Genomic DNA, 40,697 nt, shown 5'->3' with positions numbered 1-40,697 from the left:
GTCCGCGCCACCTGCGCCTCGAACAACTCCGGCAACGTCCCCCCCGACACCACACGACCGGTGTCATTCCACCCGTGCACGACCAGCCGACGCTCCGCGTCCGACAGCACCTCAACATCCCCGACCCGCACCCCCGGATCAGCCGCCATCCACTCCAACACCCGCCCCAGACGAACAGCCAACCCCTCCACCGTCGCCGGATCGAACAGATCCATGGCGTACTGGATGCTCCCCACGATCCCGGCCGGAACCCCGCCCTCGGCACGGTGCTCCGCCAGGGTCAGCGTCAGGTCGAACTGCACAGTGATCGCCTGGTCCGGCACCGGAAGAGGGCTCACCTCCAGGCCCTCCAACTCCACGGGCCGCTCCGCCTGCGGGACGTTCTGGAGGGTGAGCAGCACCTGGAACAGCGGGTGGCGCGACGGTGACCGGTCCGGGTTCAGGTCCTCCACCAGCCGCTCGAACGGCACGTCCTGATGGGCGTACGCGGCCAGGTCGGCGTCGCGGACGCGGGCCAGCAGCTCGGTGAGAGTCGGGTTGCCGCTGAGGTCCGTACGTAGGACGAGGGTGTTGGCGAAGAATCCGGCGAGCCCTTCGAGCGCCGGGTCGTCGCGTCCTGCGATGGGCGCGCCCATCGGGATGTCGGTGCCGGCGCCCATGCGGGACAGCAGGATGGCAAGAGCCGCCTGCGCCACCATGAACATCGTCACGCCGTTCCGCTGCGCCAGGCCGGTCAGGCGCCCGTGAAGCTCCGTACCGATCTCGATGGGCACCATGCCACCCTGGCGGTTCCGCTCCATGAGCCGGGGGCGGTCCACCGGGAGCGCCAGTTCGTCGGGGAGATCGGCCAGCGCCGAACGCCAGTGGTCGAGCTGGGCGGAAAGGCGACTGTCGGGGTCGTCGACGTCGCCCAGGACCTCGCGCTGCCACAACGCGTAGTCCGCGTACTGCACCGGCAGCGGCTCCCACCCCGGCACCTCACCCCGCACCCGCGCGGCATACGCCGTCTCCAGATCCCGCGCCAGAATGCCCATCGACCAGCCGTCCACAGCAATGTGATGCGCAACGATCACCAACACCGACTCCACCGGCGAAAGCACCAACAGCGAAGCCCGCCACGGCAGTTCCACCGCCAAGTCGAAACCCCGGCCGAGTTCGGCGACGACGGCCGCGTCCAGCGCGGCTTCCTCGATCCGGTCGGTCCGGAGCGCGGGATGGCCCGCGGTCCCCCGCAACACCTCCTGGTAGGGGTTTCCGTCCACGGCGGGGAAGCGGGTGCGCAGGCTCTCGTGCCGGTCGGCGATGTCGCCCAGCGCCAGCTCCAGGGCCGCGATGTCCAGTTCGCCCGACAGCCGCACCGTCAGCGGCACGCTGTAGCCCGCGCCGGTTTCCAACCCGTTGAGGAACCACATCCGCTGCTGCGCGTACGACAACGGCACGGTGTCCGGGCGCTGCCGGACGACGAGCGCGGGGCGCTCGCCGACGCCGCGCGCCTGGTCGGCGATTCGGGCCAGGGCGGCGACGGTGGGGTCCGTGAACAGGTCGCGGATGCTGACCTCGGCGTCGAGCACCGACCGGATGCGGGCGATCAGCCGCATCGCGACCAGCGAATCGCCGCCCAGGGTGAAGAAGGAGTCCTCGGCCCCGACTTGTTCCAGGCCGAGGACCTCGGCGAACAGGCCGCACAGCACCTCCTCGGTGGGGGTGGCGGGGGCGCGGCCGGTGGTCCGGCCCGCCAGGTCCGGGGCGGGGAGGGCGGCCCGGTCCAGCTTGCCGTTCCTGGTGAGCGGGATCGCGTCCACGGTCACGAACGCCGACGGCACCATGTACTCCGGCAGGCGCTCGGCCACGAACTCCCGCAGCTCCGCCTCGTCCACATCGCCCACGACATACGCGACCAGCCGCTTCACACCCGGCTGATCCTCCCGGGCGATCACCACCGCCTGCCCGACACTCCCCTGCGCGCTCAGTACGGCCTCGACGTCGCCCGGCTCGATCCGGAAACCCCGGATCTTCACCTGCTCATCAACCCGCCCCGCGAACTCCAGCACCCCATCCGCACGCCAGCGAGCCAAGTCCCCGGTGCGATACATCCGTTCACCGCACTCACTGAACGGGCAGGCCACGAACCGCTCCGCACTCAGCCCCGCACGACCCGCATAACCACGCGCCACACCCTCACCCGCGACATACAACTCACCGGCCACACCCGGCGGCACGAGACGCAGGAACTCATCCAGCACATAGGTACGGGTGTTGTCCATCGGACGACCGATCGGCACCACCGCAGGTATCTCCTCCCCCGCGGTGAACGGCAAGTGCGTCGTGAACGCCGTGTTCTCCGTCGGCCCGTAGGTGGTACGCACCACCAGACCCGGATGGGCCCCGAGCAGGGTCCGGATCGCCGACGCGGACACCACATCACCACCGGTCAGCACCTCCCGCACCCCGGCAAAAATCTCCGGCGACTGCTCCGCCAACACCCGGAACAACCCCGACGGAGCCACCACATGCGTCACACCATGCTCCGCGATCAGAGCACCACGCTCCGCCGCATCCACTTCCCCCGCCGGCGCCACCACCAGCCGACCACCACGCAACAACGGCGCCCAGATCTCGTACGTCGAGGCATCGAACGCGTGGTTCGCCTGCACGAGCACCCGCTCCAGCACATCCGCACGCCACGCCGCATCCAGACAGAACGCCACCACATTGCGATGCGTGACCGCCACACCCTTCGGCACCCCGGACGAACCAGACGTATACATCACATACGCCAACGCACCCGGCGACACCACAACGCCGGGATTGTCATCCACCGGCTCAAACACATCGGCATCAGTGAGCGTCACCACGACCCCCGCCTCAGCCGCGATCGCCTCCCGCCGCGATCGCGGAAGCCCGACATCCAACGGCACATACGCCGCACCCGCCTTAAGCACACCAAGCAGCATGGGCAACAGCTCGACCGACCGCTCCAACCTCACCCCCACCAACGCCTCCGGACCAACCCCCCGCCCGATCAGCCCGCACGCCACACCATTGGCCCGCGCATTCAACTCCGCATACGTCCACGACACACCCCGCCCCACCACCGCCACCGCACCCGGCGACCGCACCACCTGCGCCTCGAACAACTCCACCAACGACCCACCCGGCACCACACGACCGGTGGCATTCCACCCGTGCACGACCAGCCCACGCTCCGCGTCCGACAGCACCTCGATCGCGCCGACCCGCACCCCCGGATCCACCGCCACCTGCTCCAACACCCGCACCAGACGCCCCGCAAGAGCCCGAGCCGTGCCCTCGTCGAACAGATCGACCGCGTACTGGATCTCCCCGCCCATACCCGCCGGAGCGCCGTCGTCGGCGCGCCGCTCGGCGAGGGTCACGGCCAGGTCGAACCGCGCCACGGCCGTGTCGCCCATGGCCTCCGGTGTCACCTGCAGCCCCGCCAGGTCCCAGTCGTCCTCTGCGTCGACGTCGATGGCGTGCTCCACGGCCAGCATCACCTGGAAGAGGGGGTGCCGGGACAGCGAGCGCGCGGGGTTAAGGTCCTCCACCAGCCGCTCGAACGGCACATCCTGGTGCGCGTAGGCGACCAGGTCCGTCTCCCGCACCCGCCCCAGCAACTCCACGAACGACGGATCACCAGTGACATCCGTACGCAGCACCAGCGTGTTGAGGAAGAAGCCGACGACGTCCTCGACCGCGGCGTCGTCGCGACCGACCACGGCGGTGCCCAGGGGGATGTCGGTGCCCGCGCCCACCTTCGACAGCAGCAGCGCCAGTGCGGCCTGGGCCACCATGAACATCGTCACGCCGTTCTCCCGGGCCAGCCCGACGAGGCGGGCATGGGTCTCGGCGTCCGTTCGCAGGGGCACCACGCCGGCCCGGAACGAGGATTCCGTGGGGCGGGGACGGTCGAGGGGCAGCGGCAGTTCCTCCGGTAGGCCGTCGAGGGTGTCGCGCCAGTGCCTCAGTTGTCCGGCGATCACGCTGTCCTCGTCGGAGAGTTCACCCAGCGCCTCGCGCTGCCACAGCGCGTAGTCCGCGTACTGGACCGGCAGCCGCTCCCAGCCGGGCGCGTCGCCCTCCCTTCGGGCGGCGTAGGCCGTGCGCAGGTCGCGGCTGAGCAGGCCGGTGGACCAGCCGTCGACCGCGATGTGATGGGCGACGACCACGAGCACCGCGTCGGCCGGTCCGAGGGTCAACAGCCGGGCCCGCCAGGGCAGTTCGCGGCTCAGGTCGAAGCGGCGGTCGAGCATGGCGGCCACGGTGGCCGCCAGTTCCCGCTCGGTGACGTCGGCGGTCTCCAGCCGGGGCCGGGCCTGCTCCCCGTCGAGGATCCGCTGGTGCGCAACGCCGTCCGAGTCGGGGTATACGGTGCGCAGGGTCTCGTGCCGGTCCGCGACGTCGGCCAGCGCCGCCTCAAGGGCCGCCACGTCCAGATCGCCGGACAGCCGCAGGGCGAGCGGCACGTTGTAGGCGGCTCCGGCACCGGCCTCCTCAAGCTGGTTGAGGAACCACATGCGCTGCTGCGCGTACGACAGCGGCACCCGCTCCGGGCGCTCACGCGCGGTGAGCGACGCCCGGGCGCCGCCCCGCAGCCGGGCGACGCCCGCCACCGTGGGCGAGTCGAACAGGTCGCGGATGCCGACCTCGACGCCCAGGACGGACCGGATACGGGCGATGAGCCGCATGGCGAGCAGCGAGTCCCCGCCGAGGGTGAAGAAGGAGTCGTCGGCGCCGACCCGCGCCAGGCCCAGGATCTCGGCGAACAGCCCGCACAGCAGTTCCTCGGTGGGGGTCGCCGGGGCACGGCTGCCCGTCTGCGCGGCGAAGTCCGGAGCGGGCAGAGCGGCACGATCCAGCTTGCCGTTGACATTCAGGGGAAGCCCGTCCAGCGGGACGAACATCGCGGGGACCATGTACTCCGGCAGCCGCTCGGCCGCGAACTCCCGCAGCGCGGGCTCGTCCACATCGCCCACGACGTAGGCGACCAGGCGCTTGGCGCCCGGCTGTTCCTCCCGGGCCAGGACCACCGCCTGTTCCACGTCCTCGTGGGTCGCGAGCACGGCTTCGATCTCGCCGGGTTCGATCCGGATGCCCCTGATCTTGACCTGGGCGTCAGCACGGCCCGCGAAGAGCACCTCGCCGTCGTGCGTCCAGCGTGCGAGGTCTCCGGTGCGGTACATCCGTTCGCCGGTGAACGGGCACGCCACGAAGCGCTCGGCCGTCAGGGCGGGCCGTCCGACGTAGCAGCGGGCGAGCTGCGTGCCGGCGATGTACAGTCCGCCGGTCACGCCGGGCGGGACCGGGCGCAGGAAGTCGTCCAGAATGTAGAGGCGGGTGTTCCAGACCGGTGATCCGATCGGTACGGGCCCGCCCTGGGCCTGCCCCGGCGGGATCGGACGGGCGGTGACCATGATCGTCGTCTCGGTCGGCCCGTACGTGTTGTGCAGCGGGATGTCCAAAGCCCGGTGGTACTCCTCGACCACGTCCTCCGACAGCCACTCGCCGCCGGAGAGCACCGTGCGCAGGGTCCTGGCCTTGTCGCCGACGTCCTCCTGCTGGAGGAACGCGGCCAGCATCGACGGGATGAAGTGGGCCGCGGTGACGCCGGTCCGCTCGATCAGGTCCGCCAGGTACCGGGGATCGCGGTGGCCGTCCCCGCGGACCAGCACCAGGGCCGCTCCGACGACCAGCGGTACGAAGAACTCCCACACTGACACGTCGAAGCTGAACGGGGCCCGCTGCAGCACGCGGTCGCTCTCCCCGAGACCGTAGTCGCCCTGCGTCCACAGCAGTTGGTTCACCATGGACGCGTGGGAGATCAGCACGCCCTTGGGCCTGCCGGTCGATCCCGAGGTGAAGATGATGTACGCCGGGTGCGCGGTACGCAGTGCGCTTCGGTCCGGGGCGGTCCGCGGCGCCCCGGGGTCGGGCTCCATGCCGGGCCGCAGAATCAGCAGCAGGCCGGCGTCGGCCGCCATGAACTCCACCCGGTCGGCCGGGAGGTCGGGGTCGATCGGCAGGTAAGCCGCTCCCGCCTTCAGGATCCCCAGGAGCATCGCCACCAGCTCGGGCGACCGCTCCGTGACAACCCCCACCGTGCGCTCCGGCCCCGCGCCCAGCGCGATCAGGTGGTGCGCCCACGCGTTCGCCCGGGCGTCGAGGCCCGCGTACGTCCAGGTGACGTCCTCATACACGACCGCGACCCCGTCCGGGGTGCGAGCCGCCTGGTTCTCGAACAGATCGGGCAGCGTACGGTCGGGCACCGGCCGGGCCGTCTCGTTCCACTCCGATATCACCAGCCGGCGTTCCTCGTCCGCCAGCACATCGATGTCGCGCAAGCGCAGGCTGGGGTCGGCCGCGACCTGTTCCAGTACCCGCACCAGTCGTTCGGACAGCGTCAGAACCGACTCGTGGTCGAACAGGTCGGCCGCGTACTCGAACTCACCGACCATCCCGGCCGGGGCTCCGCCCTCGTCACGGTGTTCGATCACGGAGAGCGACAGGTCGAAGTGCGCCTCCAGCGCGTTCTCGGACAGCGGCATGGGACGCACGTCGAGGCCCGGCAGCGACAGGGGCTCGCGGGCCTGTGGAACGTTCTGAAGCTGAAGCATCACCTGGAACAGCGGGTGGCGGGCCAGCGAACGCGCCGGGTTCAGGTCCTCGACCAGTCGCTCGAACGGCATGTCCTGGTGTGCGTACGCCGCGAGGTCGGTCTCACGGACCCGCGCCAGCAGCTCGGTAAAGGTGAGATCGCCGGCCAGGTCCGTCCGCAGGACCAGAGTGTTGAGGAAGAAGCCGACCAGGTCCTCCAGCGCGGCGTCCCCGCGTCCCGCGACCGGAGTACCGATCGGGATGTCTGTCCCGGCACCCACCTTCGACAGCAGAGCGGCCAGCGCCGCCTGGGCCACCATGAACATCGTGACACCGCAGCGCCGCGCGATCTCGGTGAGGCGCGCGTGCACGTGGGCGTCGACGCGCACCGGAGCCAGACCCGCCCGGAACGACGGGTGCGTGGGCCTGGCGCGGTCCACGGGCAGGACCAGTTCCTCAGGCGCTCCGGCGAGAGTCCGGCGCCAGTGCGCGAGCTGGGCCGAGATCAGGCTGTCCTCGTCGTCCAGCGCACCGAGCACCTCGCGCTGCCACATGGCGTAGTCGGCGTACTGGACGGGAAGCGCGGACCAGCCCGGTGCCCGGCCCTGCTTGCGCGCGGAGTACGCGATGCCGAGGTCGCGGGTGATCAGCTCCATCGACCAGCCGTCCACGGCAATGTGGTGCGCCACGATCACCAGGACCGACTCCGTCGGTGACACCGTCAGCAGCCGTACCCGCCACGGCAGTTCGCTGGACAGGTCGAAGCCGCGGCGCACCTCGTCGCCGATGGCTTCGGAGACCTCGGCCTCGCCGGTCTCGGAGACGGTGAGCCGGGGGCGGCCCGCCGCTCCGGTGAGGATCTCCTGGTGGGGCTCGCCGTTCACGTCGGGGTAGCGGGTGCGCAGGCTCTCGTGCCGGTCGGCTACGTCGCCCAGCGCCAGCTCCAGGGCCGCGATGTCCAGGTCACCGGAGAACCGCAGGGTCAGCGGCACGTTGTAGCCGGCGCCCACGCCGGCCTCCTCCAGCCGGTTGAGGAACCACATCCGTCGCTGCGCGAACGAGAGCGGCACGATCTCGGGCCGCTCCTGCGCCAACAGGGCGGCGCGTTTAGGCGTCTGCTCGCCCTCGGCGAGCCGGGCCAGCCCTTGGACCGTGGGTGCGGCGAACAGGTCGCGGATGCTGACCTCGGCGTCGAGCACCGACCGGATGCGGGCGATCAGCCGCATGGCGAGCAGCGAATCGCCGCCGAGGTGGAAGAAGGAGTCTTCCGTCCCGACCCGGTCCACGCCGAGGACCTCGGCGAACAGGCCGCACAGCACCTCCTCGGTGGGGGTGGCGGGGGCGCGGCCGGTCGTCCGGCCCGCCAGGTCCGGGGCGGGGAGGGCGGCCCGGTCCAGCTTGCCGTTCCTGGTCAGCGGGATCGCGTCCACGGTCACGAACGCGGCCGGCACCATGTACTCCGGGAGCCTGTCCACGACGTACCGGCGCAGCGCGGACTCGTCCACATCGCCCACGACATACGCGACCAGGCGCTTGACACCGGGCTGGTCCTCGCGGGCGATCACCGCCGCCTGACGCACGCTCTCCTGCGCGCTCAGTACGGCCTCGACCTCGCCCGGCTCGATCCGGAAACCCCGGATCTTCACCTGCTCATCAACCCGCCCCGCGAACTCCAGCACCCCATCCGCACGCCAGCTAGCCAAGTCCCCAGTGCGATACATCCGTTCACCGCACTCACTGAACGGGCAGGCCACGAACCGCTCCGCACTCAGCCCCGGACGACCCGCATAACCACGCGCCACACCCTCACCCGCGACATACAACTCACCGGCCACACCCGGCGGCACGAGACGCAGCGAGCCGTCCAGCACATAGGTACGGGTGTTGTCCATCGGACGACCGATCGGCACCGCCGCAGGCACCTCATCCCCCGCCGTGAACGGCAAGTGCGTCGTGAACGCCGTGTTCTCCGTCGGCCCGTAGGTGGTACGCACCACCAGACCCGGGTGGGCCGCGAGCAGGGTCCGGATCGCGGTCGCGGACACCACGTCACCGCCCGTGGACACCTCCCGCACCCCGGCAAAAATCTCCGGCGACTGCTCCGCCAGCACCCGGAACAACCCCGCCGTCGCATGCACATTCGTCACACCATGCTCCGCGATCAGAGCACCACGCTCCGCCGCATCCACCTCCCCCGCCGGCGCCACCACCAGCCGACCACCACGCAACAACGGCACCCACAACTCATACGTCGAGGCATCGAACGCATGGTTCGCCTGGAACAGCACACACTCGACCACATCCTCCGCCCAGGCCCCGTCCAGGCAGAACGCCACCACGTTGCGGTGCGTGACCGCCACACCCTTCGGCACCCCGGACGAACCAGACGTATACATCACATACGCCAACGCCTCCGGCGACACCACAACGCCGGGATTGTCATCCACCGGCTCAAACACATCGGCATCGGTGAGGACCACCGACACCCCCGCCTCAGCCGCGATCGCCTCCCGCCGCGATCGCGGAAGCCCGACATCCAACGGCACATACGCCGCACCCGCCTTGAGCACACCAAGCAACGTGGGCACCAGGTCCGCCGACCGCTCCAACCTCACCCCCACCAACGCCTCCGGACCAACCCCCCGCCCGATCAGCCCGCACGCCACACCATTGGCCCGCGCATTCAACTCCGCATACGTCCACGACACACCCCGCCCCACCACCGCCACCGCACCCGGCGACCGCACCACCTGCGCCTCGAACAACTCCACCAACGACCCACCCGGCACCACACGAGCAGTGTCGTTCCACCCGTGCAGGACCAGCCCACGCTCCGCGTCCGACAGCACCTCGATCGCGCCGACCCGCACCCCCGGATCCACCGCCACCTGCTCCAACACCCGCACCAGACGGGCCACCAAGCCCCGCGCCGACGCCTCGTCGAACAAGTCCGGGCGGTAGTCGAGCCGGAGGGACATGTCGGCGTCCGGCAGAACGGCCAGGATCAGCGGGTAGTGCGCGGCATCCGCGCTCTCGACGCCGACGACGTCCAGACCGCCGGGGCTGGGCGGTCCGGCGGCGTCGCGCAGGAAGTTCTCGAAGACCAGGAGCGTGTCGAACGTCGCCCCCGGCCCGGCGGCGCGCTGGACTTCGGCCAGTCCGAGATGCTGGTGGTCCATGAGCCCGGTCTGCCGGGCCTGCGTGTCGGCGAGGGTGTCGAGGAAGGAGCGCGCCGGGTCCAGCGTGACGCGGACGGGGAGGGTGTTGATGAAGAGACCCAGCATGCGCTCCACACCCGGAATGCCCGCGGGGCGCCCGGAGACGGTGGCGCCGAAGACCACATCGCGCCGGCCGGTCAGCAGGCCGACCAGCCAGCCCCACGCGCCCTGCACCACGGTGTTCACGGTGAGTCCGTGCACCCGGGCGACCTCACGTAGCGCCTCGGCCTGTTCCTGGCCGAGAGGTTCGACCACGTGCTGGGGCGGTACGGGTTCCGTGCCCCGGTCCACGGGCGCCACCAGGCTCGGCTCCGTGACCCCGGCCAGGGCGTCGGCCCATGCCGCTCGCGCGGTGTCCCGGTCCTGCCGCTCCAGCCACGCCAGATAGTCGCGGTAAGGCGTCACCGGCGGCAGCCCGCCGGCGTCGCCGCCCGCCGCGTACACCTCCGACAACTCCTGGAACAGGATCGGCAGTGACCACCCGTCCAGCACCAGGTGATGCATCGTGATCACCAGCTGGAATCGCGGTCCGCCCATCCGGATGAGCACCAGGCGCAGCAGCGGCGGGACCGCCACGTCGAACCCGCGGTCCCGTTCGGCCTCGGCCAGCCGTTCGGCCTCGGCCGCGGGGTCGGGGTGGTCGGACAGATCGACCTCGCTCCACGGCAGGATCACGCCCGCCAGAATGGCCTGGACGAGCCGGCTCGCCCCCGCGGGCTGCCGGAAGCTCGCCCGCAGGCTCGCGTGCCGGTCCAAGAGGGCCTGCCAGGAGGCGCGCAGCACCTCTGTGTCGAGCGGTGCCGCGAGTTCGAGGACACGTTGTTCCACATACACGTCCCGGGCCCGCTCATCGAATTTGGCGTGGAAGAGCAGCCCTTCCTGCAACGGTGCCAGCGGCCAGATGTCTTCAATGCGCACCCCGGTCATAGCGTCCCCCTCGCCTCAACTCTCAGACCCGCCTGTAACTCTCAGACCCGCCTGCAACGGACGGTATATCTACGCGCGGTATTTCATCGAGCCTGTCCAAATGACCAGGGGTCCGACTGGTCCGATTCCCCGATGAATTGCCCTGCGATCTCGTCGATCTGGCCTTGCTCCAGTGAGACGAGTGCGAAGTCGGACGGCGTGTGGCCGGGGCCGGCCGCATCGGTGACGTGCGCGGCGATTCCGGTGAGCATGGCCGCCCAGCCGTCGGCCAGCTCGGCCAGCTCGGGCTCGGTGAACAGCCCGGAAGGGCAGGTCAGGGTGAGGTCCAGCGCTGATCCGGCCACTTGGTCGCGGACCAGGGCGCCCGCGTCCAGCTCGTGCGCGGCGGCCATGTCGGCCTCCGTGGCGCCGCCCAGCGCCGCCTCGCCGAGAGGCTGCCAGAGAGTTACGGAATCAGCCTTTCCGGCTTCGGCGGGGGTCGCGTCAATGGCCGTTCGACCCAAGTAGTTGAAGCCAATGCGGGCCGTCGGCAATGCGGCCAGCACCGGGGCGGTGGCCGCATTCAGATAACGCAGGAGCCCAAATCCGAGACCGTCACCCGGAACTGCCCTTAATTGTTCCCTGACACGCTTTATGAGCAGACCTACCGCCGCCTTCCCCGAGCGTACGCCAAAGAGATCTGCGGCGCCGGTGTCCAACCGTGCAGGATGCGAACCGGTGAACCAGCCCACGGTCCCGGTGACGTCCATGTCCGCGGTCAGCGGTTCCCGGCCGTGGTCCTCGATGTCGACCAGCAGCCCGCCACCCGTGCCCGCGCCGCGCCGGCGCCGCCACTCCGCCACGGCCGCGACCAGACCGGCCAGCAGCACCTCGTCGGTCCCCGTCTGGAAGTCCGCGGGTATCCGGTCCAGCAGCGCCGCGGTGGCCGACTCGGACAGCGTGCGCGCGGCGCGGCGGGTTCCGGCGGCGACGGTGTCCCGGCGCGGATCCAGCGGACGGCTGCCCAGCACCGGGTCCGGACCGGCGAGCAGCCGCTGCCACTCGGGCAGTTCGTCCACCCTGCGCCGGCTGACAGCCTGCGCTGCCAACTGCCGTGCCCAGCGGCGGAAGGAGGCACCCGTCCGCGCCAACTCCGTGTCAGGGGCCTCGTACGCGGCGGCCAGGTCCCGGAGCAGAATCCGCCAGGAGACGCCGTCCGTGACGAGGTGATGTGCCACCAGCAGCAGCCGTCCCGGGGCATCAGGTCCTGCGTCGAACCAGACGGCCCGCAGCATCGAACCCGCCGCCGCGTCGATCTCCGCCACGGCGTCCCAGGACCGTGCGTCCACCAACTGGTCGAACTCTTCCGCGTCCAGCCCGGCAGCGTCGGTCCGCGGGACGGAGATCCGTTCGGTCGCGGACGGCACCTCCAGCGTCCACGCACCGTCGTCGGGGGTGACGAGAGTGGCGCTGAGTATGTCGTGCCGGTCCATGAGGGTGCGCAGCGCCTGTTCCAGCCGCTCCGGGGTGAGATCCGCCGGGGTGCTCACCACCGTCGACTGGCAGAAGGTCCCGGTCAGCGCCGCCGCGCCCGACCGCTCCTTCACCTCAAGCATCCCCGGGGTCAGCGGAACCGTCCCTGCCGCCACGTCCTCGGGCTGCTCCGCCGCCTCGCCTGCCAGCGCGGTCTGCGCCACCCGTGCCAGGCCCGCCGGGGTGCGCTGTTCGAACACCTGCCGCGCCGTGATCACGACACCCGCGCCACGGGCCTTGGACACGACCAGGATCGACATGATCGAGTCGCCGCCGAGGGTGAAGAAGGAGTCGTCGGCGCCGACTTGTTCCAGGCCGAGGACCTCGGCGAACAGGCCGCAGAGGATCTCCTCGACAGGGGTGGCGGGGGCGCGGCCGGTGGTCCGGCCCGCCAGGTCCGGGGCGGGGAGGGCAGCCCGGTCCAGCTTGCCGTTCCTGGTCAGCGGGATCGCGTCCACGGTCACGAACGCGGCCGGGACCATGTAGTCCGGCAGTCGCTCGGCCGCCCACTCCCGCAGCGCGGGCTCGTCCACATCGCCGACAAGGTAGGCGACCAGGCGCTTGACACCGGGCTGGTCCTCCCGGGCGATCACCGCCGCCTGACGCACGCTCTCCTGCGCGCTCAGTACGGCCTCGACCTCGCCCGGCTCGATCCGGAAGCCCCGGATCTTCACCTGCTCATCAACCCGCCCCGCGAACTCCAGCACACCGTCCCCACGCCAGCGGGCCAAGTCCCCGGTGCGATACATCCGTTCACCGCACTCACTGAACGGGCAGGCCACGAACCGCTCCGCACTCAGTCCCGGACGACCCGCATAACCACGCGCCACACCCTCACCCGCCAGATACAACTCACCGGCCACACCCGGCGCCACCGGACGCAGGAACTCATCCAGCACATAGGTACGGGTGTTGTCCATCGGACGACCGATCGGCACCGCCGCAGGCACCTCATCCCCCGCCGTGAACGGGACCTGCGTGACGAACGCCGTGTTCTCCGTCGGCCCGTACGTGGTACGCACCACCAGACCCGGATGGGCCGCGAGCAGGGTCCGGATCGCCGACGCGGACACCACATCACCGCCCGTGGACACCTCCCGCACCCCGGCAAAAATCTCCGGCGACTGCTCCGCCAACACCCGGAACAACCCCGCCGTCGCATGCACATTCGTCACACCATGCTCCGCGACCAGAGCACCACGCTCCGCCGCATCCACCTCCCCCGCCGGCGCCACCACCAGCCGACCACCACGCAACAACGGCACCCAGATCTCATACGTCGAGGCATCGAACGCGTGGTTCGCCTGCACGAGCACCCGCTCCAGCACATCCGCACGCCACGCCGCATCCAGACAGAACGCCACCACATTGCGATGCGTGACCGCCACACCCTTCGGCACCCCGGACGAACCAGACGTATACATCACATACGCCAACGCACCCGGCGACACCACAACGCCGGGATTGTCATCCACCGGCTCAAACACATCGGCATCAGTGAGCGTCACCACGACCCCCGCCTCAGCCGCGATCGCCTCCCGCCGCCCCTCCGGAAGCCCGACATCCAACGGCACATACGCCGCACCCGCCTTGAGCACACCGAGCAACGTGGGCACCAGGTCCGCCGACCGCTCCAACCGCACGCCGACCAGCGCCTCCGGACCAACCCCCCGCCCGATCAGCCCGCACGCCACACCATTGGCCCGCGCATTCAACTCCGCATACGTCCACGACCGGCCCCGCCCCACCACCGCCACCGCACCCGGCGACCGCACCACCTGCGCCTCGAACAACTCCACGAGCGTGCCGCCGGGCACCACACGAGCAGTGTCGTTCCACCCGTGCAGGACCAGCCCACGCTCCGCGTCCGACAGCACCTCGATCGCGCCGACCCGCACCCCCGGATCCACCGCCACCTGCTCCAACACCCGGGTAAAACGATCCGCCAGCCCCCTGACAGTCGCCTCGTCGAACAGATCGGCCGCGTACTGGATCACACCGGCAATACCGGCAGCCGCTCCGTCCTTATGCCGGTGCTCCAGGTGAACCGACAGATCAAACTTGGCGACCGACGTCCCACCCCCGGCCATCGGGGTCACGTCGACGCCGGGCAGTGTCCACGGCTCCTCCTGCCCCTCCGCGTCGTCGACCGCGAGCATCACCTGGAAGAGGGGGTGCCGGGACAGCGAGCGGGCCGGGTTCAGGTCCTCCACCAGCCGCTCGAACGGCACATCCTGGTGCGCATAGGCGGCCAGGTCCGTCTCCCGCACACGCCCCAGCAACTCCACGAACGACGGATCACCACTCACGTCCGTACGCAGCACCAGCGTGTTGACGAAGAACCCGACCATCCTCTCGACCTCGGCGTCATTGCGACCCGCCACCGCCGTGCCGAGCGGAATGTCCGTGCCCGCGCCCACCTTCGACAACAGCACCGCCAACGCCGCCTGCACCACCATGAACATCGTCACACCGTGCCGCCGCGCCACCTCCGACAGACGCGCGTGCACCTCGGCGCCCACCTCGACCGACACCGCGCTGCCCCGGAAGGACGACGTCGACGGCCGGGGGCGGTCGGCCGGCAGGGGCAGTTCCCCGGGGATGCCCGCCAACGTCGCACGCCAGTAGCCGAGTTGCTCGCTGATCACACTGTCGGCGTCCTGGAGGTCGCCCAGCGCTTCGCGCTGCCACAGCGCGTAGTCCGCGTACTGGACCGGCAGCGGCTCCCACTCGGGGGCCGTACCGGCGCACCGCGCCGCGTACGCCTCCCCGAGATCGCGGGCGAGTACGCCCATGGACACGCCGTCGACCGCGATGTGGTGCGCGACGATCACCAGCACCGACTCCACCGGCGACACCGTCAACAGCCGTACCCGCCACGGCAGTTCCACCGTGAGGTCGAACCCGCGCCCGGTCTCATCCGCGACGAGCTGTGCCACGGCCGTTTTCGCGGCCGACTCGGTGTGCAGCGGCGGACGGTCCTCGGTGATCTCCTGGCGCGGTGCCCCGTCGGACTCGGGGAAGACGGTTCGCAGGCTCTCGTGTCGTTCGGCGAGGTCGCCCAGCGCCGTCTCAAGGGCCCCCACGTCCAGATCGCCGGACAGCCGGAGTACGGATGACACGTTGTAGGCGGCGGATTGCTCCGGCTCCTCAAGCTGGTTGAGGAGCCACATCCGCTGCTGTGCGTACGACAGCGGAAGCACGTCCTGGCGCGCGCGGGCCACCAGGGCGGCCCGCGTGGTGCCGTGCCCCTCCTCGGCCAGGTGGGCCAAGGCCTCGACCGTGGGTGCGGTGAAGAGTTCGCGGATGCCGACCTCGGTGTCCAGCGCCGCGCGGACCCGGGCCAGCAGCCGCATGGCCAGCAGCGAGTCGCCGCCGAGGTCGAAGAACGAGTCGCCGGCCCCGACGCGTGCCAGCCCCAGGACGTCGCCGAAGACCCCGCACAGGACCTCCTCGGTCGGCGTGCGCGGCGCCCGGCCGCGGGCGAGGCCCGCGAAGTCCGGGGCCGGGAGGGCGGCTCGGTCCAGCTTGCCGTTCACGGTGACCGGGAGGGCGTCCAGCTGGACGACGGCCGCCGGGACCATGTGCTCCGGCAGCCGCGCCGCCGCGAACGCCCGCAGGTCCGCGCCGTCCACCGGACCCGCACCGGAGCGGGGGACCACGTACGCCACGAGTCGCCGCGTCCCGGATTCCTCGCGGGCGATGACCGCGACCTGGCCCACCTGGTCGTGGGCCGCCAGCGCGGCCTCGACCTCGCCGGGCTCGACGCGGAATCCGCGCAGCTGTATCTGGTGGTCGGCGCGGCCGAGGTGCTCCAGCGTCCCGTCGGCCCGGTACCGGGCCAGGTCGCCCGAGCGGTACATGCGGCCGCCGGTGAACGGGCAGGCCACGAAGCGCTCGGCGGTCAGTCCCGGCCGGTCCAGGTAGCCCCGCGCCAGGCCGCGGCCGGCCACGTACAGCTCGCCGGTCACGCTGGGCGGTACGGGTCGCAGCCAGTCGTCCAGTACGTGGACGCCGAGGTCGGGGATGGGGCCGCCGATGACGCTGCCCGGCCGGGAGGCGCACAGCTCGGCATCCAGGGGCTGGTGGGTGACGTGTACGGTCGTCTCGGTGATCCCGTACATGTTCACCAGTTCGGGCTCGGGGTGGCGGAGGTACCAGTCGCTCAGCCCTCCCGGTTCGAGAGGCTCGCCACCGAAGACCACATACCGCAGTGCCAGGTCGTCGCGGGGGTGTTCGGCGTCGGCCGCCATGAGCTGTGCGAAGGCCGAGGGGGTCTGGTTGAGGACCGTGACGCGTTCGGCGGCGAGCAACTCCAGGAAGCGGTCCGGCGTACGGGAGGTCCGATGGGGCACGACGACGAGGCGGCCGCCGTGCAGCAGCGCGCCCCAGATCTCCCACACCGAGAAGTCGAACGCGTAGGAGTGGAACAGGGTCCATGTGTCGTCGGGCCCGAACTCGAACCACTGCCGGGTCTCGGTCAGCAGCCGGACCACGTTGGCGTGCGGGATCGTCACGCCCTTCGGGCGGCCGGTCGACCCCGAGGTGTAGATCACGTAGGCAGGATGGCCGGGGCGCAGCGGCGCGCGGCGGTCCGCGTCGGTCGGGGCAGTGGCGGGCCGGGCGGCCAGGGCGGCGGCGGTCGCCGGGGTGTCCCAGACCAGGGTCGCGATGCCCGTCGGCTCCGCCGGTGTGGTCGTCGTGGTGCACACGACCAGGGACGGCCGCGCGTCGGCCAGTGTGTACGCGATCCGCTCCGCCGGATAGCCCGGGTCGACGGGAACATAGGCGGCACCCGCCTTGACGATCCCGAGCAGCGCCGTGACCAGGTCGGGGGACCGCTCCATGACGACTGCGACGCGGCTCTCCGGGCCGATGCCCCGGCCGATCAGCTCGTGGGCGAGCTGGTTCGCGCGGGCGTCCAGTCCGGCGTAGGTGAGGGCGGTGCCGTCACAGGTCACCGCGGTCGCCGACGGGTTGCGCGCCACCCACTGCTCGAACAGCTCCGGCAGGGAGGTCTCTGGGACGGCCTGTCCGGCGGGCCGGCGCGTGACCTGGAGCCGTTCCGCGTCGTCCAGGATGTCGATCCGGCCGACCGTCACGGCCGGGTCCGCCGCGACCTGCTCCAGAACGCGGACCAGCCGCGCCGCCAGCGCGTGGACGGTCGGCTCGTCGAACAGGTCGGCCGCGTACTGGATGTCGCCGACGAGGCCGGCGGGGGCACCGTCGGCATCCCGGCGCTCCCCGAGCGTGACCGACAGGTCGAAGCGGGCTGCCGTGCCCTCGTCCGGCGGCACGGCGGTGACCCGCACCCCGGGAAGCCGCCAGGGCTCCTCGCCGCGCGGGATGTTCTGGAAGTTCAGCACCACCTGTACCAGCGGGTGCCGGGCCAGGGACCGCGGCGGGTTCAGCTCGTCCACGAGGAGTTCGAACGGCAGGTCCTGGTGGGCGTACGCGGCCAGGTCGGCGTCCCGGACGCGGGCCAGCAGTTCGGTGAAGGACGGATCGCCGCTCACATCGGTGCGCAGCACCAGCGTGTTGAGGAAGCAGCCGACCAGGTCTTCCGTCGCCGGGTCGCCGCGCCCCGCCACCACCGTCCCGACCGGGACGTCGCTGCCCGCGCCCATCCGCGCCAGCAGCAGCGCCAGCGCCGCCTGCGCGACCATGAACACGGTGCCGCCGCCCCGCTGCGCCACCGCCGCCAGCCGGGCGTGGGTCCTGGCGTCCACTTCGACCGGCACCGAGCCGCCCCGGAACGACGCCACGGCCGGCCGCGGGCGGTCGGTCGGCAGCGGTAGCTCGTCGGGGAGTCCGGTCAGGGTCTGCCGCCAGTGGCTGAGCTGGCCGGACAGCAGGCTGCCGGGGTCGTCGAGGCCGCCGAGGACCTCGCGTTCCCACAGGGCGTAGTCGGCGTACTGGACGGGCAGCGGCGGCCAGCTCGGCGCGCTGCCGCGGATGCGCGCCGCGTAGGCCGTCCTCAGGTCGCTGAGCAGTAGCCCCATGGACCAGCCGTCGACGGCGATGTGGTGCGCGACGATCACCAGCACCGACTCCGTCGGCGACACCGTCAGCAGCCGTACCCGCCACGGCAGTTCCCGGGACAGGTCGAAGCCGCGGCCCAGCTCCTCGCCGAGGGCCGGGCGCAGCGCCTCCTCGCGGATCTCGTCGGTACGCAGCCGCGGGCGTCCCTTCGCACCGCCCAGCACCTCCTGGAGCGGCACCCCCTCGTCGTGCGGGTAGCGGGTACGCAGGCTCTCGTGCCGGTCGGCGACGTCGCCCAGCGCGGCGTCGAGAGCCAGGACGTCGAGTTCGCCGGACAGCCGCAGGGCGAGCGGCACGTTGTAGCCGGCGCCTGCCCCGGCGGCCTCCAGCCGGTTGAGGAACCACATCCGCTGCTGGGCGTACGACAGCGGCAGGTTCTGCGGACGTTCGACGGGGAGCAAGGCGGCGCGGCTGCCGGTCTGCCCGGCCCGCACCAGCCTGCCCAGCTCCGCCACGGTCCGTGCGGTGAACAGCTCGCGGATGCTGACCTCGGCGTCGAGCACCGACCGGATGCGGGCGATCAGCCGCATGGCGAGCAGCGAATCGCCGCCGAGGTGGAAGAAGGAGTCTTCCGTCCCGACCCGGTCCACGCCGAGGACCTCGGCGAACAGGCCGCACAGCACCTCCTCGGTGGGGGTGGCGGCGGCGCGGCCGGTCGTCCGGCCCGCCAGGTCCGGGGCGGGGAGGGCAGCCCGGTCCAACTTCCCGTTCCTGGTCAGCGGGATCGCGTCCACGGTCACGAACGCCGACGGCACCATGTACTCCGGCAGGCGGTCGGCCGCCCACTCCCGCAGCGCGGACTCGTCCACATCGCCGACGAGGTAGGCGACCAGGCGCTTGACACCGGGCTGGTCCTCCCGGGCGATCACCGCCGCCTGACGCACGCACTCCTGCGCGCTCAGTACGGCCTCGACCTCGCCCGGCTCGATCCGGAAACCCCGGATCTTCACCTGCTCATCAACCCGCCCCGCGAACTCCAGCACCCCATCCGCACGCCAGCTAGCCAGATCCCCGGTGCGATACATCCGTTCACCGCACTCACTGAACGGGCAGGCCACGAACCGCTCCGCACTCAGCCCCGGACGACCCGCATAACCACGCGCCACACCCTCACCCGCGACATACAACTCACCGGCCACACCCGGCGGCACGAGACGCAGCGAGCCGTCCAGCACATAGGTACGGGTGTTGTCCATCGGACGACCGATCGGCACCGCCGCAGGCACCTCATCCCCCGCCGTGAACGGGACCTGCGTGACGAACGCAGTCGTCTCCGTCGGCCCGTACGTGGTACGCACCACCAGACCCGGATGGGCCCCGAGCAGGGTCCGGATCGCCGACGCGGACACCACATCACCGCCCGTGGACACCTCCCGCACCCCGGCAAAAATCTCCGGCGACTGCTCCGCCAACACCCGGAACAACCCCGCCGTCGCATGCACATTCGTCACACCATGCTCCGCGACCAGAGCACCACGCTCCGCCGCATCCACCTCCCCCGCCGGCGCCACCACCAACCGACCACCACGCAACAACGGCACCCACAACTCATACGTCGAGGCGTCAAAGGCATGGTTCGCCTGGAACAGCACACACTCGACCACATCCTCCGTCCAGGCCTCATCCAGGCAGAACGCCACCACATTGCGGTGCGTGACCGCCACACCCTTCGGCACCCCGGACGAACCAGACGTGTACATCACATACGCCAACGCACCCGGCGACACCCTGACACCCGGGTTGTCACCCACCGGCTCAAACACATCGGCATCAGTGAGGACCACCGACACCCCCGCCTCCGCCACCACCGACGCCAACCGCTCCTGCGGAAGCCCGACTTCCAACGGCACATACGCCGCACCCGCCTTGAGCACACCAAGCAGCATGGGCAACAGCTCGGCCGACCGCTCCAACCTCACCCCCACCAACGCCTCCGGACCAACCCCCCGCCCGATCAGCCCGCACGCCACACCATTGGCCCGCGCATTCAACTCCGCATACGTCCACGACACACCCCGCCCCACCACCGCCACCGCACCCGGCGACCGCACCACCTGCGCCTCGAACAACTCCACCAACGACCCACCCGGCACCACACGAGCAGTGGCATTCCACCCGTGCAGGACCAGCCGACGCTCCGCCTCGCTCAGGAGGTCCACCGCGCCCGTTCGCTTCCGTGGATCGGCGGCGAACTGGTCCAGGACGCTCACCAGGCGGTCCAGCAGCCCCTGCGCCGACCCCTCGTCGAACAGCCCAGGCCGATAGTCCAGCCGCAGCTCCATGTCGTCCCCCGGCGAGACGACCAGGGTGAGCGGATAGTGCGACGCGTCGTCGCCGCCCACTTGGGTGATGTTCAGACCGCCCGGGACGTGTTGCTCCGACGGGTCGCCGGGGAAGTTCTCGTAGACGATCAGCGTGTCGAAGGTGGCGCCCGGTCCGGCGGCGCGCTGGACCTCCGCCAGGCCGAGGTGCTGGTGGGCGAGGAGTCCGGACTGCCGGGACTGCACCTCGGCGAGGGTGTCGGTGAGCGAGCGCGCGGGATCCAGCGTCACCCTGACCGGTAGGGTGTTGATGAACAGCCCGAGCATGCGCTCGACGCCGGGCAGCTCCGCCGGGCGTCCGGCCACGGTGGCGCCGAACACCACGTCGGTGCGGCCGGTGAGGGTGCCGAGCAGCTGTCCCCATGCGCCCTGCACGACGGTGTTGAGGGTCAGCCCGAGAGTGCGCGCGGTGTCGCGGAGCCGACCTGCCGGCGCCTGGCCGGTGCGGGTGCTGACGTGGTGGGGGAGAACGGGTGCCGGGGTGCCCTGGTCGGCGGCGACGAGCAGCGTCGGCTCCGTGACCCCGGTCAGCGCGTCCGCCCACGCGGCGCGTGCCGCGTCCCGGTCCTGGCGGTTCAGCCACGCCAGGTAGTCGCGGTACGAGGCGACCGGTGGCAGGCCGGACGGGTCGCCACCCGCCGCGTACACCTGCGACAGCTCCTGGAACAGGACGGGCAGGGACCAGCCGTCCAGCACGATGTGGTGCATCGTGACCAGCAGCCGGTACCTGGAGCCGTCCAGACGGATCAGCAGCAGCCGCAGCAGGGGTGGGACCGCGAGGTCGAAGCCCCGGGCGCGTTCCTCGGTGGCCAGCCGGCCGGCCTCGGCCTCCGCCTCCGGCAGCGGGCGGTCCGACAGGTCCGCCTCCCGCCACGGCAGGGCTGGAGCGCGGACGATCATCTGGACGGGGGCGCCTGCGCGGCGCCGTGGGAAGGCTGCGCGCAGGTTGGCGTGGCGGCGCAGCAGCGCCTCCCAGGAGGCGCGCAGCACCGCCGGGTCCAGGGGGCCGTCCAGGTGGACGGCGTGCTGGCCCACGTAGACGTCACGGGCGCGCTCGTCGTACTGGGCGTGGAAGAGCAGGCCCTCCTGGAGCGGCGACAGGGGCCAGACCTCGGCGAGCGCTGAATTGTTCACCGGTGTGTCCTCCGGACGGTGTTCAGGTAGCCAGTCGTTCAGGTGGGCAGTCCTCGGTCCTCGAACGCCTCCGCGATCACGGCGAACTCGTCCAGCTCGTCCTGGCTGATCTCGGCGAGCGGGAAGTCCGAGGGGGTGTGGCCACCGCTGCCGGGGGCGGCCACATGCGCTGTGAGGCCGTTCAGCATGGCGGCCCAGTCGACGACGAGGTCTTCCAGGGCAGGGGTGTCCAGGAAGCCCACGGGGCTGACCGCCGACACGGTCAGGTGCGGGCCGTCGGGCAGGTCGTGGACGACGGCGGTGGCGTCGAGGGTGTGTGTGACGGCCGTGTCCGCGGCCGCGCCTCCGTCCAGGAGCTGTCCGTAGGGCCGCCACTCACCGGGACCGCTCGGAGCGCTGCCGGGGCCGGATGCGGGGAACCGGCCCAGGTAGGTGAAGCGGACCTGCGGCCTCGGCAGTGCGGCCAGCACCGGGGCGGTGGCCGGGTTGAGGTGCCGCAGCAGGGCGTGGCCGAGGCCGTCGGCGGGGACGGCGCGCAGCTGCTCCTTGACGCGTTTCATCAGCACGTCCACCGCCGGCCCGCCGGACCGTACGCCGGAGAGGTCGATGGCGCCGGTGTCGAGGCGTACCGGGTACGCGCTGGTGAACCAGCCGGTCGTGCGGGTCAGGTCCATGCCGGGCCGCAGCGGTTCGCGCCCGTGTCCCTCGATCTCCACCAGGAGTCCGCCAGTGGCGGCGCCACGGGCGCGCCGCCGACGGACCACTGCCGCGACCAGGCCGGCCAGCAGGACGTCGTCGGCCCCGGTGTGGAAGGCGGTGGCCACGCCGTCCAGCAGTGCGGTGGTCGTGTCGGGGGGCAGGGTCACCGACATGGCGTGTGTTCCGGCCGCCAGGGAGTCCTGGGCCGGATCCGGGCGCCGGGAGCCCAGCACCGGGTCGGGTCCGGCGAGGATGTCGCGCCATGTCGGGAGTTCGTCCACGCGGGCCTGGCTGGTCGCCTGGGCGGCCAGTTCCCGGGCCCAGGCACGGAAGGAGGTGGCGACGGGGGCGAGTTGGGCGTCCGGGGTCGTATAGGCGGTGACGAGGTCGGAGAGCAGGATCCGCCACGAGACGCCGTCCACCGCCAGGTGGTGCGCCACGAGCAGCAGTCGGCCTGGGGTCTCGGGCCCGGCGTCGAGCCATACCGCGCGCAGCATCACGCCTGCCCGCGGGTCGAGTTCCCCGGCGGCCCGCTCGGCTTCTCGTGCGACCAGGTCGTCCCATGTCCCGGGACCGGCGGCGACGACGCGGCGGATGCGGACCGCGGTGCCGGGCGGCGGTATCTCCAGGCTCCAGGTGCCGTCGGCGGTGCGGCACAGGCGGGATCGCAGTGAGTCGTGGTGGTCGAGGACGGCCTGGACGGCCGTCTCCAGCCGGTCGTGGTCGAGTCCGGCCGGCACGGTCATCACCGTCGACTGGGAGAACCGGCCCGCGAGGTCGGTCCGTTCGGCCATGTCCAGCATCGCGGGGGTCAGCGGGACGGTGCCGAGCGGGTCGTCGTCCGGTTCCTGCGTGCCGTCCTGGGCGGTCAGTTCGGCGACGCTCGCCAGGCCGGCGGGGGTACGGTGCTCGAACAGCTGCCGCGCCGAGATCCGCACGCCCGCACGCCGAGCTCGCGCGACCACCAGCATCGAGGTGATCGAGTCGCCACCGAGAGCGAAGAACGAGTCCTCGGGGCCCACGGCGTCCAGGTCGAGGACTTCGGCGAACAGCCCGCACAGCAGCTCCTCGACCGGGGTGGCCGGGGCGCGTCCGGTGAGCGGGGCGGCGAAGTCCGGGGCGGGCAGCGCCGCCCGGTCCACCTTGCCGTTGGCGGTGACCGGTATCGCGTCCACCGGCACGATCGCCGCGGGGACCATGGAGTCCGGCAGCCGGTCCGCCGCGAACGCGCGCAGCGCCGCCACGTCCACGGCCGCGCCCGGAGCGGGTACGACGTAGCCGACGAGATGCTTGGTGCCGGGCGTGTCCTCGCGGGCGATCACGGTCGCGCGGGCGACGTCCTGATGGGCGCCGAGCACCGCCTCGACCTCGGCCGGTTCGATCCGGAAGCCGCGGATCTTCACCTGCTCGTCGGCGCGGCCCGCGAACATCAGCAGCCCGCCCGTAGCCCAGCGTGCGAGGTCACCGGTGCGGTACATGCGCCCGTCGGCCGGGTCGAACGGGCACGCGACGAATCGTTCCGCCGTCAGCCCCGGACGTCCGGCGTAACCACGTGCCAGGCCGGTGCCGGCGATGTACAGCTCGCCGACGACGCCGGGCGGAACGGGGCGCAGGAAGCGGTCCAGGACGTACGCGGACGTGTTGTCCATCGGGCGGCCGAGCGGCACCGCCGCCGGGACTCCCTCGCTGGCGGTGAAGGCGACCTGGGTGGTGAACGCGGTCGTCTCGGTCGGGCCGTACGTGGTGCGGACGACCAGGCCCGGGTGGGTCTCAAGGAGGGTGCGGACGGCAGTGGCCGACACCACGTCGCCGCCGGTGGACACCTCCCGCACGCCGGTGAACATGTTCGGCGCCCCCTCGGCGAACGCGCCGAACAGGCCCGCGGTGGCGTGGACGTTGGTGACGCCGTGTTCGGCGATCAACCTGGCGCGTTCGGCCACGTCCACCTGGCCGGGTGGCGTGACGACGAGGCGGCCGCCGCGCAGCAGCGGTGTCCACAGTTCGTAGGTGGAGGCGTCGAAGGCGTGGTTGGCCTGGAACAGGACACACTCGGTCACGTCCTCGGTCCAGGCCCCGTCCAGGCAGAACGCCACCACGTTGCCGTGCGCGGCGGCCACGCCCTTCGGGACGCCGGTCGAGCCCGAGGTGTACATCACGTACGCCAGGTTCGCGGGCGAGATCCGGATCCCGGGGTTCTGCTCGGCCGGGGCGAATCGGTCCCCGTCGGTGACGACGACCGATACCCCTGCCTCGGCGAGGACGGACCGGCGGCGCCCCTCAGGGTTGGCGGGGTCCAGCGGCACGTAGGCCGCCCCGGTCTTGAGCACGCCCAGGAGCACCGGCACCAGTTCGGCCGACCGCTCCCGCAGAACGCCGACCAGGTCCTCCGGGCCGACTCCCCGGCCGATCAGCTCGTACGCCACCCCGTTGGCGTGCGCGTTCAGCTCCGCGTACGTCCACGACCGGCCCTGCCCGACCACCGCGACGGCGTCCGGGGTCCGCGCGGCCTGCGCCTCGAACCGGTCCACGAGCGTGCCGCCGGGGACGGCACGACGGGTGTCGTTCCACCCGTACAGGACCGTCCGCCGTTCCTCGGCGGACAGCGTGTCGAGGTCCGCGATCCGTGTGTGCGAGGCGGCGGCCAGCTGTTCCAGGATGCGCACCAGGCGGCCCATCAGCGCCCACGCGGTCTGCTCGTCGAAGACGTCGGACCCGTAGTCCAGCCGCAGTTCCAGCGCGTCCTCGACGGGGGTGACGACCAAGGTGAGCGGGTAGTGCGAGGCGTCCTCGCCGCCGCCTCCCGCGACTTCGAGACCGGCGAGGCGCAGGGGCCCCTCGGAGTCGCGTGGATAGTTCTGGTAGACGAGGAGGGTGTCGAACACCGCTCCCTGTCCGGCGGCACGCTGGATGTCCACGAGGCCGACGTGGTGGTGGTCCAGCAGCCGGGACTGGGCGTCCTGCAGTCGTCTCAGCGTCGCGGCCAGGGTGTCCGCGGGCGCTGTGGCGACGCGCACGGGGACCGTGTTGATGAACAGCCCGACCATCCGCTCCACGCCTGGCAGATCCATGGGCCGCCCGGACACGATCGCGCCGAACGCCACGTCGCCGCGCCCCGTCAGCTGCCCGACCAGCAGTCCCCATGCGGCCTGCGCCGCGGTGTTCATCGTGACACCGAGGTCACGGGTCACCCGGCGCAGCCGTGCCGCGGGCTCGCCGTGAAGACGGGTGGAGACGCGCGCGGGCAGCCGGGGCTCACGGTCCGGTCCTGCGGGCCCGACCAGCGTCGCCTCGTTCAGGCCCGCCAGTTCCCGCCGCCATGCCTCGCGGGCGGCGTCCCGGTCGCGGCTGCTCAGCCACACCACGTAGTCGCGGTACGAGGTGACGGGCGGCAGCACGCCCGCGTCCCCGCCGGCCGCGTAGACCTGCGACAGTTCGTCGAACAGCACCGGCAGCGACCACCCGTCCATGACGAGGTGGTGCATCGTGATCACCAGCTGGTCGCGTCCGACGCCGAGCCTCACCAGCAGCAGCCGCAGCAACGGCGGCGTCTCCAGGTCGAACCGGCGGGAGCGTTCGCTGCGGGCCATCCGGCCCGCTTCCTCCTCGGCCTCGGCCAGGGTCAGCGCGGACAAGTCGGCCTGTTCCCACGGCAGTTCGACCCCCCGTGCGATGACCTGGACCGGGTCGCCGGACCCGCGCCGCTGGAACCCTGCGCGCAGGCTGGCGTGCCGGTCCAGCAGGGCCTGCCAGGAGGCCCGCAGCACCTCGGGGTCCAGTGCGCCGGTCAGTTGGACCACGCCCTGGACGAGATACACGTCGCGGGCGTCCTCGTCGTATCCGGCGTGGAACAACAAGCCTTCCTGCAGTGGCGACAGCGGCCACACGTCCTCGATCCGCACCTCGATCACCGTGTTCCCCCTCCATCGGCGAGCTTGATCTGAAACTCCTCGATCTCGTTCTGGTCGAGCGTCACGAGCGGGAAGTCGGACGGCGTGTGGCCCATGTCCGCGTCGGCGCGGTGCGCGGCCAGGCCGGTGAGCGTGTCCGCCCAGAGCGCGGCCAGTTCCCGCAGGTCGGCCTCGTCCAGCAGCCCGGCCGGGGACGCCAGCGTCAGCGTCAGCTCGGGCCCGTCGGGACGGTCGAGCACCACACCGCCCGCCTCCAGCGCGTGCGTCGCGGCCATCGCCGGATCGGCGGCGCCGCCCACGGCCGAGTCGCCGACCGGCGCCCAGTCCTTTGTGCCGTCCCCTGCCCTGAACCGGCCCAGGTAGTTGAACCCGACCTGCGCCTCGGGCAGGTCCCGCAGGGCTGGTGCGGTGTCCGGGTTGAGGTGGCGCAGCAGACCGTGGCCGAGGCCGTCGCCCGGTACGGCCCGCAGCTGCTCCTTGACCCGCTTGACGAGTTCGCCCGCCGCCGGTCCGCCCGCGCGCACCTCCGCCAGGTCGGCGGTGCCCGCGTCGAGCCGCACCGGATGCGAGCTGGTGAACCAGCCGACCGTGCGGCTCAGGTCCATCCCCGCGGTCAGCGGCACCCGGCCGTGACCCTCCAGGTCGACCAGTACACCGGTGGCGTCCTGGCCTCGGCGGCGGCGCCAGGCGGCGAGCGCGGCCGTGAGACCGGCCAGCAGGACATCGTCGACCCCCGCGTGGAACGCGGCCGGGACCCGGGTCAGCAGCTCCTCCGCGGTGTCCGCCGGGATTCGGCGCTCGGCCTCGTGCACGCCCGCGGCGACCGTGTCCCGCGCCGGGTCCAGCCGACGTCCGCCGAGCGGCGGCTCGGCGAGGGACCGGATCCGGATCCACTCGGGGAGTTCACCGGCCCGGCGCGTGGCCTCCGTGGCGAGTCCGCGGGCCCACCGCCTGAACGAGGTGCCGACGGGCTGCAGTTCGGGCTCCAGCCCGTCCGCCGCGGCGGCACAGGCGGCGGCCAGGTCGGGCAGCAGCACGCGCCAGGAGACGCCGTCCACCGCCAAGTGGTGGACGGCCAGCAGCAGCCGTCCCGCTCGGTGCGGTCCGGCGTCGAACCACACCACCTGCACGAGGACCGACCGGGCGTCCAGGCGTGCCATGGCCTCGTCAGACCGCTCGGCGATCAAGTCGGCCAGCCGACCGCCGTCGAGGTGCGCGACGTCGACACGGCGTACACAGTCCTCGGCCGCGACCGTGCCGCGCTCGGGCACCAGCAGATACGGCGGCTCGTGGGCCGGGACGGCCAGCCGGGCCCGCAATGCGTCGTGGTGGTCCAGCAGCGCTTGTACGCCCGCCGTGAGCGCGTCGAGCCGCAGCTCGGCCGGGACGGTCACCAGCGTCGACTGGCAGAACCCGCCGGACAGCGCGGCCGGTCCCGACCGTTCGTACAGCTCCCGCATGACGGGGGTCACCGGAATCGGCCCGGTCGGCACGTCGGGCTCCGCGTCGGCGGCGGGCGCGTCCCCGTCCTGGCCCCGGTCGGCGGCGATCCGGGCGAGGGCCGCGGCGGTGCGGTGCTCGAAGATCTGCCGGGGGGTGAGCACCAGACCGTCCCGGCGGGCTCGCGCCACCACCAGCATCGAGGAGATCGAGTCGCCGCCCAGCGCGAAGAACGAGTCGTCCGCGCCGACCCGCTCAAGGCCCAGCACCTCGCTGAACAGTCCGCACAGCAGCTCCTCGCGGGGGCCGGCCGGGGCGCGGCCGGTGGCCAGCCCGGCGAAGTCCGGGGCGGGCAGCGCGGCCCGGTCCAGCTTGCCGTGCACGGTCAGAGGTATCGCGTCCAGCCGCACCACGGCGGCCGGAGTCATGTGGTCGGGCAGCCGGTCGGCGACGTAGGCACGCAGCCCGGCGGTGTCGGCGCCGCCGGGACCGGCCGGGACGACATAGCCGACCAGGCGCTTGGTCCCGGAGTCGGTGCGGGCGATCACCGCCGCCCGCACGACGTCCGGATGCCCGGCCAGCACCGTCTCGATCTCCCCGGGCTCGACCCGGAAACCGCGGATCTTCACCTGCTCGTCGGCGCGGCCCGCGAACACCAGGTCGCCGCCGGTGCTCCAGCGCGCCAGGTCGCCGGTCCGGTACATGCGGCCCCCGGTGAACGGGCACGCCACGAACCGCTCGGCGGTCAGGCCGGGACGGCGCACATATCCGCGCGTCACGCCCGCACCCGCCACATACACCTCGCCGATCACCCCGGGTGGCACCGGGCGCAGGAACTCGTCCAGGACGTACGCCCGCACGTTCGCGATCGGGCCGCCCAGCGGCACCACGTCGGGCACCTCGCCGGACGGGCTGGTCCAGCAGGTGACGTCCACGGTGGCCTCGGTCGGCCCGTACTCGTTGTGGAAGGCGCGGCCAGGAGCCCACCGTCGCAGCAGGTCAGGGGTGCACTCCTCGCCTGCCGTGACGATGCAGCGGACACGGCGCAGCGCGGGGCTGTCCGCCTCCTCCGCCAGCGAGTCCAGCACCGACGGGGTGAACGTCGCGGCGGTCACCTCCAGCAGCGCCAGCTCCCCGGCCAGGTCGACGTCCCGGCGTGCCACGCACAGCGTCGCGCCGCAGGTGAGCGTCGGGAAGATGTCCGCCACCGAGGTGTCGAACGACACCGAGGCGAACTGCAGCACCCGCTCCCCCGGCCCCCAGCCGTAGGCGGCCGAGCGCCAGCTGACGTAATTCACCGCGCCCGCGTGCGGCACCGCCACGCCCTTGGGTATGCCGGTCGACCCGGAGGTGTAGATGACGTACGCCGGGTGCGCGGGACGTAGCGGCCTGACCCGGTCCGCGTCCGCGGGACCGGTGCGCGGGCGTGCCGCCAGCGCGGCCCGCGTCGCCGGGTCGTCCCACACGATGCGCTCGATGCCCGCTTCCCGTACGGCACCGGCGGTCGTGCTCGTGCACACCACCAGCGCCGGGCGGGCGTCGGTGAGGGTGAACGCGATCCGCTCGGCCGGGTAGCCGGGGTCCACCGGGACGTAGGCGGCGCCCGCCTTCAGCACGCCCAGCAGCACCGCGTACAGCTCGGTCCCGCGTTCCATGACGACGCCGACCAGGTCCTCCGGGCCGACGCCCCGGGCGATCAGCTCATGCGCGACCTGGGCTGCCAGCTCGTCCAACTCGGTATAGGTGAGCGTGGATTCGGCGTCGGCCACGGCGGTCGCGCCGGGCGTCCTCGCGGCCTGCGCCTCGAACAGGCTCGCCAGCGTCGCCCCGGGGACGGGGGCGGCGGTGGCGGTGGCGTTCCAGTCGTGGACGACCTGCCGCCGTTCCGTCGCGGTCAGCGGCGTCAGGGCCGCCACCGGGGTGTCGGGCCGGGTCGCGATCTGCCGCAGCAGTTCGGCGAGCCGCGCCGCCACCGCCTGAACGGTCGGGGCGTCGAAGGCGTCCGCCCGGTACTCCAGCCGTACTTCGACCCGCTCCCCCGGGGTCACGACCACGGTGAGCGGGTAGTGCGCGGCGTCCTCCCCCTCGACCACGCCGACGGACAGCCCGACCGGTCCCGGCGAGGACGACGGGAAGTTCTGGTAGACGACGAGGGTGTCGAACGTGGCACCCGGACCGGCCAGCCGCTGGATCTCGGCCGGCCCGATGTGCTGGTGGGCCAGCATCGCCGACTGGCGGGACTGCAGGTCGGCCAGCAGGTCGGCGATCGGCCGAGCGGGGTCGAGGGTGACCCGTACGGGCACCGTGTTGATGAACAGGCCCACCATGCTCTCCACGCCCGGCAGTTCCGCCGGCCGGCCGGCCACCGTCGAGCCGAACACCACGTCGCTGCGGCCGGTGAGCACGCCGAGGAGCACCGCCCAAGCGCCTTGGACGACGGTGTTCATCGTCACGCCCCGGTCGCGGACCATCTGGTCCAGCGCCCGCGCGGTGCCGGCGTCCAGGTGGGTGACGACGTGCCGGGGCAGCGTCTCCACCGCCCCCGGCTCGACCGGACCGGCGAGTGTCGGCTCGTCCAGCCCGGCCAGCTCCTGCCGCCAGGCATGCCGGGCGGCAACGCCGTCCTGGCGGTCCAGCCACGCCAGGTAGTCGCGGTAGGGGGCGGCGGGTGGCAGGCCGGACGGGTCGCCGTCCGCCGCGTACAGCTGCCACAGCTCGCCGAACAGCGTCGGCAGTGACCAGCCGTCCAGCACGATGTGGTGCATCGTGACGATCAGGCGGTGGCGGGCCTCGGCCATCCGGATCAGCACCAGGCGCAGCAGCGGCGGCTGCGCCAGATCGAATCCGCGGGCGCGCTCTGCTGCCGCGATCCGCTCGGCCTCGGCCGTGTTCGCTTCGCCATCGCCGCCGGTGAGGTCCACCTCCCGCCAGGAAGGCGCGAGGCCGGAGATGATCACCTGGACCGGCTGGTCCTGCCCGGACGGGGTGACGAATGCGGCGCCCAGGTTGGTGTGCCGCGCCAGCAGAGCTTGCCACGACGCCCGCAGCCCGGCTGCGTCCAGTCGACCGGTGAGTTCCAGCGAACGCTGCCAGACGTAGGCGTCGTTGCCGCCGCCGTCGCCACCTTCGCCTGCGTATCCTGCGTGGAACAGCAGCCCTTCCTGCAGCGGGGCGAGCGGCCAGACGTCCGTCAAGGCGGGGTGCGCGGCCTGGAGTTCGTCGACCTGTTCCTGGGTGAGGGTCACCAGGGGGAGGTCGGACGGGGTGTGCCCGCCCGCGGTCGGGTCGGCGGCGTGCGCGGCCAGGCCGCCGAGCATCGCGACCCAGCGTCCGGCCAGGTCCCGGAGCACCGCCTCGTCCAGCAGTCCGGCCGGTGCGGTGAGCGACAGGGTCAGCTCGGGGCCCTCCGGCCGGTCGAGCACGACGCCGCCCGCCTCCAGCGCGTGGGCCAGCGCCATGTCCGGGTCCGAGGAGCCGCCCAGTGCCGACTCCCCGGCGGGCTGCCAAGCGCCGTCCGCCGCCGCGCCGAAGCGACCGAGGTAGTTGAACCCGACCTGGGGTACGGGCAGTTGCGCCAGGGTGTCGGCGGTGTCCGGGGCGAGCCGGCGCAGCATGCCGTGGCCGAGGCCGTCCCCTGGCGTCGAACGGATCTGCTCCTTGACGCGCTTGAGCAGCACGCCCGCATCCGCGGCCCCGGCCCTGACCCGGCCGGGTTCCGTACCCGAGGTGTCCAGCCGGACCGGACGAGAGCCGGTGAACCAGCCGATCGTCCGGGACAGGTCCATGTCCGGCGCCAGCGGCTCCCGCCCGTGCACCTCGACGTTCACCAGCATCCCAGCCGTCGTGTCGCGCCCGCGCCCGCGCTGCCACTCGGTGATCGCAACGGCCAGACCGGCCAGCAGCACCTCGTCGACTCCCGTGTGAAACGCGGCGGGTATGCGGCGCAGGAGAGCCTCGGTCACGTCGCTCGGCAGGGTCAGCGACAACCGGTGCGTCCCCGCGCGGACCGTGTCCACCGCCGGGTCGAGCGGCCGGTCGCCCACCACGGGATCCGGGCCCGAGAGAATCCGGGTCCACTCGGGCAGCTCCGCGGCGCGCACCGGTCCGGCCGCCTGTGCCCGCAGTTCGGTGGCCCAGCGCCGGAACGAGGTGCCGACCGGTTCCAGGGCGCCGGGGTCGTCGTAGGCCGTCGCCAGGTCGGGCAGCAGCACCCGCCACGACACCCCGTCCACCACCAGGTGATGCGCCACCAGCAGCAGCGTCCCAGGCAGGTCAGAACCGGCGTCGAACCACGTCACCCGCAGCATCTGTCCGGCGTACGGATCGGGGTACCGGCCTGCCTCCTGCTCGATGGAGTCGCCGAGGTCGCCGTCCCGGCCGGACACGTCCACTCGCCGGACCGGCGCGAACGTCGATCCCGGAGGCGGGACGTCCAGCTGCCACGTCCCCTTCTCCGGGGGGTTCTCCGGGGGACAGAGGCGGGCGCGAAGCATGTCATGGTGGTTCACGACGGCCCGCACCGCCGTCACCAGGCGCTCCTCGTCCAGGCCCGCGGGGACGGTCACCACCATCGACTGGGTGAACGCCTCGCCGAGCGCCGCCGGGCCCGACCGCTCCAGAACCTCACGCATCACCGGCGTCAACGGCACCGCTCCCGTGCCCACATCGCTGACAGCACGCGCGCCTCCCAGCTCCGCCACGCGTGCCAGGCCCGCCGGGGTGCGCTGTTCGAACACCTGCCGCGCCGAGATCACGACACCCGCGCGGCGGGCCCGGGACACGACCAGCATCGACATGATCGAGTCGCCGCCGAGGGTGAAGAAGGAGTCCTCGGCCCCGACTTGTTCCAGGCCGAGGACCTCGGCGAACAGGCCGCAGAGGATCTCCTCGACAGGGGTGGCGGGAGCTCGGCCGGTGGTCAGGCCTGCCAGGTCCGGGGCGGGGAGGGCAGCCCGGTCCAACTTCCCGTTCCTGGTGAGCGGGATCGCGTCCACGGTCACGAACGCGGCCGGCACCATGTACTCCGGGAGCCTGTCCACGACGTACCGGCGCAGCTCCGCCTCGTCCACATCGCCCACGACATACGCGACCAGGCGCTTGACACCGGGCTGGTCCTCGCGGGCGATCACCGCCGCCTGACGCACGCTCTCCTGCGCGCTCAGTACGGCCTCGACCTCGCCCGGCTCGATCCGGAAGCCCCGGATCTTCACCTGCTCATCAACCCGCCCCGCGAACTCCAGCACACCGTCCCCACGCCAGCGGGCCAGATCCCCGGTGCGATACATCCGTTCACCGCACTCACTGAACGGGCACGCCACGAACCGCTCCGCACTCAGCCCCGGACGACCCGCATAACCACGCGCCACACCCTCACCCGCCAGATACAACTCACCGGCCACACCCGGCGGCACGAGACGCAGCGAGCCGTCCAGGACATACGCGCGGGTGTTGTCCATCGGACGACCGATCGGCACCACCGCAGGCACCTCATCCCCCGCCGTGAACGGCAAGTGCGTCGTGAACGCAGTCGTCTCCGTGGGGCCGTAGGTGGTACGCACCACCAGACCCGGATGGGCTCCGAGCAGGGTCCGGATCGCGGATGCGGAGACCACATCACCGCCCGTGGACACCTCCCGCACCCCGGCAAAAATCTCCGGCGACTGCTCCGCCAACACCCGGAACAACCCCGCCGTCGCATGCACATTCGTCACACCGTGCTCCGCGATCAGAGCACCGCGCTCCGCCGCGTCCACCTCCCCCGCCGGCGCCACCACCAGCAGCCCGCCGCGCAGCAACGGCGCCCAGATCTCGTACGTCGAGGCATCAAAGGCATGGTTCGCCTGGAACAGCACACACTCGACCACACCCTCCGCCCAGGCCTCATCCAGGCAGAACGCCACCACATTGCGATGCGTGACCGCCACACCCTTCGGCACACCGGACGAACCAGACGTATACATCACATACGCGAGGTTCTCCGGCCCCGGCCTCACCTCCGGGTTCTCCACCACCGGGGCAACGTCCTCACCGCCGGTGAGCGTCACCACGACCCCCGCCTCAGCCGCGATCGCCTCCCGCCGCGATCGCGGAAGCCCGACATCCAACGGCACATACGCCGCACCCGCCTTAAGCACACCAAGCAGCATGGGCACCAGGTCCGCCGACCGCTCCGCACGGACACCGACCAGGCTCTCGACGCCCACGCCCTGACCCCTGAGATGGTGAGCCAGACCATTGGCCCGCGCATTCACCTCCGCGTACGTCAGTCGCGTCTCCCCAGCCACCACCGCCACCGCACCCGGCGACCGCACCACCTGCGCCTCGAACAGGGCGACCAGGGACTGTTCCGGCACCGGACGGGCGGTGGCATTCCACTCCGCCACCACCCGATGCCGCTCGTCGGCGGACAGTACGTCGATCGCGCCGACCCGCACGTCCGGATCCGCGGCCACCTGCTCCAACACCCGTACCACCCGCCCCAGCAGCCCCCGCGCCGACGCCTCGTCGAGCAGACCGGGCCGGTAGTCCAGCCGGAGTTCGCGGATCTCCGGGATCATGCCGAGAATCAGTGGGTAGTGGGCGGCGTCCTCACCGCGTATCTCGGCGATGTCCAGGCCGTCGTCGGCGATGTCCAGGCCCTCGTCAGCGGTGGACGGCTGGTCGGTCTCGGGGAGGTTCTCGTAGACGAGGATCGAGTCGAATACCGCGCCCGGTCCGGCGAGGCGCTGGATCTCGGTGAGGCCGAGGTGCTGGTGGGGCAGCAGTGCCGACTGCCGGGCCTGGAGGTCCGTCAGCAGCTCCACGATCGGCGACGCGGGGTCCGAAGTCACCCGCACCGGAACGGTGTTGATGAACAGGCCGAGCATGCGTTCCACGCCCGGCAGCTCGGCCGGGCGGACGGCCGTCGTCGCGCCGAACACCACGTCGCGGTGGCCCGCCAGCATGCCGACAAGGAGCCCCCATACGCCTTGCACGACGGTGTTCAGCGTCAGACCGTGCCGACGCGCCACGTCCCGCAGACGGGACGCCAGGTTCTCATCGAACCAGGTGGTCACATGGGCGGGAGCACTGTCGGCAGAAGCATGGCCGGCGGCACCGGTGTCGGCGGCTGCCAGTTGGGTCGGCTCGGTCAGCCCTTCCAGCGCCTCCGCCCAGGCCGCCCGGGCCGCGTCCCGGTCCTGGCGGTCCAGCCAGGCCAGGTAGTCGCGGTAGGGGGCGACCGGTGGCAGGCCGGTCGCGTTCCCGCCCGCCGCGTACACCTGCGACAGCTCCTGGAAGAGGATCGGCAGGGACCAGCCGTCCAGCACGATGTGATGCATCGTCAGCACCATCAGGTGCCGGGTCTCCGACAGCTTGAGCAGCAGGATTCGCAGGAGCGGTGCCCGCGCCACGTCGAGTGGACGGGCGTGGTCCGCCGCGGCCAGTCGGCGTGCCTCCGCGTCGGCCTCGTCCCCCAGGTGCGACAGGTCCGTCTCCTGCCAGGGCATCGTGACGTTCCGCGCCGTGACCTGGACCGGGCGCTCGCCCCCGAGGTCACGGAAGCCCGAACGCAGGCCCGGGTGGCGGTCCAGCAGCGCCTGCCAGGAGGCGCGCAGCACCTCCGCGTCCACGTGGCCTGCCAGTTCGAGGGAGCGCTGCTCCACGTACACGTCGCGCGCCTGCTCGTCATAGCCCGCGTGAAACAGCAGTCCCTCCTGCAGCGGCGACAGCGGCCATACCTCGTCCACGTCCGGGGTGTCGGCGTCGAGTTCGTCGATCTGCTCCTGGGGCAGGGTGACCAGGGGGAAGTCGGACGGGGTGTGTCCGCCGGCGTCCGGGGTGGCCGCGTGCGCGGCGAGGCCGCCGAGCATTGCCGCCCAGTTCGCGGCCAGCGTGTCGAGCGTGCGGCGGGTGATGCGGTCGGCGGGGCCGCTCAGCAACAGGGTCAGCTCCGGACCGTCCGGCAGACCCCGGACGAGCCCTTCGGCGTCGAGCAGGTGCGAGGCGGTCCCGTCGACGTGCCCCACCGGCCTCAGTCCAGCGGCCGTCGGGAGCCAGGAGCCCTCCGCCGCGGCGAATCGGCCCAGGTAGTTGAACCTGATCGCCGGGGTTGGCAGGGCGGCCAGGTCCCGAGCGGTGACCGCGTTGAGGTGACGCAGCATGCCGTACCCCAGGCCGTCCCCGGGAGCCGAACGCACCTGCTCCTTGACGCGCTTGAGCAGCGTGCCCGCAGCCGCGGCACCGGCCCGTACACCCGCCGGATCGATCCCGGGCAGATCGAGCCGGACCGGGTGTGTGCTGGTGAACCAGCCCACCGTCCGGGACAGGTCCATGTCCGGCGTCAAGGGTTCCCGGCCGTGTCCCTCGATGTCCACCAGTGTGCCGCCCGCGGCCTCCGGCTGGTGGTCGGTCACGGCCGCGAACAGCCCGGCCAGCAGCGCCTCGTCCACGCCGACGTGGAACGCGGCAGGGATGTGGTGCAGCAACGCCGCCGTGATCCCACTCGGCACCGTCAGGGAGACCTCGTGCGTCCCGGTGCCGTCAGCCTCCGGCTCCGCCAGCTCCGCGTCGGGGCCGGACAACAGGGCGGCCCAGTGCGGCAGTTCGTCGACTCGGGACCGGTGGGCCGCCTGTGCCCGCAGTTCGGTGGCCCAGCGCCGGAACGAGGTGCCGACCGGTTCCAGGGCGCCGGGGTCGTCGTAGGCCGTCGCCAGGTCGGGCAGCAGCACCCGCCACGACACCCCGTCCACGACCAGGTGATGCGCCACCAGCAGCAGCGTCCCAGGCAGGTCAGAACCGGCGTCGAACCACGTCACCCGCAGCATGACCCCGGCGCGCGGCGCCAGCCTCTCCGCTTCCAGCTCCGCCAGTTCGTCCAGGTCGTGCGGTGCCGCGGCCGTGTCCACACGGCGGACACATGCCTGGGCGATCTCCGCCTCCGCCGCACCCGCTCGCGGCACGACGAGCCGCCACGGCTCTGCGTCCGTCGGCGCCTCCAGTCGGCAGCGCAGCACAGGGTGGTGGCCGAGGACGGCTCGCACCGCCGCCACCAGCCGCTCCTCGTCCAGGCCCGCGGGGACGGTCACCCGCATCGCCTGGCCGAAGCCGCTCGACAGCGCCATGGGCCCCGAGCGCTCGGCCAGTTCCCGCATGACGGGCGTGAGCGGAATCGTCCCGACGGCGTTGTCCGCGTCCTGGTCGGTCCGCCGGACCGGAACGGAGACTCGGGCGAGGGCGGCGGGGGTGCGCTGTTCGAACACCTGCCGCGCCGTGATCACGACACCCGCGCGGCGGGCCCGGGACACGACCAGCATCGACATGATCGAGTCGCCGCCGAGGGTGAAGAAGGAGTCCTCGGCCCCGACTTGTTCCAGGCCGAGAACCTCGGCGAACAGGCCGCAGAGGATCTCCTCGACAGGGGTGGCGGGGGCGCGGCCGGTGGTCCGGCCCGCCAGGTCCGGGGCGGGGAGGGCAGCCCGGTCCAGCTTCCCGTTCCTGGTCAGCGGGATCGCGTCGAGCGTCACGAACGCCGACGGCACCATGTACTCCGGCAGGCGCTCGGCCGCCCACTCCCGCAGCGCGGGCTCGTCCACGTCGCCGACAAGGTAGGCGACCAGCCGCTTGACACCGGGCTGGTCCTCCCGGGCGATCACCGCCGCCTGACGCACGCACTCCTGCGCGCTCAGTACGGCCTCGACCTCGCCCGGCTCGATCCGGAAACCCCGGATCTTCACCTGCTCATCAACCCGCCCCGCGAACTCCAGCACACCGTCCCCACGCCAGCGAGCCAGATCCCCAGTGCGATACATCCGTTCACCGCACTCACTGAACGGGCAGGCCACGAACCGCTCCGCACTCAGCCCCGGACGACCCGCATAACCACGCGCCACACCCTCACCCGCGACATACAACTCACCGGCCACACCCGGCGGCACGAGACGCAGCGAGCCGTCCAGCACATAGGTACGGGTGTTGTCCATCGGACGACCGATCGGCACCGCCGCAGGCACCTCATCCCCCGCCGTGAACGGCAAGTGCGTCGTGAACGCCGTGTTCTCCGTCGGCCCGTACGTGGTACGCACCACCAGACCCGGATGGGCCGCGAGCAGGGTCCGGATCGCCGACGCGGACACCACATCACCGCCCGTGGACACCTCCCGCACCCCGGCAAAAATCTCCGGCGACTGCTCCGCCAACACCCGGAACAACCCCGCCGTCGCATGCACATTCGTCACACCATGCTCCGCGATCAGAGCACCACGCTCCGCCGCGTCCACCTCCCCCGCCGGCGCCACCACCAGCCGACCACCACGCAACAACGGCACCCAGATCTCATACGTCGAGGCGTCAAAGGCATGGTTCGCCTGAAACAGCACACACTCGACCACATCCTCCGTCCAGGCCTCATCCAGGCAGAACGCCACCACATTGCGGTGCGTGACCGCCACACCCTTCGGCACCCCGGACGAACCAGACGTATACATCACATACGCGAGGTTCTCCGGCCCCGGCCTCACCTCCGGGTTCTCCACCACCGGGGCAACGTCCTCACCGCCGGTGAGCGTCACCACGACCCCCGCCTCAGCCGCGATCGCCTCCCGCCGCCCCGCCGGAAGCCCGACATCCAACGGCACATACGCCGCACCCGCCTTAAGCACACCAAGCAGCATGGGCAACAGCTCGACCGACCGCTCCAACCGCACGCCGACCAGCGCCTCCGGACCAACCCCCCGCCCGATCAGCCCGCACGCCACACCATTGGCCCGCGCATTCAACTCCGCATACGTCCACGACCGGCCCTGCCCCACCACCGCCACCGCACCCGGCGACCGCACCACCTGCGCCTCGAACAACTCCACGAGCGTGCCGCCGGGCACCACACGAGCAGTGTCGTTCCACCCGTGCAGGACCAGCCCACGCTCCGCGTCCGACAGCACCTCGATCGCGCCGACCCGCACCCCCGGATCCACCGCCACCTGCTCCAACACCCGGGTAAAACGATCCGCCAGCCCCCTGACAGTCACCTCGTCGAACAAGTCGGTGGAATACTCCAGCTCCCCGGTGAGCCCGGCCGGTGTCCCCGCCTTGTCGCGGCGTTCGGCGAGCGTGACGGACAGGTCGAACTTTGCGGGGAGCGGCAGGGAGGGCAGCTGCTCGACCTCCAGGCCGGGCAGATCCCAGCTGGCGGCGGGAGCGTTCTCCAGGTTCAGCATGACCTGGAAGAGGGGGTGGCGGGACAGTGAGCGGGCCGGGTTCAGGTCCTCCACCAGCCGCTCGAACGGCACATCCTGGTGCGCATAGGCGGCCAGGTCGGTCTCCCGCACCCGCCCCAGCAACTCCACGAACGACGGATCACCACTGACGTCCGTACGCAGCACCAGCGTGTTCAGGAAGAACCCGACAAGGTCGTCCAGCGCGGTGGTGCCGCGTCCCGCGACCGGCGTGCCCAGGGGGATGTCGGTGCCCGCGCCCACCTTCGACAGCAGGACGCCCAGCGCCGCCTGCACCACCATGAACATCGTCACACCGTGCCGCCGCGCCACCTCCGACAGTCCTGCGTGCACGTCGGCGTCCACCTCGACCGGCACGAGACCGCCGTGGAACGACGGCACCGCGGAGCGCGGGCGGTCGGTCGGCAGGGGCAGTTCCTCCGGCAGGCCGGCCAGCGTGTCGCGCCAGTGGCGGAGCTGGGTCGCCATGGCGTTGTCGGGGTCGTCGGGGTCGCCGAGTGCGTCGCGCTGCCAGAGCGTGTAGTCGGCGTACTGGACGGGCAGCGGTGTCCACTCCGGCGCGCTGCCCGCCCGCCGCGCGGTATAGGCGGCGCGCAGATCCCTGGCGAGCACGTCCATGGACCAGCCGTCGACCGCGATGTGGTGCGCGACGATCGCCAGCACCGACTCCGTCGGCGACACCGTCAACAGCCTTACCCGCCACGGCAGTTCCCGGCGCAGGTCGAAGGCGACGGCCGCTTCGGCGGCCAAGGCGTCGTCCAGGTCGCTGTCGTCGACGCGGGTGATGGCCAGATCCGGACGTCCGGCCGCACCCCGCAGGAGGTGCTGGCGCGGCAGGCCGTCGGCGTCGGGGAAGACCGTACGCAGGGCCTCATGCCGGTCGGCGACATCCCCCAACGCCGCCTCCAGCGCGGCGACATCCACCTCGCCCGACAGCCGCAGCGCCACCGGAACGATGTAGGCGGCGCCCTCTCCCGTCTCCTCCAGCCGGTTCAGGAACCACATCCGCTGCTGCGCGGGGGACAGCGGCATCGGGTCGATCCGCTCCCGCGCCGTGAGTGCGGGCCGTCCGGCTCCGCCTCCGTCGCCTTCGACGATCTGGGCAACGGCTGTCGCCGTCGGTGCGGTGAACAGCTCGCGGATGCCGACCTCGACGCCCAGGATGGACCGGACACGGGCGATCAGCCGCATCGCCAGCAACGAGTCCCCGCCCAAGTCGAAGAACGAGTCCTCCACCCCGACCCGCTCCACGCCCAGAACCTCGGCGAACAACCCGCACAGCACCTCCTCAGCGGGAGTCGCCGGGGCACGACTGCCCACCTGCGCGACAAAGTCCGGAGCCGGCAGAGCAGCACGATCCAGCTTCCCGTTGACCGTCACCGGAATACCCTCAAGCACCACCACCGCGGCCGGGACCATGTGCCCCGGCAGCCGCCCGGCCACGAACGACCGCAACTCCACCGGGTCCACACTCACGCCGCTCTCCGGAACGACGTACCCGACCAGCCGCTTGACACCCGGCTGGTCCTCCCGCGCGATCACCACGACCTGCCGGACCCACTCGTGCGCCGCCAGCACGGCCTCGATCTCACCCGGCTCGACCCGGAACCCCCGGATCTTGATCTGCGCGTCCGCACGCCCGGCGAACACCAACTCGCCACCAGCCGTCCACCG

General features: G+C 71.9%; 4 protein-coding genes. All 4 read right to left on the bottom strand.

What is annotated here, in order from left to right; genetic code table 11:
• A partial coding sequence (locus ACFVKT_RS39955) for an amino acid adenylation domain-containing protein (RefSeq protein ID WP_385741873.1) occupies nt 1–10,757 on the bottom strand: 10,757 nt, incomplete at its 3' end.
• 83 nt (nt 10,758–10,840) lie between these two features.
• Nucleotides 10,841–21,766 (bottom strand): amino acid adenylation domain-containing protein, encoded by a 10,926-nt coding sequence (locus tag ACFVKT_RS39950; protein ID WP_385741870.1) that lies wholly within the window; start codon nt 21,764–21,766, stop codon nt 10,841–10,843.
• A 38-nt stretch (nt 21,767–21,804) separates the two neighbouring features.
• Nucleotides 21,805–26,373, bottom strand: a complete 4,569-nt coding sequence (locus tag ACFVKT_RS39945) for an amino acid adenylation domain-containing protein (protein WP_385741867.1) — start codon at nt 26,371–26,373, stop codon at nt 21,805–21,807.
• Nucleotides 26,370–40,673 (bottom strand): amino acid adenylation domain-containing protein, encoded by a 14,304-nt coding sequence (locus ACFVKT_RS39940; protein WP_385741864.1) that lies wholly within the window; start codon nt 40,671–40,673, stop codon nt 26,370–26,372. The genes ACFVKT_RS39945 and ACFVKT_RS39940 overlap by 4 nt, the downstream gene beginning before the upstream one ends.
• Nucleotides 40,674–40,697 lie beyond the last annotated feature (24 nt).

It is taken from the genome of Streptomyces sp. NPDC127595, assembly GCF_042671685.1.
GTDB lineage: Bacteria > Actinomycetota > Actinomycetes > Streptomycetales > Streptomycetaceae > Streptomyces.
This window is presented reverse-complemented; position numbering and strand designations above follow the sequence as displayed.